We start from the raw sequence: 54,853 nt of genomic DNA on the forward strand, positions 1-54,853 counted from the left end.
CCGATGCGCGCGCCGGCATCGGGGAACCGGCGCCGGAGGCGGTGGCGCGTCCGCTCGGCGCGGCGCGCGCGCAACTGCACGGCACCTACATCGTGGCGCAGACCGGCGACGGCCTCGTCATCGTCGATCAGCACGCGGCCCACGAACGGCTCGTCTACGAGCGCCTGAAGGCGCAGCTTGCAAGCCGGGTGGTGACCCAGATGCTGCTGATCCCGGACATCGTGGACATGCCCGAGGAGGACGCCGACCGGCTCCTCGCCCGCGCCGAGGAACTCGCCGAACTCGGCCTCGTCGTGGAAGGCTTCGGACCGGGCGCCGTGGCGGTGCGCGAGGTGCCGGCGCTCCTCGGCGCGGTGGATGCCGCCGGTCTCGTCCGCGACATCGCCGACGATCTCGCCGAATGGGACCAGGCGACCCGGCTCAAGGAGCGGCTCGACCATGTGGCCGCCACCATGGCCTGCCACGGCTCCGTACGCGCCGGCCGCCGGCTCCGGCCGGAGGAGATGGATGCGCTCCTCCGCGAGATGGAGGCGACCCCCGCCGCCGGCCAGTGCAACCACGGCCGGCCCACCTTCGTGGAGCTGAAGCTCGCCGACATCGAACGCCTGTTCGGCCGCCGCTGAGGGCGGGCGTGTCAGCGCGTCGGGTGGGCCAGTCCGGCTGTCTGCGCGCCGGGTGCCGCAGGTTCCAGGCAGCCGAGATCGGCGAGTGTCGCCCGAACCGCGGCGTCGAGCGGGGTGTGCGGTTCCGCGCCGAGCGTGGCGACCAGCCGGTCGTTGACCAGCCGGGCCGGGGACGACCAGAAGTACCGCATCTCGGCAAGCTCCCGGAAAAGCGGGACGAACGGGCCGACAAGCCGCATCAGGGTCCAGGGCAGCGCCTTCACCGGCAGGTCCTGCGCGCCGAGGGCCCGGCGGATCGCCTGGATCATGGCGGTGCCGTCCGCGTCCCAGTGCCCCGCCATGTGATAGGTGGCGAACGAGGCGAGATCGTCCCGCTCGAGGAGGCGCACCATCGTTTCCGCCACGTCCGGCAGATAGGCCCACTGGTGGCCGACGCCGGGGCGGCCCGGATAGGTGATGGCGCGCGGCCGGACGCCCGGCGTCACCAGCGCCTGCGAGAACCAGTTGTTGCCGGCCCGCGGTCCGAAATAGTCGCCGGCCCGGACGACGAGGGCGGTGGCCTTGCCGTAGTTGGCGGCTGCCGCGAGCCGCCGTTCCATCTCGGCCCGGATCGCCCCCTTGCGGGTGAGCGGGCGCTGGGGGGATCGCTCGTCGATGCGGGCCAGAACGTCCGGTCCGTAGTTGTAGACCGTGCCCGGCAAGAGGATGCGGGCGCCGTTCGCCTCGGCGGCCGCGATGGTGCTGTCCAGCATGGGAAGCACCAGCTTGCCCCAGTGGCGGTAGCCCGGCGGGTTGACCGCGTGCACGATCAGGTCGGCGCCGTCCGCCGCAGTCCGCACGTCGGCGGGTCGGAGCGCATCGCCGACAACCCAGGCGATGCCGTCCCGCTGACCTGTCCGGCTCGCGTCGCGGGTCATGCCGCGCACCGTCCATCCGTCCGCAACGAGGCGCCGCGCCACCGCGCCGCCGATCCCGCCCGTCGCCCCGAGCACCAGGGCCGTCTGTGTCCGTGTCATGTCCCGTGTCTCCGCGTGTTGCGATGACCGGAAGATGGCGCCGCGCTCGAACATAAGAAATTGTGGAAAAGCGTTCGGTTGCTATACGATTTTCGATGAGCGCCGATGGCGTTTCATGGACCCGAACGGGAGGTTGCCCATGACCGTCGAACCGGGTTGGGATCTCTATCGCACGTTTCTGAGCGTTGTTGAGGAGGGCTCCCTGTCCGGGGCGGCGCGGGCGCTTGGTGTGACGCAGCCGACCGTGTCCCGACACATCGACGCCCTGGAGGCCTTTCTCGGCTACGACCTCTTCCTCCGGACGCAGCGCGGGCTGCTGCCGACCGAAGCCGCAAACGACCTCCGGCCGCATGCCGAACGGCTCGCCGCCGCGGCCGCCGCCCTGGTGCGCGCGGCCTCGGGCCACGGCACGGCCGTCCACGGCACCGTGCGGGTGAGCGCCAGCGATGTGGTCGGCGTGGAAATCCTGCCGCCGATCCTGGCGGACCTCAGGCTGCGCCATCCCGATCTCACGGTGGAACTGGTGCTGACCGATGCGGTGGAGGACCTGTTGCGCCGTGACGCGGACGTGGCGGTGCGGATGGTGGACCCGACCCAGACGGCGCTGGTCGCCCGGCGCGTCGGGGTGCTGCCGCTCGGGCTCCATGCCCATCGGCGCTATCTGGAGCGGCGCGGGCGGCCGGAGAGCCTGGCCGACCTCGCCGGTCACGACCTGATCGGCTTCGACCGGCAGACCGCCGCCGTGCGCGCCATCGCGGCGCGGCTCGGCCTGCCGGAGGCGACGTCCTTCGCGCTCAAGGTGGACAGCAATGTCGCCCAACTTGCCGCCGTCCGGGCGGGCGTCGGCATCGGCATCTGCCAAGTGGGCGTTGCCCGGCGCGACCCGGACATGGTCCGCCTGCTGGCGGAGGCCGTCTCGCTCGACCTTCCGGTGCATGTGGTGATGCACGAGGACCTTCGATCGAGCCCACGCTGCCGGGCGGTGTTCGATGCCCTGGTGAGCGGCCTCTCGGCGGCGGTGCGCGCGGCCGCCTGACCGGTTCCGAACCGGTGGATGTCGCGCGGCGCCCTCAGCCGAGGCGGGCGAACTGCACCTGGGTGTCTCCGTAGTCGCGGCGGTCCAGCGGTTCGAGGCCGGCGGGCCAGGCGATCTCGGCTTTGCCGGTCTCCTCCACGACGACGAGCGCGCCGGGGGCGAGCCAGCCGCCGGACAGGAGACTGGCGAGAGCGCGGTCGGCGAGGCCCTTGCCGTAGGGCGGGTCGAGGAAGGCGAGGGTGTAGGGCTCCGCCGGGCCGATGACGCCCATGCCGGTGGCGTCGCGCCGGAAGATGCGCGTGGTGCCCATCAGGCCGAGCGCCTCCTGGTTCTGGCGGATGAGGCCGCGCGCCTCCGCCGCCTCCTCCACGAAGAGGCAGGTCTTGGCACCGCGGCTCATGGCCTCGAAGCCGAGCGCGCCGGTGCCGGCGAAGAGATCCATCACGCGGGCCTCCTCCAGAACCCGGTCGTAGCCGTGTTCCAGGATGTTGAAGAGGCTCTCGCGCAGGCGGTCTGATGTCGGCCGGATGGCAAGCGAACCGGCCGGCGGCCCGGCGAGGGCCGTTCCCCGATACCTACCGCCGACGATCCGCATCCCGCCCTCTCGGTTTGCCGCCACCCGGTCCCGACCGGCCGCCGCCATCCGGCCGCGGTCGTCCGCCGCCCTGCGGGCGCGCCCCCCCGTCCGGCCGCCGGCTCTCGTCGCGCGGCGCCCGCGCGGGGGCGTCGCCGACGGGGCCGCGTCCCTTGGTCGGCCGCTCGGCGCGGGGCGCACCGCCGCGCCCTTCTGCCGGTCGCTCGGCGCGACCGGCTGCGGATCGCTCGGCGCGACCGGCTGCGGATCGCTCGGCTCGGCCGGTGGCTGGTCGCTCGGCTCGGCCGGTGGCTGGCCGCTCGGCGCGACCGGTAGCCGGCCGCTCGGCTCGGCCGGTGGCTGGCCGTTCAGCGCGACCGGTGGCTGGCCGCTCCGCTCTGCCGGATGCCGGCCGCTCTGCACGAGCGACGACAGCGCGTTCTCCGCGACCGGTGGCGGATCGTTCATCGCGCCCGCCGGACGGCCGCTCCGGGCGACCGGTGCGGCGCGGGCCGTCGCCGGTGTCGAGGCGGGTGTCGGGGCGCGGCTTGTCGGCGCGGGGCCGCTCCGGACGATCGGCGTCCGCCGCCCGCCCGCGCCCGCCAGTGGCCGGCCGCGCGCGCGCCTCGGTCCGGCCCGGCATGGGCGAGCCGGCGCGCTTCTCGCGGGCGAGCCGGATCTTCTCCGCGCGGCGGGATTCCGGACCGTCCACCTCGGGCTTCTCCCGGTCGCGGGTCTTGGCGGGGCGGGGCGCAGCGCCGGCGGCGCGGACCGGCCGCTTCGCCGGGCCGTCGACGTCCCGCGCCAGAGTACGGTCCGGCCGTTCGCGCGGCGCGGCGCGGGGTGTCTCGTCGAGGTCGCGTTCGCGACGGGGTCGCACCTCGCTGGAGAAGCGCATGTCACCGCGCGGCTTCGCCTTGACGTCGCCGCGGGTCGCCTGGCGCACCTCCGTCACGGCGCGCTCGCGCCGTTCGGCACCTTCCCGGGCCGAAAGCGTCAGGCGGTTGCGGCCCTGGTTGCGCTGGGCCGTCTCCTCGTTGGCGTGCTCGATGTCCGCCTCGTGCCGTCGCCGGCTGGAGCGGGCGTCGGGGCGGCGGCCGTCGGCGTTGCGGTCGCGGAGGGCGGGCGCGCGCTCGGCGCCCGGCCGGGCCGGCGCCTCCCGCTCGATCCGACGGGCCGGTGCGCGGACCCGCTCGGCGCGGGCTTCCGGCGGCTCGGCGTCGGGCCGGGGACGGCCGGCCGGCGCGCGGTCGCGGCGCATGGGCGTCGCGCCACCGGCGTCGTCCGCGTCGGCGGAGCGGCGGCTGCGGATCGGCATCTGCGGTAGCCGGTCCTCCTCGCGCACGGCGAAGTCGGCGCCGGACTGGGCCACCAGGGTCGGCCCCAGCTGCTCCTTGAGGACGCGGCGGGGAACCTCCTCGACGGCACCGTCGTCCAGGTCGCCGAGCTGGAACGGCCCGAAGGAGACCCGGATGAGGCGCGTGACGTCGAGGCCGAGATGGCCGAGGATGTTCTTCACCTCCCGGTTCTTGCCTTCGCGAAGGCCCATGGAGAGCCAGGCGTTGACGCCCTGCTTGCGCTCCAGCGTCGCCTCCACGGCCCCGTAGAGGATGCCGTCGATGGCGACGCCGTCGCGGAGCTTGTCGAGTTCGGCCTGCTCCACGGAGCCGTGCACACGCACCCGGTAGCGTCGGAGCCACCCTGTGGAGGGCAGTTCCAGCACCCGGGCGAGGCCGCCGTCGTTGGTGAGGAGGAGAAGGCCTTCCGTGTTGATGTCGAGGCGGCCGACGGTCATCACCCGCGGCAGGTCCGGCGGCAGGAGGTCGAACACGGTCGGCCGCCCTTCCGGATCGCGGGTGGTGGTGACGCAGCCGCGCGGCTTGTGGAAGAGCCAGAGGCGGGTGCGGTCGGCGGAGGGGAGCGGCAGGCCGTCGACGAGCACGACATCGTCCGGCCCGACGGTGACGGCGGGCGTCGCCAGCGTCTTGCCGTTGAGGCTGACGCGGCCGTCCTCGATCCAGGTCTCCGCCTCGCGGCGCGAACAGAGGCCGGCGCGGGCGATCACCTTGGCGATTCGCTCCGGTGCGCTCTTCGGCGCGGTGGGGGTTGAGGTCTTGGGTGTCTTCATGGCAGGCGTGAATAGCAGGGAAACCGCCGGCAAGGAACGAGGATCGTGACAGCGGGCAAGGACGACGACCAGCCGCCCGCCGCCGGAATCGCGGCCGGGGCCGTGGCGGCCTCCGCCGGGTCCTTCATGGACCGGGCGCTCGAGGAGGCGCGCGCCGCGTCGGTGCGCGGCGAGGTGCCGGTCGGCGCCGTCGTGGTCCGCGACGGGGCGGTGATCGCCGCCGCGGGCAACCGAACGCTTCAGGACCGCGACCCGACCGCCCACGCCGAGGTGCTGGCGATCCGGGCCGCCGCCGCCCGGCTCGGCTCCGAGCGGCTGATCGGCTGCGATCTCTATGTGACGCTGGAGCCTTGCCCCATGTGCGCGGGTGCCATCTCGTTCGCCCGCATCCGGCGGCTCTACTACGGGGCCGGCGACGAGAAGGGCGGCGCGGTGGACCACGGCGTTCGGCTCTACGCCAGCCCCACCTGCCACCACGCGCCGGAGGTCTACGCGGGTCTTTGCGAAACCGACGCCTCGACGCTCCTCAAGGAATTCTTCCGTCGGCGCCGATGACATCCGCCGCCGCGCGGCCCTCCAGGAGCGTCTCGACCTTGCGCTTGACCTCGTCCTTCACGGCCTGGGTGGATTTCAGGATGGCGAGCGCCTTCAGGAAGTCCATGACCTTGAAGAGGTCCACCGCCGGCTTGATCAGGATGTCCGGCGTGCGCGACTTCAGTTTTTCCGCTGTCAGGGTCTGCATCAGGATCTGGCTCGCCCCGAAGATGCTCTCCGAGGCGTTCGGGATCGGCCGGTTGGCGGGCCGGACCGGCATGCCGACCACGTCGACCGCGATCACCAGGTCCACGTCCGCGGGGAGCCGGTCGAACGGGAGCGGGTTGACCACGCCGCCGTCGATCAGCACCCGCCCGTCGATCTCCACCGGCCGGAACAGGATCGGAATGGCGATGGAGGCGGCGATCGCCTTCCTGAGCGGCCCGGAGGAGAGCGCCACCTCCTGGCAGCCGTAGAAGTCCGCCGCCATGACGGTGAACGGGATGACGAGGTCCTCGAAGGTGGCCGGCAGGTCGGCGGGCAGGAAGAGCTCCACGGTCCGTTCCGCGTCGAACTGCACGAGGCCGCCGCCGAAGAGGTCGGCGAAGGTCTTCGGGCGCAGCTGCCAGACCTTGCCCCACACGTCCCCCTGCTTGGCGAAGGTCGCCTGCACGAACTCGCGCACCGCCGCGCCGGTCATGCCGGCCGCGTAGCCGGCGCCGATGATGGCACCGATGGAGGAGCCGGTGACGGCGACCGGGCGCAGGCCCATCTCGTCCAGCGCCTCCAAGACGTGCACGTGCGCCAGCCCGCGCGCTCCGCCGCCGCCGAGAGCAAGGCCGATCCGAGGGGAGGCGGATGTCGACATGAGCAGCAGTCCGTTGCGAGAAGCCCGCGATCAGGCGCGGGTGCCGACGGCGCGCCAGCCGATGTCGCGGCGGCAGAAGCCCTCCGGCCAGCGGATCGCGTCGACGGCCGCGTAGGCGCGCGCCTGTGCCTCGGCCACGTCCGCGCCCATGGCGGTGACGGCGAGGACACGGCCGCCGTTGGCGACGAGGCGGCCGTCGACAAGGGCCGTGCCGGCATGGAAGACGGTGGCGCCGAGCGCCTCGGCCGCATCGATGCCCTCGATGGCCGAACCCTTGTCGTAGGCGCCCGGATAGCCCTTGGCGGCCATCACCACGGTGAGGGCGGTCTCGTCCGAGAAGGCGACCTGAACGTCCCGGAGCCGTCCCTCGGCCGCGGCGAGTGCCAGCTCCAGAAGGTCGCTGGTCATCCGCGGCAGCATCACCTCGGTTTCCGGATCGCCGAACCGGGTGTTGTACTCGATCAGCTTCGGCCCCTCGGCGGTGATCATCAGGCCGGCGAACAGGATGCCCGTGAAGGGCGTGCCGCGCCGGGCCATGGCGGTCACGGTCGGGCGGACGATCTCCGCCATGATGCGCTCGGCCATGGCGGCGTCGACGATCGGGGCGGGCGAATAGGCGCCCATGCCGCCGGTGTTCGGGCCGGTGTCGCCGTCGCCCACGCGCTTGTGGTCCTGGGCGGCGGTCAGCGGCTTCACGGTCTCGCCGTCGGCGATGGCAAAGAAGCTCGCCTCCTCGCCGACCAGCAATTCCTCCACCACCACCTCGGCGCCGGCGGCCCCGAAAGCGCCCTCGAAACACGCGTCGACGGCGGCAAGCGCCTCCTCCACGGTGTCGGCCACAACGACGCCCTTGCCGGCGGCGAGCCCGTCCGCCTTGACGACGATGGGCGCGCCCTTCTCCAGCACATAGGCGCGGGCGGCGGAGGCCTCGGCGAAGCGCCCGTAGGCGGCGGTCGGGATGAAGGCCTCGCGGCAGAGGTCCTTCGTATAGCCCTTGGAGCCTTCCAACTGGGCCGCCACCCGCGACGGACCGAAGGCCCGGATGCCGGCGGCCGCAAGGTCGTCGACGATGCCGGCGACGAGCGGCGCCTCCGGCCCGACGAACACCAGGTCGACGCTTTCGCGCCGGCAGAAGTCCACCACGGCGGCATGGTCGGTGACGTCCAGCGCGGCGATCTCGGCAAGCGCCGCGATGCCGGCGTTGCCGGGCGCGGCCGTCAGCCGGGTGAGGCGCGGCGCGGTCTTCAGCTTCGCCGCGATGGCGTGTTCGCGGCCGCCGGAGCCGATCAGAAGCACGTGCATCGCGGCGATCCCTTCCAACCTCGTGTTCACGAAGCGCGCCTAGCACGCCGCGGCGCAGGCGCCAAGGGCCGAGACGCTCGCGAGGGGACAGGCGGGGGTGGACCTATGCAAGGGAGGCAAGCCGGGATGGCGGCGCTGCGGGTCGCCGCTCAGGACCCGCCTTCTGCCCCAAGGCGTCACCCCGGCGAAAGCCGGGGCCCAAACGTCATCGACGGCATTCGCACCCAGCGCAAGGCGGTACGGTCGGTTGGATCCCGCGTTCGCCGGGATGACGGAGGCGGGATGGCCGCGTCGAACTGGGTCCGCCCACCCCTCTCGCCACCCGCGCCCGAACCGGCTACATCCACCCCATGAGCGAACGCCCCGACCTTGCCATTCCGGACGCCCGACGCGGGAACTGGGTGGAGACCTTCGCGCCGGCCTGGTTCCGGCCCTATGCGCAGCTGGCCCGGCTGGACCGGCCAATCGGCTGGTGGCTGCTGCTCTGGCCGTGCTGGTGGTCGCTGGCGCTCGCCACCGGGGCGGCGGGAGAGCCGGTGCCGAACCTCTGGCACGGCTTTCTCTTCTTCGTCGGCGCGGTGGTGATGCGCGGGGCGGGCTGCACCTACAACGACGTCGTCGACCGGGACATCGACGCCCGGGTGGCGCGCACCCGCGCCCGGCCGATCCCGGCGGGCCGGGTGACCGCCAAGCAGGCGACGGCCTTCATGATCCTTCTGTCGCTGATCGGCTTCCTGGTCCTCATCCAGTTCAACCTCTATTCCATCCTGCTCGGGATGGGGTCGCTGGCGGTGGTGGCCGTCTATCCCTTCATGAAGCGGCTGACCGGCTATCCGCAGATCGTGCTTGGCCTTGCCTTCTCGTGGGGCGCGCTGATGGGCTGGTCGGTGACGTTCGCGGATCTCGCGGCGCCGGCGCTTCTCATCTATGCGGCGGCCGTGGTCTGGACGGTCGGCTACGACACCATCTACGCCCACCAGGACCGGGAGGACGACGCGCTCCTCGGGCTCGGCTCCACGGCGCGCAGCTTCGGGACGGCGACGCCGGCCTGGCTGACGCTCCTCTACGGCGCGACGGTGCTCCTGGTGCTGATGGCTCTGGCGACGGCGGGGGCGGGGATCTTCGCCTATCTGGGCGCCTTCGGCTTCGGCGCCCACCTCGCCTGGCAGGTGGCGCAGTTCGACATGACCGACGGCGACCGCTGCCTGATGCTCTTCAAAAGCAACCGGGAAGCGGGGCTTCTGCTCTGCGTCGGGCTGGTGGCGGACGCGGCGGTCCGCTCGCTCTGAGCGGATGCGCGCGGCCCGGCGGCCTTACTCCGGGGCGATGATCTCGCGCAGGCCCGAAAGCACCGGCATCGGCGCCTTGGTGCCCGGCTTGCGGCGGACGAGGAAGCGCGGACGGCGGTTGGCGAACTGGTTGACGCGCCGGCGCGGCAGCGGCCGATCCATCGGGATGGCGGCGGGGCGGCCGATGGAGCGGGCGGCGCCGTCGAGGTCCACCACCAGCATGGGCAGCTTCAGGGCGGTGGCCCAGGCCTCCCAATCGTCCGCGGCGGCGTCCATGTCGCGGGTCACCAGCAGCGGCAGGCTGAGCGCCGGGTCGCGGTGCAGGAGTTCCACGCTCGCCGTCATGGCGAAGGCGCCTTCCGGCACCACCCGCACGGCGACGCCCTCGTAGGCGTCTAGCGGCAGGCTGAGGGTCAGCGGCAGGCCGGAGAGGCTGCGCTTCACCACCACACCGCGCTCATCAAGATAGACCGACGCGTCCGCGCTCGCCGGCTGGCCCCGTTCGGTCGGCACCTGGAAGCGGGCGGGCAGCGCGCGCGGATCCACCCGAAGGTCGCGTCCGATCCAAACCGGATTGAGTGCGGTCATTCTGTTCGGCCCCGTTCGTCATGAACCCTTGGGGAAGGCGCGGGCGACGCTTGCACGCCGATCCGCCTTCGCTTCCATGACGCCACCCTAGGCTGGTGCCGGCCTTACCTGGCTTAACCGACGCGGTTGATTTTTCCTTGCTCTCTGAAAGGGTTAGCGTTTCCTGAAGCGCACCGGGGCAGAACGCCGCGTTAAGGTCCGCGGAAGGGATAGCGTTTGAAAAATCCGGTCCGGTGACCCACATCGTCTGCGAAAGGCGCGTTTTCCGGGCGCGCCGGCATGCCGCAGCGCCCGCGCACCCTTGCCGGGTCCGGCCGAAGGCCGTAAACAACCAACGCCGCTCAAGGAACCCCGCCGATGACCGAACTCGTCGACCTCTCTGCGCTGCAGGCGCAGGCGCAGCGTCTTGTGGATGCCGCCCGCAAGGCCGGCGCGGACGCCGCCGACGCGGTCGCGATCCGGTCGGTCAACGAGGTGGTGTCGGTCCGCCTCGGCGCCACCGAGAAGGTGGAGCATTCCGAGAACGACAACTTCGGCCTCAGGGTCTTCGTCGGCCAGTGCAACGCCACCATCTCGGCCACCTTCGGCGCCGACGTGGACGAACTCGCCGCCCGGGCCGTCGCCATGGCGCGCACCGCCCCGCCCGATGCCTACGCGGGTCTTGCCGACCCCGACCGGCTGGTGCACGCGTTCGCGGACCTCGACCTTCTCGACACCCGCATCCCTGAGACCGCCGCCCTCGTGGAGCGCGCGGTCGCCACCGAGGACGCCGCGCGCGCGGTCGCCGGCGTCACCAATTCCGGCGGCGCCAGCGCCTACTGGAGCCGCGCGGGCGTCGCGCTCGTCACCTCGCATGGGTTCTCCGGCCGATACGAGACCTCCGGCCACGGCCACAGCGTCTCGGTGATCGCCGGCGAGGGCACCGGCATGGAGCGCGACTGGGAGGCCTCCGGCAAGATCCATCTCGACGACCTGAAGGCGCCCGACGTGGTCGGCCGCATCGCCGGCGAGCGGGCGGTGAAGCGGCTCAATCCGCGCAAGATCGATACCCAGACGGCGACCATCGTCTACGACCCGCGCGTCTCCACCGGCATCCTCGGCGCGCTCACCGGCGCCATCAACGGCGGCGCCATCGCGCGGAAGACCTCCTTCCTCAAGGACAAGCTCGGCCAGCGCGTCATGGCCGCCGGCATCCGCATCACCGACGATCCCAAGCGCCGGCGCGGCCCCGGCTCGCGGCCGTTCGACGGGGAGGGCGTCGCCGCCGAGCCCATGGACCTCGTCACCGACGGCGTGCTCAACACCTGGATCCTCGACAGCGCCTCGGCGCGCGAACTCGGCCTTGCCACCAACGGCCGCGCCGCCCGTGGCCTCGGCGCGCCGGGCGCGAGCGCCACGAACGTGCTCCTCCACCCGGGCGACATGACGCCGGAGGATCTCATCCGCAGCGTCGGGACGGGGCTCTACGTGACCGACTTCATCGGCCACGGCTCCAACCTCGTCACCGGCGACTATTCGCGCGGCGCCGCCGGCTTCTGGATCGAGAACGGCGAACTCGCCTACCCGGTGGCCGAGATCACCGTGGCGGGCAATCTCGCCGACATGTTCATGCGGATCGTTCCGGCGAACGACATCGAGTATCGCGGATCGTTCACGGCCCCGACCCTCGCCATTGAGGGGCTCACCATTGCCGGACGCTGACAGGGCCGCGCGGACGGTCGATCTCACCCTCCTGACCGAGGCGGCCGAAGCCGCCGCCGACCTGGCGCTCACCTTCTTTCGCCAGGACCCGAAGGTCTGGCACAAGGAGAACGCCTCGCCGGTGAGCGAGGCGGACTATGCGGTCGACAGCTACCTGAAGACGCGCTTGCGCGCCGCCCGGCCGGACTATGGCTGGCTCTCCGAGGAGACCGAGGACGACCCGGTCCGCCTCGACTGCCACCGGGTGTTCGTCATCGATCCGATCGACGGCACCCGCGGCTTCCTCGCCGGCTCCGACGAGTGGACCATCTCGCTCGCCGTGGTGGAGAACGGCCAGCCGTCGGCGGCGGTGCTGATCCAGCCGACGCGCGGCCGGATCTTCTCCGCCACCCGCGACGGCGGCGCCTGGCTGGACGGTCGGCCGCTGGCGCTGGAACGGCATGTGGGCCTGCACCGGGCCAAGGTGGCCGGACCGGCCGCGCTGCTCACCCGCCTGCGGCATGCTCTCGGCCCGATGCGCGACAGCGGCTACGTGGCCTCCTTGGCGCTGCGTATCGCCATGGTGGCGGACGGGCGGCTGGATCTGGCGCTCGCCAAGGCACAGGCGCACGATTGGGACATCGCCGCCGCCGACCTGGTGCTGCGCGAGGCCGGCGGCGTGCTTCTCGACGTCACCGGCGGGCCGATCGTCTACAACCGGCCGTCGCCGCGCCACGGCATCCTTGCTGCCGGCCATCCGGTGCTCGCCGAGGAGGCCGCGGGCCTGATCCGGGGCGTCGAAGGGTCCGGCGCGCAGACGGCCGGTGACGGCCGGACAGGCTGACCCGCGCCGCGCGGGAGGCGAGCGACGACCGGTCGGGCTGGCACCCGGCTGGCGGCGCTCAGGGCGGGGCTGCTACCACCCGCCGCATGGCCGAATGGGCTGTGGTGGTCCATTCGGCACGGGACTTGAAAGACTTCGGTGCCGGGCCGGTCGGGCCCAGGCCCGATCAGGACAGGAGTGGACGGGGCGATGACGGCCAAGAAGCAGCTTCTTCATCTGGTGTTCGGCGGCGAATTGACGTCGCTCGACGGCGTGGAGTTCACCGACCTCTCCAAGGTCGACGTGGTCGGCATCTTCCCCGACTATGCCAGCGCCTACACCGCCTGGAAGGAGAAGGCCCAGGCGACCGTCGACCAGGCGCAGGTCCGCTATTTCATCGTCCACCTGCACCGCCTGCTGGAACCGACCCCCGCCTGACCGGGCGAGGATCGCGCCGCCGCTCCCCCATGGCGAAACGGCGCGCGCTCCTGTAAACCCTCCGGCCATGTCGAGTGCCCCGATCCCTCAAAAACCCGATCCGGCGCCGGCCGCGGCCCCGTCCTGGTTCGAGGGGGACCAGGACCGGTCCGGCCGCGACGTGGTCCTGCGCATCGTGCGCGAGTTCGTGCTGCCACGGCGCAAGCTGGTCGCCCGCGCCATGCTGGCCATGGTTTTCGTCGCCGCCACCACGGGCGCGCTGCCCTTTCTGATGCAGACGGCGGCCGACCGAATCTTCGTCGGCAAGGAACTGGACGTCCTCTACGCGCTGCCGCCGATCGTGGTGGTCGTCATGGCGCTGCGGTCGCTGGCCGAATACTACGGCCGGATGATCGAGGCGCGCATCTCCGGCGAGATCGTCGCGGAGCTTCGCCAGCGCCTGTTCGAGCGGCTCGCCCGGGCCGACCTCGGGTTCCTGCAGAGCACCCACTCGGCGAAGTTCATCAGCGTGTTCGCCTCCGACACGCTGATCGTCAACAACGCCGCCTCGCAGACCCTGACGGCCATCGCCCGCAACCTCCTGCAGGCGCTCGCTCTCATCATCGCCATGCTGTGGCTCGACTGGGTGCTCGGCGCTTTGGTGCTCGTGTCGCTGCCGCTCGCCATCTTTTTGATGGGGCGCCAGCGCAAGAAGCTGCGGCGCTCGGTGCACCGGGCACTCGCCGGGTCCGGCGACATCGCCACCCTGGTGTCGCAGATGCTGCAGGGCATCCGGGTGGTGAAGGCCTACGACCAGGAGGACGCGGAGGCGGCGCGCGCCGGCATCTCGATCCGGCGCACGCGCGACGCCAACCTGCAGACCCAGCGCACCCGCGCCCTCACCGGACCTTTCACCGAGGGGCTGTCCGGCATCGGCTTTGCGGCCGCCATCTTCTACGGCGGCTGGCAGGGCATCGCCGGCCGGCTGACGCTCGGCGACTTCATGGGCTTCATGGCCGCCGCCATGCTGATCTATCAGCCGTTGAAGTCGCTTGCCGGCCTGCAGAACCTTCTCTCCGAAGGCATCATCGCGGCGCGCCGGGTGTTCGCCATCCTGGACGAAGCGCCGACGGTGGTGGAGAAGCCGGGCGCCGCGCCGCTCGCGCACACCGGCGGGGCGATCCGGTTCGAAGGCGTCACTTTCGCCTATGCGCCCGGCCTGCCGGTGATCGAGGACGTGACCCTCGACATCCCGGCCGGCCTCAAGGTCGCGCTGGTCGGGCCGTCCGGCGCCGGCAAATCGACGCTGCTCAACCTGGTGCTCCGCTTCTACGATCCGAGCGCCGGCCGCGTGCTGATCGACGGCCAGGACGTGGCGACGGCGACGCTCGCGAGCGTCCGGCGCGCCTCCGCGCTCCTGACCCAGGACCCGGTGCTCTTCGACGACACCGTCCGGGCGAACATCGCCTACGGCAGTCCGGACGCCAGCGACGCGGCGGTGGAGGCGGCCGCGCGAGGCGCGGACGCGCACGACTTCATCCTCGGCCTGCCGCGCGGCTACGACACGCGCGTCGGCGAGGCGGGCGGCCTCCTCTCCGGGGGCCAGAAGCAGCGCATCGCCTTTGCCCGGGCGATGCTGCGCGGCGCCCCCATCCTGCTCCTCGACGAGCCGACCAGCGCCCTTGACGCCAACTCGGAGGCGCGCGTGCAGGCGAGCCTCGACACCCTCTTCGAGGGGCGTACGGTGCTGATGATCGCCCATCGGCTTTCCACGGTGAAGAAGGCCGACCTGATCGTCGTGATGGACAAGGGCCGGGTGGTGGAGACCGGCACCCACGAGAGTCTCGTGGCTGCCGGCGGGCTCTATGCCCACCTCCATCGCACCCAGCTTGCCGGCGAAGGCGTTCCGGCCGGCCTCCATGCGGCGGCCGTGGCGGCCGCCGAGGGCGCAGCCGACGACGACGCGGCGGTGGCCACGCGGCCGGCGGAGAGCATGGCGTGAAGCTCGGCAAGACCCTTCTCCGCAAGCCCGTGGTCCAGCGGGCGCTCGGCCGGTTGGTCGCCCTCTACCTGACGGTCGTGGACCGGACAAACCGGCGCGCGGTCGAGCCGGTCGACTTCGACGCACGGGCGCTTGCGAACGCGCCCTTCATCATCGCCATGTGGCACGGCCAGCATTTCATGCTGCCCTTCGCCCGCCCGGCGGGACTCCACGCCAAGGTGATGATCGCCTCGCATGCGGATGCGGAGATCAACGCCCTGGCGGTCAGCCACCTCGGCCTCGGCCTGATCCGGGCGTCCGGCGCCACCAGCCCGCGCGACGCCACCCGCAAGCGCGGCGCCGCCGGTTTTCGCGAGGCGATCGCCACGCTCCAGACCGGAACCTGCGTGGCGCTCACGGCCGACGTGCCGAAAGGGCCGGCCAAGGTGGCGGGCCGCGGCATCGTGCTCCTCGCCAAGCATTCCGGCCGCCCCATCCTGCCGGTCGCCTATGCGACCAGCCGCAACCTCGAATTCGACAGCTGGGACAGCGCCTCCCTCAGCCTGCCGTTCGGCCGGGCCGGACTTGTGCTCGGCGACCCGGTGTCGGTGGCGGCGGACGCCGACGACGCGGCGCTCGAGGCCGCGCGGGAAAAGGTCCGCCTGGGCCTCGACCGGGTGACCGCGCGCGCCTACGCTCTCGCCGGTGTTCCATGCAAGTTCGATCATGCCTGACATCGGCACCGGCCTTATCGGCACCTACGGCTTCCTGACCACGCTCGCCCGGCCGATCGGCCGACTGGTGGTGGCGCTCCGTCGCCGGTCGGGCAAGGAGCATCCGGATCGCTGGACGGAGCGCCTGGGGCAGCCGAGCGTTCCCCGGCCTCCCGGGCCGATCGTCTGGGTGCACGCGGCCAGCGTCGGCGAGACGGTGGCGGTGCTGCCGCTCGTGGAACGGATCGCCCGGACGGGCGTCGGGGTGGTGCTGACGACGGTCACGACCACGTCGGCCCACCTCGCCGGCAAGCGCGCGCCGGGCATCCTCATCCACCAGTTCATGCCGCTCGACATGGCGCCCTTCGTGAACCGCTTCCTCGACGCCTGGCGGCCGGACCTCGCGGTGTTCGTGGAAAGCGAGATCTGGCCGATCGCGATCGCCACGCTGCACCAGCGGGGCATCCCGCTCGTGCTCTCCAACGGACGCCTGTCCGAGCGTTCCTTCCGCGGCTGGGGCCGGTTTCCGACGGCGGCGCGCGCGGTGTTCGGGCGCATCGGGCTCTGTCTCGCCCAGAGCGACGGCGACGCGGAGCGGTTTCGCCGCCTCGGCGTGCCGCGAGCGGAGAGCGTGGGCAACATCAAGTTCGATGCGCCGGTGCCGGAAGCCGCGCCCGCCGCCGGTGCCGCGCTCGCGGCGGCGGTCGGTGATCGGCCCGTGCTCCTGGCGGCGAGCACGCATGACGGCGAGGAGGCGCTCGTGCTCGAAGCGCTGCCGGCCCTTCGCGCCGCCGTTCCGGGCCTGCTGCTGATGGTGGCGCCGCGCCACCCGCAGCGGGGGGAGGCGGTCGCGGCCCTTTCCGCGCGCGGCGGATGGTCCGTGGAGCGGCGGTCGGCCGGTGCGCTGCCGACCTTGGAGACGGACGTCTACGTGGCCGACACGGTGGGCGAGCTCGGCACGCTCTACGGTCTCGCTCCGGTCGCCTTCGTCGGCGGATCGCTCGCACCGCACGGGGGGCACAACCCGATCGAGCCGGCCCGGCTGGGCGCGGCCGTGCTAAGCGGACCGCACGTGGATAATTTCTCGGAGATCTATGCCTCGATGGCCGAGGCCGGCGCCGTCAGGATCGTGGAGACCCCGCACGCGCTTGCCGCCGCTGCGACGGCGCTTCTGGTGGACGCCGATGCGCGCGGGCGGCAGGAGACCGCGGCCCGGCGCGTGGTGGCCCGCTACACCGGCGCCCTCGACCGCACGGAGGCGCTGCTGGAGCCGCTGCTCCGGCCTCTCGTCGCCCATGCGCGGTCCACCGGCACGGAGAGTGCCGCGTGAAGTCGCCCGAGTTCTGGTGGGCCGACCGGGGCTGGCGCGCCGCGCTCTATCCGCTGCTCCTCGCCCCCGCGGCGGCGGTCTATGGCGGCGCGGCGGCGCGGCGCATGGCCCGGCCGGGCGTCCGGCCGCCGCTGCCGATCGTCTGCGTCGGCAACTATGTCGCCGGGGGCGCCGGCAAGACGCCGACGGCCCTCGCGCTCGCGGCGATCGCCCAGGCCCGCGGCGTGCCCGTCGTCTTCCTCACCCGTGGCTATGGGGGGCGGCTCAAAGGGCCGGTGCGCGTGGACACGGCGGTCCACGACACGCGCGCGGTTGGCGACGAGGCGCTGCTTCTTGCCCGCAGCGCACCGACCATCGTCAGCCGCGACCGGGCCGCCGCCTTCGACCTCCTCGCCGAGAGCGGCGCCCGCCTCTGCATCATGGACGACGGCTTCCAGAACCCCTCGGTGGAGAAGGCGCTGTCGATCGTGGTGGTGGACGCGGCGGTCGGGGTCGGCAACGGCCGTGTGATCCCGGCCGGTCCCCTCCGGGCGCCGCTCCTCGAGCAGATGCGCCGGACCGGCGCGGTGCTCCTCGTCGGCGGCACGCCCGGACCGGCGACCGACCCGGTGGTCCGGGCGGCGGCGCGCGCCGGACGGCCCGTGCTCCGGGCGCGTCTGGAGCCCCAGGCCGGCGGTGCCTTTGCCGGGCGGCGCGTGCTCGCCTTCGCGGGGATCGGCCGTCCGGAGAAGTTCTTCGAGGCCCTTGCCGCCGCGGGAGCCGAGGTGGTGGAGACCGCGCCCTTTCCGGACCATCACGCCTTCCGGACCGGCGACGCCCGCCGCCTGCTCGCCCGCGCCGAGGCGGGCGATCTCCTGCCCGTCACCACCGAGAAGGACGCCGTGCGGCTCGCGCACGCGACCGAAGGGCCGCGGGCGGCGCTGGCGGCCCGCTCGCTGGTGTTCGGCATCCAGTGCGTGTTCGAGGATCCGGCGCGCATCGGGCGCATGCTGGCCGATGCGGTCGACCGATGGCGGCGGAGCGGCTGACCGGTCGTCGGGCCAAGCCGCCTCAGAGCTTGTTGTGACGGCGATAGGCTTCCAGGGCCGCGTCCGCGTCCACGTAGGCCTCCTGGCGTTCCACGCTCCAGTATTTCAGGTCCTGGATCAGGATCGGCCGGCTGCTGATGGCGCAGCGCACATAGGATCCGGGCCTGACGATCTTGAAGTCGCCGTCCAGGTAGCGGATCTGCGCTTCGCCTCCACCACCCGGGAATTCCATCCGATTCATGTCGTTCAGTCTGCTCCAGATCAGGTCGCCCGCACGGGCGACGCAGGCATTCGGGCGCACGGCCCGCTGAAGGCCGGCCCGTCGGCGTGGTGGACCAGGCCGCCGCACCATCGATCGCATCGCCAGAACATCGGTCTTTCGATGCCGCGATGCAAGGCCGGCACCATCCGCACCGTCGCCGCGGCAAACGAATCGCTGCCCCGGCCCGGCATCAGGGCCCGAACATGCGCGCCCGGATGGCGTCGAGCGGCGCCTCCGCGCAGGCCGTCATGTTCGGTGCTTCCAGGCAGGCGACCTCGGCCGAGCCGCGCCAGATCATCTCCAAGGCCACGTAGAGAATGACCAGAAGGCCGATCCAGGCGATCCAGCGGTAGCGGGCGAGCACGTTGGCGATCAGCGTCGCCGCCGCGCCCATGAGGGCGACCGAGAAGAGAAGCCCGATCACCAGCACCCACAGGTGCTCCTTGGCGGCGCCGGCGACGGCGAGCACGTTGTCGAGCGACATGGAGACGTCGGCGACGATGATCTGCGTCATCGCCTGGGTGAAGGTCTTGGCCTTCCCCTTCGCCGGATGGTCGTTCATCGGATCGTCGTCGAGCGCCCGCCGGGTCACGTCCGCGCCGGCCTTCTCCTCGTGCCCATGGGCGAGGATCTCGCGCACCATCTTCCAGCACACCCAAAGGAGCAGGATACCGCCGGCGAGCGTGAGACCCACGATGGCGAGCAGTTGCGTCGTCACCAGCGCGAACAGGATGCGCAGGATCACAGCGCCGCCGATGCCCCAGAGGATCACCTTGCGGCGGATCTTCGGATCGACCCCGGCGGCGGCCATGCCGACCACCACCGCGTTGTCGCCGGCGAGCACGACGTCGATGAAGATAACCTGCGCGAGCGCGGCGAGTTCGCCGGTCAGGAAATCGGGGATGGCCACGATGGGGAGGGTCCGACGCTGGGAAGGGCAGGGCGCTCGGGGCGAGCGTGAGGGCCGACAACCGCGAGACCTCGCCCCTGGTTCCGCCCGTCCGATCCATTGCGCAACCGGCGTCCGTGCGCAAGACCGAGACGCTACGGACCTGACCGGACGTAGCACCTGAACCCGTCGCAAAGGCGCGGGAGGCCATGGGAGCGTCGCGTCCGGCCGCCTGCGGCCTACACCGGCAGCCCGAGCGCGCGAAGCGAAGGGGCGAGGTCGTGCGGCGCCTGGAAATGGATGGCCGCCAGCCCGGCTGTCGCGGCGCCGGCCACGTTTTCGATCCGGTCGTCGACGAACACGGTTTCGTCGGCCGTAAACCCCAATCGGTCGAGCGCGCGGGTGAAGACCGCCGGATCGGGTTTGCGGGTGCCAAAGGCTGCCGAAACCAGGAAGCGCTCGGCCGCGATCGCCGAAAGCTCCGGTACCAGCGCCTCCCGCTCGGCGTGGAGGAGCGGTCCGTTGTTGGTCAGAACGCCGATGGCCACGTCGCTGCGGGCGAGCCGGTGGAACAGCGAGAGCGTCTCCTCGATCGGCGTCAGGCTAGCGGCCCTCGCTCTCACCCAGAGCTCGCGCGGCATGGGGCCGCCGAGGCGTGCCTCCCAGCCGGCCAGATAGGCCTCCACCGTCGGATAGAGGCCGGCGTCCGCATCGTCCTGGAAGCCGGACGTCCAGATCCGGGCCTCGATGTCCTTCGGGTCGAGGCCGGTCTCGTGGGCGATGACGGCGATGCGCGCCGCCCGCGCGTAGGCGTAGACCACGTCATCCATGTCGAAGAGGACGAGGCGGATCGGCATCGGATCTCCGGACGTCGGCTGCAGGAACGGTCGGTGTCGATCAGGCTTCCGTGCCACCCACCGTGACGCCGTCGATCCTGAGCGACGGCTGGCCGACCCCGACCGGCACGCCCTGGCCGTTCTTGCCGCAGGTGCCGACGCCGCGGTCGAGCTCCAGGTCGTTGCCGATCATGGAGACCCGGTGCATGGCGTCCGGCCCGTTGCCGATCAGCATGGCCCCCTTCAGCGGCTCCTCGATCCGGCCGTTGCGCACCCGGTAGGCCTCCGTGCAGTCGAACACGAATTTGCCGGAGACGATGTCGACCTGGCCGCCGGAGAAGGACTTGGCGAAGATGCCGTCCTTGACGCTCGCCAGGATCTCGTCCGGCGTGTGCTGGCCGCCGAGCATGTAGGTGTTGGTCATGCGCGGCATGGGCACGTGCGCGTAGGACTGGCGCCGGCCGTTGCCCGTGGGCGCCACGCCCATCAGGCGCGCGTTCTGGCGATCCTGCATGTAGCCGACCAGACGGCCGTCCTCGATCAGGGTGTTGTACTGGGACGGGGTGCCCTCGTCGTCGACGGTGATGGAGCCGCGCGCGTCCGGCACGGTGCCGTCGTCCACGATGGTGACGCCCTTGGCGGCGACCATCTGGCCCATGAGGCCGGAGAAGGCGGACGTCTTCTTGCGGTTGAAATCGCCTTCCAGGCCATGGCCCACGGCCTCGTGCAGGAGCACGCCGGGCCAGCCCGGGCCGAGCACCACGTCGAAGGTGCCGGCCGGCGCCGGTCGGGCCTCCAGGTTCACGAGCGCCATGCGCAGCGCCTCGTCCACCGCCGCCTGCCAGCGGTCGGGGGTGATGAAGGCGTCGTAGCTGGTGCGGGCGCCCTCGCTGAACGAGCCGCTCTCCTGCCGGTCGCCGTCGCCCACCACCACGGACACGTTCACGCGCACCAGCGGGCGGATGTCGCGCACATGGATGCCGTCGGCACGCAGGATCTCGACGATCTTGTAGGATCCCGCCACGGATGCGGTGACCTGCCGGACGCGCGGGTCCTTCGCCCGCGCATAGGCGTCGATGGCGCCGAGGAGGTCCACCTTGGCCGAGAAGACCGGCGACAGCAGCGGGTTCTCGTCGCCGTAGAGGTGCCGGTTGGTGGCCCGCGGCGGCTCGGCCGCCGTTCCCGCGTAGCCGGCCGACACCGCCTTGACGGCCGAGACGGCACGCTTCAGCGCGGCTTCGGAGATGTCGTCCGCATGGGCGTAGCCCACCGCCTCGCCGGCGACGGCCCGCAGGCCGAAGCCCTGGCTCACCTCGTAGGTGGCGGTCTTCAGCCGGCCGTTGTCGAAGGCCAGCACCTCGCTCTGGGTCCGCTCCAGATAGAGTTCCCCGTCGTCCGCGTCGGCGACGGCTTCGGTCACGGCAGCGCGGGCCCGGTCCGGATCGAGGCCGGTGAGGGCGAAGAGGTCGGTGGTGTCGGCGGTCATGGCGTTCCCAGGCGTCGGTTTCGGCTCAGGACCGAACATAGGGGCTGGAACGCCGGTTTGCACCTCTCCCGCCGCCGGCGCGCGTCGAAGCCGTCCGCGCGAACGCGTTCAGTAGAGCGTGGCCCGGTAGCGCTCGATCATCTCCGCCTGCGACTCGCCGTGCTCGAGATTGAGCTGATCCTTCAGCATCTGGCCCATGGACGGCAGGCTCGACCGGTCCACCTGGGCGGCCGGATCCCAAAGGCGCGATCGCATGAAGGCCTTCGCGCAGTGGAGATAGGCTTCCCGGACCTCGATGCGGAGCACGGTCTTCGGCGCCCGCCCGTCGGCGGCGAAGCGCTGCAGGAGCGCCGGATCCACCAGGATTTCGGCCGTGCCGTTCACCCGCAGGGTCTCGTCCACGCCGGGTATGACGAAGAGAAGCCCCACCCCCGGCCGGTCGAGGATGTTCATCAGGCTGTCGAGCCGGTTGTTGCCCGGCCAGTCCGGCATGAGCAGGGTCCGGTCGTCCGCAACAGCCACGAAGCCGGGCGCGTCGCCCCGCGGTGTCACGTCGCAGAGCCCGTCGGCGCCGGAGGTGGCGAGGAGCACGAAGGGCGACAGGGCGACGAAGCGGCGGCAATGCGGGTCGAGCGCCACCAGTTGCTTGCGCGCGGACCGTTCGCCCGGCGCGCCGTAAAGCGCCCGGAGCGCCTCGGGACTGTCGATCTTCACGGCAAGGCCTCGAAGCCGGGCTTGAAGCCGGCGAGCGAGATCGGGATGCCGATGCCCTCCTCGGGCGTCTGGAAGATGATGAAGGTCGCCGTCTTGCCCGTCTCCAACTGGGTGATGAGATCGGGCTCCAGCACCACCTCGGCGAAGCAGCCGTTGGCAAGGCAGCGCACGAAGCCGGCGCGGCCGATGTCCTTGTCGTCGATCCGAAGGCCGAGGCCCGACGGGATCAGCACGCCGAGCGGCGCCAGCACGCGCAGGATCCGGGCCTGCTTGTCGGCCGTCTTCAGCACGATCACCGACAGGCCCACGTTGTCGCGGTCCTCGGCGGTGACGTTCTGGATCAGGGCGCATTGCTCCTCGCGGGCGCCGGGCGGCTGGTCGCAGCGGATCTGCCAGTCCCCATGGCTCGACCGGACGACACCCTGGGCTTGCACCGGCCCGAGATATGTTATGGCGATTGTAGCAGCCAGTGCCGCAAGGGCCGCGATCGGAGCAGTCTTTGTCTTCTTCATTCGTCTAAGGATCCGCAGAGGCCATGGCTTCGGTCACGGTCGGCCTCGCCTTGAAGGCCATCCCGCCGCAGTGCGCTCATAAGAGGCGCGAATCGCGCATTTGTGCGGCGGGAACGACGGCAGAATACATTGTTTTCCGGCCGCGCGAGAACGGCCGCGTCGCTGCGATGCACACCGCGCGCGCACATTTGCCGCATCGCCGGGCATGAGGGGGCATTGCGGCGGGCGCCGCCATATGGTTTTTCTCAGGCTGTTTGATCCAGGTCAAAAGCCGTGGCTCGACAAGACGTTTCCGACGCCTGTATGTCGGGGGGCCGGTGAGGGACGGGCGCCTCCGACCGCTGGGCGGCATGCCGTGAGGGCGGCGTGGCCGGTCCGGCGGTTTCGCCACAGTGCGATGCGGACCGTCGGCGCCGAGGTTTGATGATGGGATCGAAGGTCGTTCGCCGCGACGGTCCGACGGGCGTATGCCCGCGCTGGGGTCGTCTCGCGCCGTGAGGGAGCCAAACGTGACGAAAACCATGAAGCGCCTGTTGGCCTGCGTCGCCGGTGTCGGCACGCTGGGCATGAGCGCCGCCCACGCCGCCCAGCCGGTGGAGTGGGGCACCTACCTGCAGCCGGCCGCCAGCCCGATTATGGCTGACATCCACAGCTTCGGCAGCTTCACCTTCTGGATCATCGTGCCGGTCACCCTCCTGGTGCTGGTGCTCTTGGTCGCCGTGATCGTGAAATTTAACGCCAAGGCCAACCCGGTCCCGTCCCGCACCTCGCACAACACCATGATCGAGGTGATCTGGACCGTCGCCCCGGTGCTGATCCTCCTGATGCTGGCCGTGCCGTCGTTTCGCCTGCTCTACGAAGAGCAGACCATCCCGCCGGCGGACGTGACCATCAAGGCGATCGGCAACAAGTGGTACTGGAGCTACGAGTACCCGGACGCCGAGGCCGTGAGCTTCGATTCGACCCTGATCGAGGACGCCGACATCACCGACCCGGTGAACCAGCCGCGCATGCTCGCCGTGGACTACCCGATCGTGGTTCCGGCCGGCAAGGTCGTGCGCGTCCAGGTGACGGCGTCGGACGTGATCCACGCCTTCGCGATGCCGTCCATGGGCGTCAAGATCGACGCCATTCCGGGCCGCCTCAACGAGACCTGGTTCCGCGCCGACACTCCGGGCGTCTACTACGGTCAGTGCTCCGAACTCTGCGGGCTCCGGCATGCCTACATGCCGATCCAGCTGAACGTGGTGACCGAGGACCAGTACGCGCAGTGGCTCGCCGCCGCGGCGGAGGACATGGACGCCGCCACCCAGCTGCTCGCGTCCTTCCGCACCGACGCCACCAAGGTCGCGGCGCGCTGATCGCGCGCCCGACCCGATCGCACTGACACGTCACAACGCTTTCAGGCGGCCGCGGCTATGGTGCCGTGCCGCCCTCGTCTGGATGGAGAAGCGCCACGATGGCCACCGCTTCCTATGGTACCCAGGGGGACCACGATCATCCCACGGGATGGGTCCGCTGGGTCTATTCGACCAACCACAAGGACATCGGCATCCTCTACCTGATCTTCGCGATCATCGCGGGTCTGGTGGGCGGCGCCCTGTCGGTCGGCATGCGCATGGAGCTCCAGGAGCCCGGCATGCAGATCTTCGGCGACCCGAACGTCTACAACATGTTCACGACGGCGCACGGCCTGATCATGATCTTCTTCATGGTCATGCCGGCGCTGATCGGCGGCTTCGCCAACTACTTCGTGCCGATCATGATCGGCGCGCCGGACATGGCGTTCCCGCGGATGAACAACATCTCGTTCTGGCTGCTGCCGCCGTCCTTCCTCCTGCTCATCATGTCGATGTTCGTGGAAGGCGCCGACGGCTCGCCGGGCGTCACCGGCGGCTGGACCATCTACCCGCCGTACTCCACCAGCGGCACCCCGGGTCCGGCGATGGACTTCGCCATCCTGGCGCTGCACGTGTCGGGCGCGTCGTCCATCCTCGGCGCGATCAACTTCATCACCACCATCTTCAACATGCGCGCCCCGGGCATGACGCTGCACAAGATGCCGCTGTTCGCCTGGTCGGTGCTGGTGACGGCCTTCCTGCTGCTGCTGTCGCTGCCGGTGCTCGCCGGCGCCATCACCATGCTGCTGACGGACCGCAACTTCGGCACGACCTTCTTCGCGCCGGAAGGCGGCGGTGACCCGATCCTCTACCAGCACCTGTTCTGGTTCTTCGGTCACCCGGAAGTGTACATCCTGATCCTGCCGGGCTTCGGCATCATCAGCCACATCGTAGCCACCTTCTCCAAGAAGCCGGTGTTCGGCTATCTCGGCATGGCCTACGCCATGGTGGCCATCGGCGCCGTCGGCTTCGTCGTGTGGGCGCACCACATGTACACGGTCGGTCTCGACGTCGACACCCAGGCCTACTTCGTCGCCGCCACCATGGTGATCGCGGTGCCGACGGGCGTGAAGATCTTCTCCTGGATCGCCACCATGTGGGGCGGCTCCATCGAGTTCCGCACGCCCATGCTCTGGGCGATCGGCTTCATCTTCCTGTTCACCGTCGGCGGCGTCACGGGCGTTCAGCTCGCCAACGCCGGCTTCGACCGGGTGCTGCACGACACCTACTACGTCGTCGCTCACTTCCACTACGTTCTGTCGCTCGGCGCCGTGTTCGCCATCTTCGCGGGCTGGTACTACTGGTTCCCGAAGATGTTCGGCTACATGTACAGCGAGAAACTCGGCAACATCCATTTCTGGCTGATGTTCGTCGGCGTGAACCTCCTGTTCTTCCCGCAGCACTTCCTCGGCCTGCAGGGCATGCCGCGGCGCTACGCGGACTATCCGGACGCCTACGCCGGCTGGAACTTCGTATCCTCGATCGGGTCCTACCTGTCGGCCCTGTCGGTGTTCCTGTTCCTCTACCTGGTGTACGAGGCCTTCCAGAAGAAGCGCGTCGCGGGTGACAACCCGTGGGGTGCCGGTGCGACGACCCTGGAGTGGACCCTGTCCTCTCCGCCGCCGTTCCACCAGTTCGAGAAGCTGCCGGTGATCAAGGGCGACGCCCACTGATCCGACGGTCCGGCCGCGCGTCGGCCGGACCGATCCCCGCGACCGGGTCCGCCCGGCCGCGGCGTTGAAAGAGGAAAGGCGCATCCCGCCAGGGAGGGGATTGCGCGTCACGAACCGGCGGGTGGCCCGAGGGCCGCCCTTGCCATGAAGACCGCGGTGCCCGGAGGACGTGGCCGGGCTTAAGGGGCGGCGCCCGCATGGCGCCGCCCGCGGGGGCGGCAGCAAGCTTAGAGGCGAGCAGATGGCTTTGGTTGACGATCGATCGATGACGATGGGACGGGCCGAATGGACCGGCGGTTCCGCATCGGTCGGCGACTACTTCGAACTGTTGAAGCCGCGGGTGATGTCGCTGGTGATCTTCACCGCGCTGACCGGCATGGTGCTCGCTCCGGGCGGCGTTCATCCGCTGCTCGGTTTCGTGGCGATCCTCGGCATCGCGGTCGGCGCGGGCGCGTCCGGCGCGCTCAACATGTGGTACGACGCCGACATCGACCGCCTCATGTCCCGGACGGCGCGCCGCCCGGTGCCGGACGGCCGGATCACCGCGTCCGAGGCGCTGCAGTTCGGCATGGTGCTGTCGGTGCTGTCCGTCATGGTCCTCGGCGTCGCGGTGAACTGGGCCGCGGCCTCCATGCTGGCCTTCACCATCTTCTTCTACGTCGTCGTCTACACCATGGGCCTGAAGCGGCGGACGCCGCAGAACATCGTGATCGGCGGCGCGGCCGGCGCCTTCCCGCCGATGATCGGCTGGACGGCGGTCACCGGCACGCTCTCCTGGGAAAGCGCCATCCTCTTTCTCATCATCTTCATGTGGACGCCCCCGCACTTCTGGGCGCTCGCCTTGGTGAAGTCCGAGGACTACGCCCGCGCCGGTGTCCCTATGATGCCGGTCGTCCAGGGTGCCGCCTCGACCCGCCGGCAGATCGTGCTCTACGCGGCGCTTCTGGCCCCCATCGGCGTGCTGCCCACGGTCCTCGGCTTCGCCGGGCTCACCTACGGTGTCGTGGCGGCGGTTCTCGGCGCGGTTTTCCTTGCGTTCTCGGTCCAGGTGGCACGGGTCACCGAGGGGCCGGAGGCGCGCAAGGCGGCGATGCGGCTCTTCTTCTTCTCCATCGGCTACCTCTTCGCGCTCTTCGCCGTGCTCCTCGTGGAGCATCTGGTGGTGGGCGCGCTTGCCGGGGTCTGACCGATGGCGGACAGGGATCTGATCGAACTGACGCCGGAACAGAAGAAGCGGCGGCGCGCGCGCTCCATCGCTATCGCGCTCTTCCTCGCCGGCCTCGTGCTGCTGTTCTACCTGGTGACCATCGTGAAGCTCGGCGGCAATGTCGCCAACCGGCCCCTCTGACGGAACACGACCATGAGCGAAGCGACGTCCGATCCGAAGACCAGCGGTCGCAACCGCAAGATGGCGGTCGCCTGCGTGGCGTTCGTCGGCGCCATGCTGGGGGCTGCCTATGCGTCTGTGCCGCTCTACGACCTGTTCTGCCGGGTCACCGGCTACGGCGGCACGACCCAGCGTGTGGAGACCGCCGACGGCATCCAGGTCCTCGACCGGGACATCACGGTGCGGTTCGACGCCAATGTGGCGCCCGGCCTGCCGTGGTCCTTCGCGCCGGACCAGAAGTCCATCACGCTGAAGATCGGCGAGATGCAGACCGTCAGCTACCGGGTGAAGAACCTCGCAGCCGAGCCCACCGTCGGCACCGCCGCCTTCAACGTCACGCCCGGGGCAACCGGTGCCTTCTTCTCCAAGATCGCCTGCTTCTGCTTCACCGAGCAGCGGCTGGAGCCTGGCGAGGAGATGGAGATGGGCGTGACCTTCTATGTGGATCCGGCGATCGTGGACGATGCGGACACCGCGTCGGTCACGACGATCACCTTGTCCTACACCTTCTTCCCCGCGAAAGCGGCGGAAAAGCCTGTGGCCGGCGTTTCGACACCGGCCGAAGCCGCGCGTCTTTGAACGAATAACGAGCAACCACACCGCTAGAGGACCGACCCGCCGACCGCCTGCGACCTTGAATGCGCCAGGACCGGCCGGGGCACCGGGAGAAGAAAATGGCTGGAACCAAACACCACGACTACCACCTCGTCGATCCCAGCCCGTGGCCGTTCATCGCCTCGGTGGGTGCCTTCCTCATGGCGGTGGGCGCCATCGCCCTGATGCGCTGGAGCGCCGGCGGGGAGCTCGTTTTCGCAGGCGCCGACATCGCGCAGCCCTGGCTGTTCCTGGTCGGCCTCGCGATCGTCCTCTACACCATGTTCGGCTGGTGGCGCGACACGGTGAAGGAGAGCCAGGCCGGCTACCACACCCGCGTGGTCAGCCTTCATCTGCGCTACGGCATGATCCTGTTCATCGCCTCCGAGGTGATGTTCTTCGTCGCCTGGTTCTGGGCCTATTTCGACGCCAGCCTCTTCCCGGGTGAAGCCCATCAGGTCCTTCGCGCCGAGCACACCGGCGGCACCTGGCCGCCGCAGGGCGTCGAGGTGTTCGATCCGTGGCACCTGCCGCTCTTCAACACTCTGATCCTGCTGCTCTCCGGCACCACGGTGACCTGGGCGCATCACGCGCTGCTGCACAACGACCGTCGCGGCCTGATCTGGGGCCTCGTGGCCACCGTCGCCCTCGGCGTTCTCTTCTCCTACGTGCAGGCGATCGAGTACAGCCACGCCGCGTTCGCCTTCTCGGGCAACATCTACGGCGCCACCTTCTTCATGGCGACAGGCTTCCACGGCTTCCACGTGATCGTCGGCACGATCTTCCTGCTCGTCTGCTTGATCCGCGCCATGAAGGGTCACTTCACGCCGCAGAAGCACTTCGGGTTCGAAGCCGCCGCCTGGTACTGGCACTTCGTCGACGTGGTCTGGCTCTTCCTGTTCGCCTCCATCTACGTGTGGGGCTCCGTGGGCGCCGTGATCCACGAGTAAGCGGTCACCACAGTTGACACCGACGGGCGGCGCGCGGGAGACCACTCCCCGCGCCGCTCGCGTTTGTGGCCCGTGCATGGCACTGTCCGGCCGCGCCGGACGAACGCCGCGACGCACCTCGGCAGGAAGAAACGGAGGCCGGCTTCATGTCCGATCGAAGGATCCACAGCCCTGCCTCGCCGGTTTCGGCGGCGGTTCGCGGCCGCTGCCCGCGGTGCGGCGAGGGCAAGCTGTTCAAGGGCTTCCTCGATACGGCACCCGGCTGCGATCGCTGCGGGCTCGACTATGCCTTCATCGATTCCGGCGACGGGCCGGCGGTTTTCGTCATCCTGATCGTCGGCTTCATCATCGTCGGCCTGGCGCTCTATGTTGAAGTCACGTGGCAGCCCGCGCTCTGGATCCACGCCATGCTTTGGCTGCCCCTCACGCTCGTCCTCTGCATCGGTGGCCTGCGGCCGCTGAAGGGCGTGATGATCGGCGTGCAGTTCAAGAACAAGGCGGCCGAAGCCCGGCACGGCGCGATGGCCGACCCAACCAAGCCCGGACCATGAAAGCCAATTCCGACGACGGCCGCCGGCCGCCCCGCCGCAGCCTCATCCCGCTCACCATCGCGGCCCTCGTGGCCCTAGCCGTCCTCCTTGGACTCGGCACGTGGCAGGTGGAGCGGCTCGGCTGGAAGGAGGACCTGATCGCCCGGGTCAACGCCCGCATCACGGCCGAGCCTGGGCCGATTCCGGGCTATGATGCCTGGGACGATCTCGATCCCGTTGCCATCGAGTATCAGCCGGTCACGTTCGAGGGCCGCTACGACCACAGCCGCGAGATACACGTCTTCATCGCGCTCACCCAGCCGAAGGGGCCGGTGGGCGGCCAGGGCTATTTCGTCCTCACCCCGGCGGAGACCCGCGAAGGCCTCTGGGTCTTCGTCAACCGCGGCTTCGTGCCGCTCGACCGCAAGGATCCGACGAGCCGCGCCGAAGGTCAGGTGGAGGGCTTCCACACCATCACCGGCCTCACGCGTCCGCCGGAGGAACCCTCCTGGGTTAGCCCCGAGGACGACGTGGAGCGCAACATCTGGTTCGTGCGCGATCCGGAGCGCATGGCCGACGCCGTCGGCCTATACCCGGACCGCGTCGCCCCCTTCACGGTCGACGTCTTCGCCGGCGAGTCCCCCGGCGGCCTGCCTCAAGGCGGCGAGACGGTCATCGCCTTCTCCAACAACCACCTCCAGTACGCGATCACGTGGTACGGGCTGGCCCTCGCGCTTGTGGTGGTGTTCGTCGCCGTGGTGCGGCGGCAGTTGGGGAATAGGCAGTAGGGAATAGGCAGTAGGCAGTAGGGAATTGGAAGTAGGCAGTAGGCAGTAGGGAATAGGCAGTAGGGATTTCGTCGCGGCGGATGACAGGGCGCACCCTTCTTCCTACTGCCTACTGCCTACTGCCTAATGCCTACTGCCTACTGCCTACTGCCTACTGCCTACTGCCTCACTCCCTCCTACGCCCGCGCCTTCTGCGCCCGCTCCATCAGCTTCCTTACGTCGTCGGCGATCATGGGGTGGCCGAAGAGGTAGCCTTGGGCGTAGTCGGCGCCGAAGCTGACCAGTTCGGCGGCTTCCGCCTCGGTCTCGGCGCCCTCGGCAACCACGTCCATGCCGAGGTCGTGGGCAAGGCCGATGATGGACTTCAGGATCACCAGCCGGTTGCGGCCGTTGCCCTTGAGGAAGCTCTGGTCGATCTTCAGGGTGTCGACCGGCAGGCGCTGCAGGTAGGCAAGGGACGAGAAGCCAGTGCCGAAATCGTCGAGCGCGAGGCCGGCGCCGAGTTCCTTCAGCCGGGCGAGGACCTGGGTTGCGAACTCCGGGTTCTCCATCACCAGGCTTTCGGTCAGCTCCAGCTTCAGACTGCCCTTCGGCAGCGAAGCCCGCGACAGCACGGCCTTCACGTCGTTGATGAGGTCGTGCCGCAGGAGCTGGCGGCTGGAAACGTTGACGCTGACGAACAGCTTCTCACCGTTGGGCAAGGTCTGGTGCCAGGTGTCGAGCTGCTTGGCGGCCCGCTCCAGCACGAAGAGCCCGAGCGGCACGATGAGTCCGCTGCGCTCGGCCGCCGGGATGAAATCGGTCGGCGGGATGCGTCCGCGCTTGGGGTGGTCCCAGCGCAGCAGCGCCTCGAAGCCCGCGATGGACCGGTCTTCGGTGCGCACGATCGGCTGGTAGAACACCTTCATCTCGTCGCGCTCGAGCGCGTGACGGAGGTCGGTCTCCAGCGTCATCGCCTCGGCGGCAGCCGTCCTCAGCGAGGGCCGGAAGGATTCGATCCTGTCGCCGCCGAGGCGCTTGGCGAACGCGACGGCGACTTCCGCATCCTTCACCAGGTCGTCCGGATCGCGTTGCTCGCGGTCATAGATGGCGATGCCGATCGAGGCCGTGAGGAAGATCTCCCGCTCCCCGAAGGCGATGGCGGCGCGGATCGCCCGGCGCACCGCGTCGGCGAAAGCGGCGATGCGCTCCGGCGACTGCTCGGAAACGAGGATGATGGCGAAGTGGTCGCCCTCCAGGCGCGCCAGACTGTCGAGCGGCTTCAGAAGCCGGCCCAGCCGACGGGCGACCGTGAGGAGGATGCTGTCGCCGACCGAAAGGCCGAGGGTCTCGTTCACCTGCCGGAAACGGTCGATGTCGATGAGGAAGACTGCTGGCCGGCTGGCCGTGTCCGCCTGCGCCCGGGTCATGGCGGAGCCGAGCCGGTCGAGGAAGAGCTCGCGGTTGGGCAGGCCCGTCAGGTTGTCGTGCACGGCGTCGTGCAGCAGGCGCTCCTGGGCGGTCTTGGCGTCGGTGATGTCGAGGAGGGTGCCGACGCAGCGGATCACCTCGCCGTCGTTGCCGAGGATCGGGCGGGCACGCAGGCGGAACCACTGGTAATGGCCGTCCTGGGCACGGAGCCGAAAGGTCTGGCCGAGCCTGCCACGCCGTTGCTCCACGACGGCGTCGAGGGTCGCCTTGAAGCGGTCCCGGTCCTGCGGGTGCAGCACCTCCAGCCAGTCGCGGGCGGGGCCTTCCAGGGCGCCGCGCTTGAAGCCGAGGCTCTCCTCGGCCTCCGCGGAGGTGTAGATGCGGTCGCGGGTGACGTCCCAGTCCCAGATGATGTCGCCGGCCCCGGTCAGGGCCAGCGCCCGGCGTTCCGCGTCGTTCATCAGCCCGTCAGCGATGGAGCCGCCGGCGAAGGCGTGCTGCATCACCGTGAAGCCGAGGAGGAGGACGAGGAGCACCAGCCCGCCGGCCAGCGCCGGCTGGACGAGGTCGTTGACGAGTTCGCCGGAGACCGTGAGGCCGGTTCCGGCCAGCCAGGCGATGAAGAGCAGCCAGGTGGGGATCAGCATGATGGCGCGATCGTAGCCGCGCACCGCCATGGCGAGGATCAGGAGGAAGCCGAGGAGGCCGAGCCCGGCCAGCACCATGCGGGCGATGCCGGCGGCGATCGATGGATCATAGACCGCCACGCCGAAGAGGCCGGTGAGCGCCAGGAGCGTCATCAGGGCCACGTGACTGTAGCGCACGTGCCAGCGGTTGAGGTTGAGATAGGCGTAGAGAAAGATCACCAGGGTGACGGCGATCATCACCTCCGAGCCGGCGCGGTACAGCTGGTCCGCCCCCGGCTCCACGTGGAAGACCTTGTTCCAGAAGCCGAAGTCGATGCAGAGATAAGCCAGCACCGTCCACGCCAGGGCCGCCGTCGCGGGGAACATCATGGATCCCTTGACGACGAAGAGGATGGTGAGGAAGAGCGCCAGCAGGCCCGCAATGCCGAGCACGATGCCGCGGTAGAGCGTGTAGGCGTTGACGCTGTCCTTGTAGGCGTTCGGCTGCCAGAGCGTGAGCTGCGGCAGCGCCTCGGTGCGAAGCTCCGCCACGAAGGTGACCACCGATCCGGGGTCGAGCGTCACCAGGTACACGTCCGCGTCCTGGCTCGGCTGCCGCTCGGGCGCGAACCCCTGGCTCGGCGTGATGGCGGCGATGCGGGAGGCGCCGAGGTCCGGCCAGAGGAGGCCCGAGCCGGCGAGGCGGAAGTGCGGGGCGACGATCAGCCGGTCCAGCTGCTGGTCGGTGTTGTTGGCCAGATGGAACACCACCCACGTCGGGTTAGCTTCCGTTCCGCGCGAGCGCACTTCGATGCGCCGCACGATCCCGTCCGAGCCGGGCGCCGTCGACACCTGGATCGACTCGGTCGATTCGCGGCGAAACTCGATGGCATTGGAAAGGTCGATGGCCGCCATGTCCGCCGGCACGGAAACGGGCTCGACCGCGAGGGCAGGGCGGATGCCGGCAGCCGACAGGACCAGACAGACCAGAAGTGCCAGGTGGCGGGCAAAGGCCAAGGATTTCCACTCCGCGAACACGACCGCCGCTGCTTCGGCGAGGGCACGATAGTTAACTTGTCGGGCCTGATCAAACACGCCCGGCCAACGAACGGTGGAGATCCGGGCCGCCGGTCCGCTCAGGCCGGTATCCAGCCGGTCGCGGGGACGCCGGCCGGTTCGTACCGCGGCGCCGGGCGCGGGTCGTCCGACAGGAGCGCGAACAGGATGTGGTCCTGCCAGCGGCCGTCGATCATCAGGAAACGGCGGGCAAAGCCTTCGCGGGAGAATCCGGCTTTTTCCAGAAGCCGTATGGACCGGGTGTTGTGCGGGATCGACGCCGCCTCCAGCCGGTGCAGCTTCAGGTCGTGGAACACGTAGGTGATGATGGTCCGGACCGCCTCGGTCATGTAGCCCTTGCCGGCGTAGCGCTCGCCCATCCAGTAGCCGAGCGAGCAGGACTGGATCACGCCCCGCCGCACGTTGGAGAGGGTGATGCCGCCGAGGAGCACATGGGGTTCGTCGACCCGGAAGAGGAAGAAAGCGTAGCCGAGATCCTCGCGCGCCGCCCGGTGGTAGAGCTTCACCCGGCGCTTGAAGGCGGACCGGGTGAGGTCGTCGGCGGCCCACACCGGTTCCCAGGGCTTCAGGAAGAGACGGCTCTCCTCGCGAAGAGCCACCCAGGCGACATGGTCGGCAAGCACGGGCGGGCGGAGCAGGACACGATCGGTGCGAAGAACCGGAGTGGCTTCGCCGACGACGTGCAGGATGCTCATGCGGCGCTCGCCGGTCTGGTGCCGAACCGGTCGGCGATGGCCGTGAGACTGGGCACCCTGGACACCGGGCCGATGGCGGCCAGCGTCGGCGATCCGGCACCGACCGTCCGGCCGATGAACTCGCCCACCTTGGCGGGGGTCACGGCGTTGATGCGCGTCACCAGCTCGTCGAGCGGGATCGGCCGGCCGTGGATCATCACCTGCCGGGCGATCTGGCCGGCGCGCGCAGCCGGGCTCTCCAGCGTCATCAACAGGCCGGCGCGCAGCTGCGCCTTGGCGCGGTCCACCTCGGCGGCGGTGATGGCGCTGACGGCCTTGGAGATTTCTTCCAGCGAGGTGTCCACCAGATCGTGGGCGTCTGCCTCGCCGGTCGCGGCCGCGATGCCGAAGACGCCGCTGTCGCGGAAACCCCAATGGAAGGAATAGACCGAATAGCAGAGGCCGCGCTTCTCGCGCACCTCCTGGAACAGCCGCGACGACATGCCGCCGCCGAGCACCGAGGCGGCGATCTGGGCGGTCGTGTAGTCGTCGTCATAGTAGGAGACGCCCGGGAAGCCGAGGACGATCTGGGCTTCCATCAGGTCCCGTTCCTCGCGCCGCTCGCCGCCCCGGTAGGCGGCTGGATGATCGCCGGTGGGTGCGGTTTTCTCGTATCCGGCGAACTTCTCGCGTGCCAGCGAGACCAGTTCCTTGTGGTCCAGCTTGCCGGCCGCGGCGATCACCGTGTTCTCGCCGGTGTAGTGGCGGCCGAGATAGTCGCGAAGGTGCGCCTCGGAAAAGCTCCCCACCGTCTCCACCGAGCCGAGGATGGGGCGACCGATCGGCTGGCCCGGAAAGGCGGCCTCCTGGAAATGGTCGAACACCAGGTCTTCGGGCGTGTCGAGCGCCGCGCCGATCTCCTGGCCGATCACGTGCTTTTCGCGGGCGAGTTCCTCGGCGTCGAAGAGCGAATCCTGGAGAATGTCGGCGAGGATGTCGAGCGCGAGCGGCACATCCCCGGCAAGCACCCGGGCGTAGTAGCTGGTGTTCTCGATGGACGTCGCGGCGTTCACCTCGCCGCCCACGTTCTCGATCTCCTCCGCGATGGCGATCGCCGTCCGCTTGGACGTGCCCTTGAAGGCCATGTGCTCCAGAAGATGCGAGATGCCGTTCTCGGAGGCCTCTTCCGACCGGGAACCGGCGGCCACCCAGACCCCGAGGGCGGTGGACGCCAGATGCGGCATGTCGTGGGTGACGACCGTGATACCGTTCGAAAGCTCCGTAACCTCGACTGCCATCCGCCTCAAACCTCCACGGTCACCGCTCTCGCCCGGTCGAGCATGAAGGCTTCCACCGCTTCCAGGCTGTTGGCGACGACGCTCTGCCGCTCAGGACGGCCCATCAGATCGCCGAGCCAGGTCGGCAGGGCGGGGTAGATATCGCTCGCCGTCACCACGGCATCCGGGAACTTGGCCGGATGGGCGGTGGCGAGCGTCACCATCGGAACGCGCGGGTCCATCACGCTCTCCGCCACGGCGATGCCGGTGGCGGTGTGCGGGTCGACGAGCATGCCGGCCTCCCGGTGGACGCGGCGGATGGTGGCGGCGGTCGAAGCCTCGTCCGCCCGGTCGGCCGCAAAGCCGGACCGGATGGCCCCGAGCGCCGCCTCCGGCACCGTGAAGGCGCCCGACTGCTGCAGCTGGTCCATCATCCGCTTCACGCCGTCGCCGTCCCGGCCCGTGGTCTCGAACAGCAGCCGCTCGAAGTTGGACGACACCTGAATGTCCATGGACGGCGAGATCGTCGGGTGCACGCCGCGTACCTCGTAGCGGCCGGTTTCGACCGTGCGAGCGAGGATGTCGTTGGAGTTGGTGGCGATCACCAGCCGTTCGATCGGCAGGCCCATGCGCCGGGCTACGTAGCCGGCGAAGATGTCGCCGAAATTGCCCGTCGGCACGGTGAAGGACACCGGCCGGTGCGGCGCGCCGAGCGCGGTCGCGGCCACGAAGTAGTAGACCACCTGGGCGACGATCCGGCCCCAGTTGATCGAGTTGACGCCGGACAGGCGGACGCGGTCGCGGAAGGCGAAGTGGTTGAACATCCCCTTCACGATCGCCTGGGCATCGTCGAACGTGCCCTCCAGCGCGATGGCGTGCACGTTGTCGTCGGCGACGGTGGTCATCTGCCGGCGCTGCACCGCCGACACCCGGCCGTGCGGGAAGAGGATGAAGATGTCCGTGTTCTGCCGCCCGCGAAAGGCCTCGATGGCCGCGCCGCCGGTGTCGCCGGAGGTGGCGCCCACGATGGTCGCCCGGTCGCCGCGCCGGCCGAGCACGTGGTCCATCAGCCGTGCGAGAAGCTGCATGGCGACGTCCTTGAAGGCGAGCGTCGGCCCGTGGAAGAGCTCCAGCACGAAATGGCCGGGCGCCAGCTGCACCAGCGGCGTCACCGCCGGATGACGGAACACGGCGGGCGCATAGCTCTCCGCCAGCATGCGCTTCAGGTCGCTGTCGGAAATGTCTCCGTCGACGAAAGGCGCGATCACCTCGAAGGCCACGTCCGCGTAGGGACGGCCGGCAAGGCCCGCGATCGTCGTGGCGGAAAGGGTCGGCCAGCGTTCGGGCACGTAGAGGCCGCCGTCACGGGCGAGACCGGCAAGGACGACGTCTGAGAAGGAGAGGGCGGGCGCGGTGCCGCGGGTGCTCACATACTTCACGAGGGGGGCGAATCCCGATGCTGCGGTTGATGGATACCCCGGCGATGTCCTCCCACGCCGGCGTCGATCTCCTCGATCCACGACCCTAGACGCCCGAACTGGGCTCTGCAAGACGAGCGAGGCGACATGGGAGTCGTCAGACCGGACGGCGGACCCGTCACATCCCACGGGCGGGCAGGTGGATGTCGCCGACAACGTGTCGGTCAGGCGTGGCCGAGTTCGCTGGAGAGGAGAGCCGGGTCGATGCCGAGGCTGGCGAGGGCCAGGGTGTAGCGGTCGTCGAGGTCCGCCTCGAAGATGATCGCCGGGTCGGCGTCGCAGGTCAGCCAGCCGTTGTTCTGGATCTCGGTCTCCAACTGGCCCGGCGCCCAGCCGGCATAGCCGAGCGCCAGCAGCGCCTGGTCGGGGCCGCGGCCCTCGGCGATCGCCTTCAGGATTTCCAGGGTGGCGGTCAGGGAGACGGACTCGTTGATCGGAAGAGTGGAGTTCTCCAGGTGATAGTCGGACGAATGGAGCACGAAGCCGCGCCCCGTCTCCACCGGGCCGCCCCGGTGCACCCGCATGCCGCCGGCGGTCGCGGGCAGCCGGATGGCGTCGCCCTCCGGGATGATCTCCAACTGCACCAAAAGGTCGCGGAAGGAGAGATGCGCCATCGGCTTGTTGATGATGAGCCCCATGGCGCCTTCGGCCGAGTGGGCGCAAAGATATACGACCGTTCGCGCGAAGGAGCTTTCTTCCACCCCCGGCATAGCGATCAGGAATTGGCCGTCCAGATAGGTTTCCTGCTGTGCCATAGGGCGTACGCCGCTCCTTTCGAGGTCGGCGGGAGGCTTCCCACCGCCGCGAACAGTGATCGAGGGGATGAATCGTCCTCAATCGTCACGACATTATGACGGCCGAAAAACGGGATTCAAGCTTATACCCCTGTGCCTCATGTTGTGGAAACCACGGCGATCTTGAAGATGCTTTCGGAAATTTTTCAGCCTCTCCGAGGCCTGGCGGCCGCCGCGACCGTCTTCGCCGTTCCGGCCTCGGCTGGCCAGCCGGTCATCGAGCCGCCGCAGACCGTGCTTTTCACGGCGGGCGGTCCGCCGGAGGGTGAGGTCTACCGGGCCGGCATCGGCATTCATCTGGCGGACGGCTGGCACACCTACTGGCGCCATCCGGGCGACGCCGGGATCGCGCCGACGCTGACGACCGAAGGCAGCCAAAACCTCAAGGCGGTGCAACTGGTCTTCCCGGCGCCGGAGCGGTGGTCGGACGGCTACAGCACCTCGATCGTCTACCATGGGGACGTGCTGTTGCCGCTGATGGTCCATGCGGCGGATCCGAGCCAGCCGGTGGTCCTCGACCTGCAGCTCACCTTCGGCTTCTGCCGCGAGATCTGCGTGCCCGGTGAGGCGACCTTCTCGGCGACGCTCAGCCCGGACGACGGGGCGCGTCCATCCGCCGCCGAACGGATCGCGGACGCCCTCGACCGGGTGCCGGTCGCCGAAACCGACGGCGCCCTGCCGGCGGTGATCGCCGTGGAGCCGGACGGGCCGGAGGCGGTGCGCATCAGGGTGAGGACCGCCCCCGGCGCTGCCGCGGAAACCGATCTCTTCGTGGAGCCGCCGGACGGCTGGTACATCGGCCAGCCGCAACCGGTCGGCGTGGAAACAGACGTGGCGGTGTTCCACCTCTCCCTCAACGGGCGACCAAAGGCCGCGACGGTCAGCGGGACGCCGATGCGCTTCACGGTGGCGACACCGGACGGCGGTATCGAGGCCGTGCGCGCCCTTCCCTGAACGGGCCGCCTACGCTATTCCACGGATGCGCCGGCCGCCGCCGCGGCTTCCGCCGCCCGGCGCGATCCGGCCCCGAACCCGAAGAGGACTGAAGAGCCATGACGATTGCTGTCGGCGACAAGCTGCCGGACGTGAAGCTGAAGGTCGTCACCCCGGACGCGGCGGTCGAGCAGACCACCGACGAGCTCTTTTCCGGCAAGAAGGTGGTGCTGTTCGCGGTGCCGGGTGCCTTCACCCCCACCTGCACCATGAACCACCTGCCGGGCTTCATCGAGAACGCCGACGCCATCAAGGCCAAGGGCGTGGACGACATCATCTGCGTGTCGGTGAACGACGCCTTCGTCATGAAGGCCTGGGCCCAGCATGCCGGCGGCATGGACAAGGTGACCTTCGCGGCCGACGGCTCGGCGGTCTTCACCAAGGCCCTCGGCCTCGACCTCGACCTGACCGGCGGCGGCCTCGGCATCCGCTCCAAGCGCTACGCCGCCATCGTGGAGGACGGCATCCTCAAGTCCCTCGACATCGAGGAGAGCCCGGGCCAGGCAACCGTCTCCGGTGCCGCCGCGGTCATCGAGAAGCTCTGACCCCGTCCCCGGCGCCGCCGGGCGGTTCCGCCTTTGGCGACCCGCTCGCCGGCGCTGGCCAGGCCCTCAGCCCCACGGCTCTCAGGCGCCTGTCACCACGGCCAGCACCCGCGGTTCGGCGGTGATCAGGCCGTCGGTCGGCTCCAGCTTGTCGCCGTCGATCTGCAGCTTCACCCCCACGCCGCCGAGGCGGGCGGAGATCACGGCCTCGTCGGTCACCGCCGGATGGCTGCCGAGGCGGCCGCGGGCAAGCGCCAGCGCGGCGCCCGCCAGGGTGCCCGGCTTGTCGTTGGAAAGCGTGATCAGCCTGAGCCCGGGCCGTGTCACATGGGTCTGGCGCGTGATGGCGAGCGGGCCGCCGTAGAAGCCGGCGGTGGTCACCACGGCCAGCCGACACACCCGCGTCACCCCGTCCGCCTCCACCACCACGTCGCGCCCCTGCGCGGCAAGGGCAAGCCGAACGGCCGCCGCCGCATAGGCGAGCTTGCCCCAGCGGCGCTTCACCGCCGGCTCCACCGCGTGCACCACGTCGCCGTCGAAGCCGGCCGACACCATCAGGATGAACGGCCGGTCGCCGATCCGCCCGAGGTGCAGCGGCTTCAGGCGCCGGGCGACGGTGGCTTCCGCCATGGCCTCCGGGCGGAAGGGCAGGGCGAGTTCGTGCGCGAGCACGTTGGCTGTGCCGAACGGCAGCACGCCGAGCGCCGGCGGCGGCGCGGCCCGGCGGAGAAGCCCCGTGACCGCCTCGTTGATCGACCCGTCGCCGCCGCCGACCACCAGGGTGTCCACTGTCGGGTCCAGCGCTTCGGCGATCTCGGTGAGGTTGCCGGCATAGCGGGTCAGCCAGACGGTGACGCGCACGCCGAGCTTGTCGAGCCGCGCGGCGTAGCGGTCGAGCGCCCGGTAGCGGAAGCCGCCGGCGATCGGGTTGGCAACCACCAGCACCCGGCGGGTGACCGGCGCGACGGCGGCCAGCGGATCGTCGAGGACGGCCGGCGAGACGAAGGACTGGTTCAAGAGAAAGCTCCCGCTCGGATCGCGACCATGCCGATCCCGACCATGCGGGACGTCACGATCCGGTGCCGCGCCGCGCGCCCTTCAGGTAGGGCGCCATGCCGGCCCGGGCGAGGGCGTCGGCCCGTTCGTTCATGTCGTGGCCCGCGTGACCCTTCACCCAGTGCCAGGTGACCTCGTGGTTGAGGCGCGCCGCCTCCAGCCGCTGCCAGAGGTCGGCGTTCTTCACGGGCTTCTTGTCGGCGGTCTTCCAGCCGTTGCGCTTCCAGCCGTGGATCCAGCCGGTGATGCCACCCTTCACATACTGGCTGTCGGTCCACAGATCGACCAGGCAGCGCTTCTTCAGCGCCTCCAGCGCCGAGCAGGCGGCGATCAGCTCCATGCGGTTGTTGGTGGTGTCCGGCTCGCCGCCGCAGAGTTCCTTTTCCCGATCGCCCCACTGCAGGATCGCTCCCCACCCGCCCGGTCCCGGATTTCCCGAGCAGGCGCCATCGGTGTAGACGGTCACGCGCGGGACGGCAGCCTCATCGGTCATCAGGCGACACCTTCGGCCTCGAGGCCATAGTCGGCGGCGGATGCGACAGCGCGATGAAAGCGCGTCTTCCGCAGGTATTCGATCGGATCCTTCTTCTTGACGAGGGCGCCGGCCGGCGTGGTCAGCCAGTCGTAGAGCCGGGTCAGGAAAAAGCGCATGGCGGCGCCGCGCGCCAGCATCGGCAAGGCGGCGACCTCGGCCTTGGTGAACGGCCGCACCTCCGCGTAGGCGGCCAGGAAGGCACGCGCCTTGGTGGCATTCAGCTCGTGGTTCGGCTCGAAACACCAGGCGTTGAGGCAGATGGCGACGTCATAGGCGAGCGAATCGGTGCACGCGAAATAGAAGTCGATGAGGCCGGAGAGCTCGTCGCGCAGGAAGAACACGTTGTCGACGAAGAGGTCGGCGTGGATCACGCCCGTCGGCAGGCCTGACGGCCAACCGGCCTCCAGCGCCCGGAGATCGCCGTCGATCTCGTCCGCGAGCCCCGGCACGACCTCGTCCGCCCGGGCGCGGCTCTGGTCGAACAGCGGGCGCCAGCTCGCCACCGACAGCGCGTTCGGCCGCACCATCTTGTAGTCGCGGCCGGCAAGGTGCAGCCGCGCGAGGGCGGTGCCGAGCTGCCGGCAGTGTGTGACGGCGGGCCGCTTCACCCAGACCCCGTCGAGGAAGGTGACGATGCACGCCTTGCGACCGGCAAGGTCGCCGAGCGCCTCGCCGTTCCGCGCCTTCACCGGCAGCGGGCAGGTGATGCCGGCGCCGGCCAGGTGCTCCATCAGGCCGATGAAGAAGGGCAGGTCGGCCGGGTTCACCCGCTTCTCGTAGAGGGTGAGGATGAAGATCCCGGTCTCGGTGCGAAGGAGGAAGTTGGAGTTCTCCACTCCCTCGGCAATGCCTTTGCAGGAAACGAGACCGCCGATGTCGTAGCGGGCAAGGAAGGCGGCGAGTTCGTCGTCGGAGACCTCGGTGTAGACCGCCATGGTGGCGTCGCTCCCGGACAAGGTGCTTGAGGACATGGCGTGCCGGGAGAGGCCCGGCAATTCGGCGATCAGGCGGCGCCGGCCCGGAGGTCGCGCGGCAGGCTGAACGCGATGGTCTCGTCGGCGGTGCGCACCGTCTCCACCGTCACCGCGTAGCGCTCGGCGAAGGCGTCGATCACCTCCTCCACCAGCACCTCCGGCGCCGAGGCGCCCGCCGTGATGCCGACGGTGCGGACCTCACCGACGGCCGCCCAGTCGATCTCGGAGGCCCGCTGGATCAGGTAGGCCCGACTGCAGCCCTCCCGCGCCGCCACCTCGCGCAGGCGCTGCGAGTTGGACGAATTGGGCGCGCCGACGACGAAGAGCGCGTCCACCTTCGGCGCCACCGCCTTCACGGACTCCTGCCGGTTGGTGGTCGCGTAGCAGATGTCTTCCTTGTGGGGCGCCGTGATGGTCGGAAACCGTGCCGACAGCGCCTCCACGATGGCCCGGGTGTCGTCCACCGAGAGCGTCGTCTGAGTGGTGTAGGCGAGAGCGGTGCCCTCCGGAACCTCCAGCCGCGCGACGTCGTCCAGCGTCTCCACCAGCGTCACGGCGCCGTCGGGCAGCTGGCCCATGGTGCCGATCACCTCCGGATGGCCAGCGTGGCCGATCAGGATCACGTGGCGGCCGCGCTTGTGGTGGATCTCCGCCTCCCGGTGCACCTTGGTGACCAGCGGGCAGGTGGCGTCGAGCTGAAAGAAGCCGCGCAGGCGCGCCGCCGCCGGCACCGCCTTGGCCACCCCATGGGCGGAGAAGATGACCGGCTGGGTGGTGTCCGGGATCTCGTCCAACTCCTCCACGAACACGGCGCCCTTCCGGCGCAGCTCCTCCACCACATACTTGTTGTGGACGATCTCGTGGCGCACGTAGACCGGCGCGCCATAGCGGGCGAGCGCCAGGTCGACGATCTGGATCGCCCGGTCCACGCCGGCGCAGAAGCCGCGCGGGGCGCAGAGCAGAATGGATAGGGGCGGTCTCGTCACGGGCGGTCTCGGCTCGGCGTTCGGAACAGGCGGGGGAACGGGCGGGCGCGCCATCGGCACCACGCCCGGAATAGAAGTGGTGACGGATGGCCTGTCAAGCGACGGTCCATCATCGATTTTTCCGGCCGCTCGCGCCAGTCGCCTTCGACGGACGCGCATGCTATGGGAGGCGCCGACGGAGGTGACGGACGCATGAAATCGATCGGCGTGCTGATGAAGTGTGCGGCGCTGGCCGCGACCGTGGCGGTGCTCTCGGGCTGCTCGACCGCGAGCGACATGAGCCCCGGTGCGCTCCTGAGCGGCGGGCGCGATCCCGTCAAGGAACAGGAAGCCGCCGAGATCTTCCGCCCGGTCGAGGTCTGCCCGCAAGTCCAGGTCCGCGACGGCACCCAGATGATGCCGGTCTACGAACGCGGCCGCCAGGGTGACCCGGCGGGCCTGCGCTTCCAGGCGACCGTCGGCAAGTTCTCCCGCGACTGCCGCACCAGCGAGATCGGCACCACCGTGCGCGTCGGCGTCGCCGGCCGCCTGCTGGCGGGCCCGTCGGGCGCCACAGGCCGGGTCGACCTGCCCGTCCGCGTCGTGCTCGTGCGCAACGGCGACGAGGTGCTCTATTCGGAGCTCCACCTCATCCCCGCCGAAATCGCCCCCGGCACCGCCGCCACCAATTGGGCCAAGGTGGTCGACAACATCGTCGTCCCCCTCGGCACCGCCCAGTCCCGCTACGTGATCTACGTCGGCTTCGACGAGTCCGGCGCGAAAGGCACCTGAGCGGAGGGGAATGAAGGCGGTTTTGCAAGCTATGCGGTGATCCCCCGCCGACGGACCTCACGCCGCCACATCCGTCATGGTCCGCGAAGGCGGACCACCCACGCTCTTGTCGTGCAAACCCCTTGCGTTGATATGCGTGGCTGGTCCGCCCGCGCGGACCATGACGAACTTGGAGGACGGGGGAGGGCGCGCATCGCGGTCTTCATCTGCACCTCATCCGCTGTTCCCTTTTCCCCATCCATTCCTCGTCGTCCCGACAAATCATCGCCTGTTCCTATTGATCCATAGGCAAACTCACAGTATCTCTTGGTGGTCTCGTGTCGCCGCGCGGGAGAGACCGGTCGGGGGTTCGCCTCGGACCGGCGCCGAAGGAGCAACCGCCCCGGAAACTCTCAGGCAAAAGGACCGCTGCGGCGTGTGACGCTCTGGAAAGCAGCCGGACCGCGGGGACCCGTGGTCGGCTCACCGACGGAGTAACCGCGCGGCCAGGGCCCTCTCCGGGCCTGCCGCACGGGAAATCTCTCAGGTCATGCGACAGAGGGGGCGTGTCGGGGGTTGTCCTCCTGACGCCAACCCGACGTGGAGCACGACCCGATGAGCACGACGGCCCCCTCCGAGCCGACCCACGCCCAAGAGCCCCTGACCACCTCGCTGTTCGACGCCCACAAGGCGCTCGGCGCCCGCATGGTGCCCTTCGCGGGCTACCTCATGCCGGTGCAGTACGAGGGCATCCTCGCCGAACACCTGCACACGCGGTCGGCGGCCGGCCTGTTCGACGTGTCCCACATGGGTCAGGTCGTTCTCGCCGGCTCCGATCATGCCACCGTCGCCGACGCCCTTGAGGCACTGGTTCCGGCCGACATTCGCGACCTGAAGCACGGCGCCCAGCGTTACACCCAGCTTCTCGACACCGACGGCGGCATCCTGGACGATCTGATGGTCCACCGGCCCGCCGACCCGGCTCTGGACGGCACCTTGATGCTGGTGGTCAACGCCGCCAACAAGGCGGCCGACATCGCCCACATGAAGGCCCGGCTGCCCGAGGTCGTCCGCCTCACGCTGCAGGACGACCGGGCGCTGCTCGCCCTCCAGGGACCGGTCGCCGCGACCGTCCTTGCCCGCGCCGGCGCGGACGTCGCCGCCTGGCCCTTCATGACCGCCGGTCCCGTCACGGTGGCGGGCATCAGCGTTCATGCCAGCCGATCCGGCTACACCGGCGAGGACGGCTTCGAACTCTCCGTCGCCAACGATCAGGCCGCCGCGCTCTGGACCGCTCTCCTGGACGATCCCGACGTGAAGCCGATCGGCCTCGGCGCCCGCGACAGCCTGCGCCTGGAAGCCGGCCTCTGCCTCCACGGCCATGACATCGACACCGGCACCACGCCGGTCGAGGCGGGGCTCGCCTGGTCGATCCAGAAGCGGCGCCGGCAGGAGGGCGGCTTCCCCGGCCACCACGTCATCGCCGAGCAGATCGCCAACGGCCCGCCGCGTCGCCGCGTCGGCATCCGGCCGGAGGGGAGGGCGCCCGCCCGCGAAGGCGTCGAGATCCTCTCGCACGACGGACTGCCCATCGGCACGGTCACGTCCGGCGGCTTCGGCCCGACGGTGAACGGGCCGATCGCCATGGGCTATGTGGCCGCCCCGCACGCGGCGCCCGGCACCCGCATCGGCCTGATGGTGCGCGGCAAGCTGATGCCGGCGGAGGTGGTCGCGCTGCCCTTCGTGCCCGCCCGCTTCTATCGCGGCACGTGAATCGCATCCCGCAATGCGGCCGCAAGGCCGCGGGTGCGAGATCATAATCAATAATGAATTCTGAATACTACAACCGGAACCTGACTCTTCAGAGAAGGATGAAGTCCCCCATGGCGCGCCTCTACACCAAGGATCACGAGTGGATCGACGTCGCGGGTTCGATCGCGACCGTCGGCATCACCGACTACGCCCAGGCCCAGCTCGGCGACGTGGTGTTCGTCGAGCTGCCGGATGCCGGGCGCGCCGTCACCAAGGGTGGCGATGCCGCCGTGGTGGAGAGCGTGAAGGCGGCGAGCGACGTCTTCTCGCCAGTCGACGGCACGGTCACCGAGGCCAACCAGGCGCTCGCCGACACCCCCGCCCTCGTCAACGAAGCGCCGGAAGGCGATGGCTGGTTCTTCAAGGTGGAGCTCTCCGGTGACGCCGACCTCGCCGACCTGATGGATGCGGCCGCCTACAAGGCCTACACCGACGCGCTCTGAGCCGTCCCGGACCCCGCACCCGAACCCGAAGGACCGTCCCCCATGCGCTACCTTCCCCTCACCGACGAGGACCGGGCCGAGATGCTCGGCGCGGTCGGCGTCGGCGCCATCGACGCGCTGTTCGCCGACGTGCCGGCCGACAAGCGCCTCGCCGGCCTGCCCGCCCTGCCGCTGCACCAGTCCGAGATCGCCGTGGAGCGGCGTCTCGCCGCCATGGCGGCCCGGAACACGACCGCCGGAGCGGTGCCCTTCTTCGTGGGCGCCGGCGCCTATCGGCACCATGTGCCGGCGACCGTGGACCACCTCATCCAGCGCTCCGAGTTCCTCACCTCCTACACGCCCTATCAGCCGGAAGTGTCGCAAGGGACACTGCAAATCCTGTTCGAGTTCCAGTCGCAGGTGAGCCGGCTTACCGCCATGGACGTCGCCAACGCCTCCATGTACGACGGCTCCACCGGTGCCGCCGAGGCGGTCGCCATGGCCCACCGCATCACCCGGCGCGACAAGGCGGTGGTGTCCGGCGGCGTCCACCCGCACTATCGCGGCGTGATGCGCACGGTCTCCGAGATGGCCGGCGACCGCATCGACACCCTCGACCCGGACCCGGCCGGCATCGAGGACATCCTCGCCCGGATCGACGGCGAGACCTCCTGCGTGGTCGTCCAATCGCCCAGCTTCTACGGCCACCTGATCGACCTCCGACCGATCGCCGAGAAGGCCCACAGCGTCGGCGCGCTCCTCATCGCGGTGTTCACCGAAGTGGTCGCCCTCGGGGCCATCGAGCCGCCGGGCGCCCAGGGCGCCGACATCGTGGTTGGCGAGGGCCAGTCGCTCGGCAACCCGCTCACCTTCGGCGGCCCCTATGTGGGCCTCTTCGCCACGCGCGAGAAGTACGTCCGTCAGATGCCTGGCCGCCTCTGCGGCGAGACGGTGGACGCGGACGGCAAGCGCGGCTTCGTGCTGACGCTCTCCACCCGCGAGCAGCACATCCGCCGCGACAAGGCGACGTCGAACATCTGCACCAACGCGGGCCTCTGCGCCCTCGCCTTCACCATCCACATGACGCTTCTCGGCGAGGCAGGGCTCATGCGCCTCGCCCGGCTCAACCACGCCAACGCGGTGAAGCTCGCCGACGCGCTCGCCGCCGTGCCGGGCGTGACGGTGCTGAACGACACCTTCTTCAACGAATTCACGGTCCGCCTGCCGCGCAACGCCGCCGCGGTGGTCGAGACGCTCGCCGCACGTGGCATCCTCGCCGGCGTGCCGGCCTCGCGCCTGGAGCCCAAGCGCTCCGACCTCGACGACCTCCTGGTCGTCGCCTCCACCGAAATCAACACCGACGACGACCGTGCCGCCCTCGTCCAGGCGCTCAAGGAGGTGCTGTGATGGCCATGAACACGCAAGGACGCCCGACCACGCCCATCGCCGGGCCCGACACCGCCGCGCCCGAGACCTTCACCGGCAACCGCGGCCTCCACATCGAGGAGGCGCTGATCTTCGAGACCGGGCGGCGCGACGTCACCGGCGTCGACGTGGACGATCCGGGCCCCTTCACGCCGCGGCTCGGCGGCCACGCCCGCACCGCGCCGATCGGCCTGCCGGGCCTCACCGAGCCGGAGGCCATGCGCCACTATGTGCGCCTCTCCCGGCAGAACTACGCCATCGACCTCGGCCTCTACCCGCTCGGCTCGTGCACCATGAAGCACAACCCGCGCCTCAACGAGAAGCTCGCGCGCCTGCCGGGCTTTGCCGACGTCCACCCGCTGCAGCCGCTCTCCACGGTGCCGGGCGCCGTCGACCTCATTGCCGAACTCGGCCGCTGGCTCCTGGAGCTCACCGGCATGGCGTCCGTCGCCATGAGCCCGAAGGCGGGCGCCCACGGCGAGTACTGCGGCATGGCGGCCATCAAGGCGGCCATCGCGGCGCGCGGCGAGACCCGCTCCATCGTGCTCGTCCCGGAATCGGCCCACGGCACCAACCCGGCCACCGCCGCCGCTCTCGGCTTCAAGGTGGTGCCGGTGCCCGCCCGGGCGGACGGCACGGTGGATCCGGAGGCCGTGAAGGCGCGGCTCTCGCCCGAGGTCGCGGCCATCATGCTCACCAACCCGAACACCTGCGGGCTTTTCGAGCGCGACGTGGTGGCGATCGCCGAGGCGGTCCACGCGGCGGGCGCCTACTTCTACGCGGACGGCGCCAACTTCAACGCCATCGTCGGCAAGGTCCGCCCGGGCGACCTCGGCGTCGACGCCATGCACATCAACCTCCACAAGACCTTCTCCACCCCGCATGGCGGCGGCGGGCCGGGGGCCGGTCCGGTGGTGCTGTCGGAGAAGCTGGCGCCGTTCGCGCCGGTGCCTTTCGTGCGCTTCAATCCGGACGGCTCCGGCGAGTTCGTGGAGACGCGCCGTCAGGCCGGCGAAACCGCCACCCCGTTCGGCCGCATCACCGCCTTCCACGGCCAGATGGGCATGTTCGTGCGGGCGCTCGCCCACATGATGAGCCACGGCGCGGACGGACTGCGGCAGGCGTCGGAGGACGCGGTGCTGTCGGCCAACTACGTGAAGGCGCGGCTCGCCGACGTGATGACCGTCGCCTTCCCGGACCGGCCGGCCATGCACGAGGTGCTGTTCGACGACCGCTTCCTGGAAGGCACCGGCGTCACCACGCTCGATTTCGCCAAGGCGATGATCGACGAGGGCTACCACCCGATGACCATGTACTTCCCGCTGGTCGTCCATGGGGCCATGCTGATCGAGCCGACCGAGTCGGAATCGAAGGCGAGCCTCGACCAGTTCGTCGGCACGCTCCGGCATCTGGCCGAGAAGGCCAAGGCCGGCGGGGTGGCCGACTTCAAGGCTGCGCCGCGCCACGCCCCGCGCCGGCGCCTTGACGAGACCCGCGCCGCCCGCCAGCCGAAGCTCGTCTGGTCCGATCCTGCCGAGGAAACGCGGGCGGAAGCGGCCGAATAGGCTGCCCGCCGGAACCGATGGCCGGCGTCGGACCGGACAAGCCTCTGGTCCAGCCCGGCCGGCGGCGATAGGCTTTCCGGGAACGCGGCGCGAACCGCCGCGCGGTCCACGGAGGCGCCATGGCCATCGGCCCGGTCGGTCCCATCGTCGGCGACGTGCCCGTCGGTTCGACCGGCCATCCGCCGTCCCAGGCGCCCTTTCCGGAGGGCGCCGGCTCCCACGGCGCCGCCCTTCCAGGTGGCGCCGCCCCGGCCCTCTCGCCCGGCGCGACCGGCCCGGCAATGCCCCCGGCGAGCCCGCTGCAGGCGGCCCTTGATGCGGTGATCGCCCGCGCGCTCGCCCGGCAGGATGGTCTCGCGCCAGTGCTTGCCGCCGCCGGCCAGCTCGGCCAGTGGCCGCCGGGCGTGGTGCCGCCCGCCGTGAAGGCGGCACTCGACGCGCTTGGCGCCCTTGTCGTCCGCGACGGCGGCCCCCAGACGACCGCGCTCGTCGCCACCCTGGCGGCATCGGGCCTCCCGGCCGGCGGCCGGCCGGGCGATCTCGGCGCCGTGCTCGCCGCCCTCGTCGCCGCCCTCGACCGCTGGGTGGGCGCGCGCCGACCGGAGAGCCAGCCGCGGCCCGTCGGCGAGCGACCGGAGCCGCCGCGCCGGTCCGCGCCGCCCGTTGCCGAGCCCGCCCTGCTGTTCGCACCGCCGCGGGATGCCCCGAAGGCGATCGCGGCGCGCCTTCTCGACGGGGCCGAGCGGGCGATCGACCGGCTCGTCCTCCACCAGGCCGCTGCCGTGCCGGACGCGGCCGCCGATCCGGCCGCGCCGCCGGACCGCCAGGAGGTGATCAGCTTTCCGGTGCCGGTGGCCGGCCCCACCGGCCTTTCCGTCGCCTCCGTGCGCATCGAGCGCGACCCACCGGATCCGGACAGCGAAGCGCCGGGCGGTCGGGCGCTCCGTGTCGACATCGCCCTCGACGTGGACCCGCTCGGCCCCCTCCACGCCCGCCTGGCATTGGTCGGCGCGGACCGGGTGGCGGTCGGGCTCTGGTGCGACCGGCCGGACGCGGTGGCGGTGCTGGAAGCCGGCCTGCCGTCGCTGCGCGCGGGCCTTGCCGCCGCCGGCCTCGATCTGGCGGACGCCTCGGTGCACGCGGGCCGTCCGCCGGAGGCGCGGCCGCCGCTGACCGCGCCCGCCCACCATCGCCTGGACGTATCCCTATGAGCAACGCCGCCCCGCCGCCCGATCCGACCGGCCGGGTCGCCGTGGCCCTTCGCTACGACGCACCGAACGCCCCCTCCGTGGTGGCGAGCGGACGCGGCCACCTCGCCGCCGCCATCCTGGCCAAGGCCGAGGAGGCCGGCGTGCCGGTGGACGAGAACCCGGCGCTTGCCGAAGCGCTCGCGGCCCTGCCGGTCGGCGACGAGATCCCGGTGGAGCTCTACCGCGCGGTCGCCGCCGTCATCGGCTTCGTGCTCCAGACCGCGAAACAGGGCGACGGCGGCACCAAGCCGTGACGGCGCAAGGCCCGGCGCCCTTGCGCGCCCGGCGCCGGAGCGCCACCTCAACCCGAAGGGCAGCCGTCCGGCCCATGCATTCCGAAAGGGTTCCTGACCATGGCACCGATCTCCCGGCGCTCCTTCCTGGCCGGCTCGCTCGCCCTGCCGGCCGGGTTCGGGCTGATGCGCCCCGCGTCGGGGCAGGCGCTCGCCCCTACCCGCGCCTGCGGCCCCGCCACGGAGCGGCAGACGGAAGGGCCCTATTTCAAGCCGGACACGCCGTTGAAGCGCTCGTTGCTGCCGGCCGGCTATGGCGGGGCGGTGTTCCAACTGTCCGGCCTCGTCCTCGACACCGGCTGCCGCCCGGTGCCGGGCGCCCTGGTGGAGCTCTGGCACGCGGACGACCGGGGTGTCTACGACAACGCCGGCTATCGCGGTCGCGGCCACCAGTTCACCGACGATCGGGGCCGTTTCGACTTCGAGACCATGCTGCCGGGCCTCTACCCGGGCCGCACGCGCCACTTTCATCTGAAGGTGCAGGCGCCCGGCGGACCGGTGCTGACCACGCAGCTCTATTTTCCGAACGAGCGCGGCAACCGGCGCGACTTCCTCTACGATCCGTCGCTGGAGATGACGCTCGCGCCCGCCGGCACCGTGACCCGCGGCCACTTCGACTTTGTGGTGGCGACCGCCTGAAAACGCGGAGGAGCGGGGTCAGGCGTCGAGGCCGTTCCAGGCGCGGAAGGCCTCCACCACTGGACCGACTTCGCGCAGGCGTCGGACGATCGTCTCGGCGCCGGCGTCCATCAGCGCCTCGCCGTGGCCGGCCCAGGTGTGCAGGCCGCCGGTGAAGCCGATCACCCGCATGCCGGCCGCGACCGCGCCGGTGACGCCGGGCACGCTGTCCTCGATCACGACGACCTGGCGCGGTTCCACCTTGAAGGTCTCGGCGGCATGCAGGAATACGTCCGGCGCCGGCTTGCCGCGCTTCGACCCGATCTCGGGCGCCGAAAAGATGTAGGGCTTGAACCGGTCGTAGAGCCCCGCCGCCTGCAGCGACAGCTTCAGCCGCCGGGTGGACGAGTTGGAGCAGATGCAGCGCGGCCAGTCGAGCGCGTCCAGGAGATCGTGGATGCCGGCGATCGCCTTCACGGCCTTCAGCCGCGCGTCGATCTCGTCGTCCGCCCGATCCTTGAAGTCCTCCGGCAGCGACCGGCCGAGCTCCTCCTCGATGATGGCGACGATCTGCGGGCCGGTGAGGCCGACGAAGCGGCTGTTCATCTCGGCGGCCGTGATGTCGTAGCCGTATTCGCGCAGGATCTCGGAATTTACCTCGGCGGCGATGATTTCCGAATCGATCAGAACGCCGTCGCAGTCGAAGATGATGAGCATGGGGTCCGTCCGGGTGATGCCGCCCTTTCGGCGTTACAGGCCGGGCGTCTGTCGTTGGCGAAAGGAGAGCCGGCGCAGGCGCGCGAACCGGCTCGAAGCCCTTCGGTCGTTACCAGATAAGCACCCGTCGGGGAAAGGCCACCCGCACCCATCCGTCCGCACGGCTGATGTGCGCGGACGGCGGCCCTGCGGCCGGGCACGACCGGATCGGCCGTTTCCGCTGAAGCGAAATCCGCGAAGGGCTCAGGTCTTGCGGTTCTCCGGCATCGGCGGCGGATCCACGTCGTCGGGCGACGGCTGAGGGGTCAGCACCTCCACGGTGACGGTACCGATCTCGCCCTTGCCGTCGATCACGAAGCCGCCCGTCGCCACCATGCCGTCGGCGCGCCATTCCACCTCCGCGTGGCCGGTGCTGCCGTCGCTGCAGGCGAACCGATAGTCCGCGATGGTGCCCTCCAGCGCCGGGTCGTAGCCGCCCGCGCAGGTCAGGCCGTCGCCGGCGACGATGAAGTAGTGCGCGCCGTTCTCGATCCGCGATTCGCCGATCATCCGGCCGACCGGCCGTTCCACCTTGATGCTGGCGATCGCACGCGCCTCGCCGGCCGACGCCTCGCCCGCGCCGACGAGCGGAACGACGATCACGCCAGCCAGTGCGCCGAGCACCGCCGGAGCCAGGATGCAGAGCTTCATATGTCCCTCCCACAGTCGGCGCGCATCATGGCCAAGGATCGCGACGAAAGCACGGCGGGACCGATCCGGTCCGGGATCACCCGGACCACGCCGTCGGACTGAACGCGGCGGTCCGAAGAGGGCGGTCGCACCGCCTCAGAACAGGGAAAGCTGCACGCCGCCGTTCGTGGGCTTCTGGAAATGCTCGGTGGTCAGCTTGACCCGGTTCTTGTTGAGGCCGAGCCGCTTGGCGGCGAGCTCGAACCGCCGGCCGATTTGCCAGGCGTAAGGACCGGTGCCGCGCATGCGCTTGCCCCATTCCGCGTCGTAGTCCTTGCCGCCCCGCATGGAGCGGAGCACGTTCATCACATGCCGGTATCGGTCCGGGAATTCGCGGAGGAGGAAGTCGCGGAAGATCTCCGACACTTCCAGCGGCAGCCGCAGCAGCACGTAGCCCGCCTCCCTGGCCCCATAGGCCGCGGCGGCGTCGAGGATGCGCTCGATCTCCGTGTCGGTCACGCACGGCACGATCGGCGCCACCATCACGCCGGTCGGGATGCCCGCCTCGTTGAGCTGGCGGATCGTCTCCAGCCGCCGGTGCGGCGAGGCGGCGCGCGGCTCCATGGCCCGGGCGATCTTCCGGTCGAGCGTGGTCACCGAGATCGCCACCTTGGCGAGCCCCTTCGCGGCCATCGGCGCCAGGATGTCGATGTCGCGGGTGACAAGCGCCGACTTGGTGACGATGCCGACCGGGTGGTTGGTCTTGGCCAGCACCTCCAGGATGGCCCGGGTGATCCGGTGCTCCTTCTCCAACGGCTGGTAGGGGTCCGTGTTGGTGCCGATGGCGATCGTCTTCGGCACGTAGGACGGCGCGCCCAGTTCCCGCTCCAGCAGTTCGGCGGCGTTCGGCTTCACGAACAGCCGCGTCTCGAAGTCGAGGCCCGGCGACAGGCCCATGTAGGCGTGGCTCGGCCGCGCGAAGCAGTAGACGCAGCCGTGCTCGCAGCCCCGATAAGGGTTGATCGACCGGTCGAACGAGATGTCCGGGCTCTCGTTCCGTGTGATGATGGTCCGCGCCCGCTCCACCTGCACGGTGGTCTTCAGCGGAGGCAGGTCCTCCAGGCCGCCCCAACCGTCGTCGTAGGCGACGACGGTCTGCGGCTCGAACCGGCCGGCGGGGTTCACGCCGGCGCCGCGTCCGCGGCGACGGTCGGCGGCCACGGCCCGCGTCGCGAGGCCGTCGGCGTGCAGCGCTTCCGCTTCGGGAAGCCGTTCGACTGAGAGGGAGGCGGTTCGGCTGTTCATGCTTTGATCTTAGCGCAGCCGCAGAACAAGACAAGAACATTCGAGCGTCGGCATGCCGTCGTCCACCCGGACCGACCTGGCAGGACCCTCGCCATCGGCCGGCCCCCGCGATGCGGCGTCATCTTTCTCGCGCGAAACGGTGAAATTGTATAAAACGGAACGCGATGCTGACCGTGATCATCCCCACGCTGAACGACGAGGAGCGGCTGGCGCTCACCCTGGCGGCCCTCATCCCGGCCGCTGCGGAAGGCATGGTGCGCGAGGTCGTCATCGTCGACGGCGGCTCCACCGACGGCACCCGCCGGGTCGCCGACGCCGCAGGCTGCGTGATCGTGGAAGCCCACGGCCCTCTCGGCGCCCGCCTGAAGCGCGGCGGCGATGTGGCCTTCCGAGGCGACTGGCTGCTGTTTCTCCGCCCTGGCTCCGTGCTGGAGCATCGTTGGGAAACGGAAGTCGGCACCTTCATGGAGCGTGCCGCCCGGTCCGGCCGTGCCGACACGGTGGCGGCGGTGTTCAGCTACGCGGTCGACGAAGTCGGCCCCGGGGCGCGTCTACGCGAAAGCATCGTGCGGCTTCTGTCGGCGATCACCCGCATCCCCCATGCCGGCCAGGGCCTGATGCTGTCGAAGACCTTCTACCGGCGGCTCGGCGGCTACCACGCCCTCCCGGCCATGGAGGATGTGGATCTCCTCCGCCGGATCGGACGCTTCCGCCTCTATCGCCTGCGCAGCACCTCCGCGCAGTACACGCCGGCCGCCGACCTGCCGGAACGGGTACCGCTGGTTCGGCGCATCCGGCGGGGCCTCAGCCTCGCACTCGCCGCACTCGCCGTGCCGCCGCGCTACCTGGTGCGCCTGCACGGCTGACGACCGTTTCCGTGGGACGTCGTCAGACCGCCTTCGTCGGCGTGCCGGCGCCGCGGCGCAGGTGCTCGTCGAGCCGCGGCATGATCTCCACGAAGTTGCACGGCATGTGGCGGTAGTCGAGTTGCGCCTTCAGGATGCCGTCCCAGGCGTCCTTGCAGGCGCCGGGCGAGCCGGGCAGTACGAACACGTAGGTGGCGTTCATCACCCCGCCGGTGGCGCGCGACTGGATCGTGGATGTGCCGATCTTGTCGTAGGAGATCCGGTGGAAGACCGCCGAGAAGCCGTCCATCACCTTCTCGAACAGCGGCTCCAGCGCCTCCGGCGTCACGTCGCGGCCGGTGAAGCCGGTGCCGCCGGTGGTGATCACCACGTCCACCTCCGGATGCGCCGTGAACCGGCGGACCACGGCGCGGATAGCCTCCACGTCGTCGGGCACGATCTCCCGCCCGGCGAGCACGTGCCCAGCCTCGGCGATCCGCTCCACCAGGGTGCGGCCGGACTTGTCGTCCTCAAGCGTGCGGGTGTCCGATACGGTGACGACGGCGATCCGCACGGGAATGAAGGGGCGGCTGTCGTCGAGGCGCGAGAGTGTCATGGGGGTTCCTTCGAAGCGGTCTAGCGTCATTTTAGGGTGTCGTCGCCCGCATGGCCAACGATGACCGAACGTCGGGAGGACCCATGAACGCCTGGACCGAAGCCGTGGATGCCTATTGCGAGCGCACGGATCCGAGCTTCTGGGCCGAACCGCTGAACGCCGTCTCCAACCTGTCCTTCCTCATCGCCGC

General features: G+C 70.3%; 56 protein-coding genes and 1 riboswitch (2 of these 57 running past the window's edge). Of the genes, 31 read left to right on the plus strand and 25 right to left on the minus strand.

Annotated features, from left to right (window positions below; genetic code table 11):
- Window positions 1–623, plus strand: partial view of a DNA mismatch repair endonuclease MutL gene (mutL, locus tag BUQ68_RS15875; RefSeq protein ID WP_075216981.1) — the 3' end only. Its footprint begins 1,273 nt before the window's first position; 623 of the gene's 1,896 nt are visible here — the last part of the coding sequence; its start codon lies off the left edge, out of view; its stop codon occupies window positions 621–623.
- Between the two features lie 11 nt (window positions 624–634).
- On the opposite strand, the gene BUQ68_RS15880 is transcribed toward mutL, so the two are convergent.
- A complete protein-coding gene (locus tag BUQ68_RS15880; RefSeq protein WP_075217076.1) occupies window positions 635–1,639 on the minus strand; it encodes an NAD-dependent epimerase/dehydratase family protein in 1,005 nt (334 codons plus the stop codon).
- Between the two features lie 139 nt (window positions 1,640–1,778).
- On the opposite strand from BUQ68_RS15880, the gene BUQ68_RS15885 reads away from it, so the two are divergent.
- Window positions 1,779–2,675: a LysR family transcriptional regulator gene (locus tag BUQ68_RS15885; RefSeq protein WP_075216982.1), complete on the plus strand. Its 897-nt coding sequence runs from the start codon at window positions 1,779–1,781 to the stop codon at window positions 2,673–2,675.
- A 34-nt stretch (window positions 2,676–2,709) separates the two neighbouring features.
- Here BUQ68_RS15885 and rsmD read toward each other — a convergent pair whose 3' ends face one another.
- A complete protein-coding gene (gene rsmD / locus BUQ68_RS15890; protein ID WP_245293281.1) occupies window positions 2,710–3,270 on the minus strand; it encodes a 16S rRNA (guanine(966)-N(2))-methyltransferase RsmD in 561 nt (186 codons plus the stop codon).
- Window positions 3,251–5,377 (minus strand): pseudouridine synthase, encoded by a 2,127-nt coding sequence (locus tag BUQ68_RS24270; RefSeq protein ID WP_075217077.1) that lies wholly within the window; start codon window positions 5,375–5,377, stop codon window positions 3,251–3,253. Before BUQ68_RS24270 ends, rsmD begins: the two co-directional genes overlap by 20 nt.
- A 126-nt stretch (window positions 5,378–5,503) precedes the next feature.
- Between BUQ68_RS24270 and BUQ68_RS15900 the strand changes: the two genes are divergently transcribed.
- Entirely contained in the window at window positions 5,504–5,932 is a 429-nt protein-coding gene (locus BUQ68_RS15900; RefSeq protein WP_075217078.1) for a nucleoside deaminase, read from the plus strand.
- Here BUQ68_RS15900 and BUQ68_RS15905 read toward each other — a convergent pair.
- Window positions 5,904–6,779: a patatin-like phospholipase family protein gene (locus tag BUQ68_RS15905; RefSeq protein WP_075216984.1), complete on the minus strand. Its 876-nt coding sequence runs from the start codon at window positions 6,777–6,779 to the stop codon at window positions 5,904–5,906. The two genes, BUQ68_RS15900 and BUQ68_RS15905, sit on opposite strands and share 29 nt — an antisense overlap.
- 30 nt (window positions 6,780–6,809) lie before the next feature.
- On the minus strand, window positions 6,810–8,081 hold the full coding sequence (gene purD / locus BUQ68_RS15910; RefSeq protein ID WP_075216985.1) for a phosphoribosylamine--glycine ligase: 1,272 nt from the start codon (window positions 8,079–8,081) through the stop codon (window positions 6,810–6,812).
- Window positions 8,082–8,431: 350 nt separating this feature from the next.
- On the opposite strand from purD, the gene ubiA reads away from it, so the two are divergent.
- Window positions 8,432–9,370 carry a 4-hydroxybenzoate octaprenyltransferase gene (ubiA, locus tag BUQ68_RS15915; protein WP_075216986.1) on the plus strand — a complete coding sequence of 313 codons (939 nt, stop codon included), beginning with the start codon at window positions 8,432–8,434 and terminating at the stop codon, window positions 9,368–9,370.
- 24 nt (window positions 9,371–9,394) lie between these two features.
- On the opposite strand, the gene BUQ68_RS15920 is transcribed toward ubiA, so the two are convergent.
- Window positions 9,395–9,958 (minus strand): DUF6101 family protein, encoded by a 564-nt coding sequence (locus BUQ68_RS15920; protein WP_075216987.1) that lies wholly within the window; start codon window positions 9,956–9,958, stop codon window positions 9,395–9,397.
- A gap of 357 nt (window positions 9,959–10,315) precedes the next feature.
- On the opposite strand from BUQ68_RS15920, the gene BUQ68_RS15925 reads away from it, so the two are divergent.
- From BUQ68_RS15925 to lpxK, 7 genes are all read left to right on the plus strand, one after another.
- Window positions 10,316–11,659 carry a TldD/PmbA family protein gene (locus tag BUQ68_RS15925; protein ID WP_075216988.1) on the plus strand — a complete coding sequence of 448 codons (1,344 nt, stop codon included), beginning with the start codon at window positions 10,316–10,318 and terminating at the stop codon, window positions 11,657–11,659.
- Window positions 11,646–12,482, plus strand: a complete 837-nt coding sequence (locus BUQ68_RS15930; RefSeq protein ID WP_075216989.1) for a 3'(2'),5'-bisphosphate nucleotidase CysQ — start codon at window positions 11,646–11,648, stop codon at window positions 12,480–12,482. Before BUQ68_RS15925 ends, BUQ68_RS15930 begins: the two co-directional genes overlap by 14 nt.
- 189 nt (window positions 12,483–12,671) lie before the next feature.
- A complete protein-coding gene (locus tag BUQ68_RS15935; protein ID WP_075216990.1) occupies window positions 12,672–12,899 on the plus strand; it encodes a DUF4170 domain-containing protein in 228 nt (75 codons plus the stop codon).
- 67 nt (window positions 12,900–12,966) lie between these two features.
- Window positions 12,967–14,880, plus strand: coding sequence for an ABC transporter ATP-binding protein (locus BUQ68_RS15940; RefSeq protein ID WP_075216991.1), 1,914 nt, complete (start codon window positions 12,967–12,969; stop codon window positions 14,878–14,880).
- Window positions 14,877–15,593 (plus strand): lysophospholipid acyltransferase family protein, encoded by a 717-nt coding sequence (locus BUQ68_RS15945; protein ID WP_075216992.1) that lies wholly within the window; start codon window positions 14,877–14,879, stop codon window positions 15,591–15,593. Before BUQ68_RS15940 ends, BUQ68_RS15945 begins: the two co-directional genes overlap by 4 nt.
- A complete protein-coding gene (locus BUQ68_RS15950) occupies window positions 15,586–16,902 on the plus strand; it encodes a 3-deoxy-D-manno-octulosonic acid transferase (protein ID WP_075216993.1) in 1,317 nt (438 codons plus the stop codon). Before BUQ68_RS15945 ends, BUQ68_RS15950 begins: the two co-directional genes overlap by 8 nt.
- Window positions 16,899–17,930 carry a tetraacyldisaccharide 4'-kinase gene (gene lpxK, locus BUQ68_RS15955; protein WP_075216994.1) on the plus strand — a complete coding sequence of 344 codons (1,032 nt, stop codon included), beginning with the start codon at window positions 16,899–16,901 and terminating at the stop codon, window positions 17,928–17,930. The genes BUQ68_RS15950 and lpxK overlap by 4 nt, the downstream gene beginning before the upstream one ends.
- Window positions 17,931–17,952: 22 nt before the next feature.
- On the opposite strand, the gene BUQ68_RS15960 is transcribed toward lpxK, so the two are convergent.
- From BUQ68_RS15960 to BUQ68_RS15985, 6 genes are all read right to left on the minus strand, one after another.
- Window positions 17,953–18,171, minus strand: coding sequence for a DUF2093 domain-containing protein (locus tag BUQ68_RS15960; protein ID WP_075216995.1), 219 nt, complete (start codon window positions 18,169–18,171; stop codon window positions 17,953–17,955).
- Window positions 18,172–18,382: 211 nt separating this feature from the next.
- Window positions 18,383–19,096: a TerC family protein gene (locus BUQ68_RS15965; RefSeq protein ID WP_083656642.1), complete on the minus strand. Its 714-nt coding sequence runs from the start codon at window positions 19,094–19,096 to the stop codon at window positions 18,383–18,385.
- 224 nt (window positions 19,097–19,320) lie between these two features.
- Complete coding sequence (locus tag BUQ68_RS15970) at window positions 19,321–19,938, minus strand: HAD-IA family hydrolase (protein WP_075216996.1); 618 nt, start codon at window positions 19,936–19,938, stop codon at window positions 19,321–19,323.
- A gap of 40 nt (window positions 19,939–19,978) precedes the next feature.
- Window positions 19,979–21,403, minus strand: a complete 1,425-nt coding sequence (gene tldD / locus BUQ68_RS15975; protein ID WP_075216997.1) for a metalloprotease TldD — start codon at window positions 21,401–21,403, stop codon at window positions 19,979–19,981.
- 108 nt (window positions 21,404–21,511) lie between these two features.
- Window positions 21,512–22,117, minus strand: coding sequence for a pyridoxamine 5'-phosphate oxidase family protein (locus BUQ68_RS15980; RefSeq protein ID WP_075216998.1), 606 nt, complete (start codon window positions 22,115–22,117; stop codon window positions 21,512–21,514).
- The gene (locus BUQ68_RS15985) at window positions 22,114–22,629 is read right to left on the minus strand and encodes an invasion associated locus B family protein (protein WP_075216999.1); all 516 of its coding nucleotides are present in this window, start codon (window positions 22,627–22,629) and stop codon (window positions 22,114–22,116) included. The genes BUQ68_RS15980 and BUQ68_RS15985 overlap by 4 nt, the downstream gene beginning before the upstream one ends.
- 521 nt (window positions 22,630–23,150) lie before the next feature.
- On the opposite strand from BUQ68_RS15985, the gene coxB reads away from it, so the two are divergent.
- From coxB to BUQ68_RS16020, 8 genes are all read left to right on the plus strand, one after another.
- The gene (coxB, locus tag BUQ68_RS15990) at window positions 23,151–23,990 is read left to right on the plus strand and encodes a cytochrome c oxidase subunit II (protein WP_075217000.1); all 840 of its coding nucleotides are present in this window, start codon (window positions 23,151–23,153) and stop codon (window positions 23,988–23,990) included.
- A 98-nt stretch (window positions 23,991–24,088) separates the two neighbouring features.
- Complete coding sequence (gene ctaD / locus BUQ68_RS15995; protein WP_075217001.1) at window positions 24,089–25,702, plus strand: cytochrome c oxidase subunit I; 1,614 nt, start codon at window positions 24,089–24,091, stop codon at window positions 25,700–25,702.
- Window positions 25,703–25,943: 241 nt separating this feature from the next.
- Complete coding sequence (locus tag BUQ68_RS16000) at window positions 25,944–26,888, plus strand: heme o synthase (protein ID WP_075217002.1); 945 nt, start codon at window positions 25,944–25,946, stop codon at window positions 26,886–26,888.
- Window positions 26,889–26,891: 3 nt separating this feature from the next.
- On the plus strand, window positions 26,892–27,050 hold the full coding sequence (locus BUQ68_RS23815) for a hypothetical protein (RefSeq protein ID WP_175577828.1): 159 nt from the start codon (window positions 26,892–26,894) through the stop codon (window positions 27,048–27,050).
- A 12-nt stretch (window positions 27,051–27,062) separates the two neighbouring features.
- A complete protein-coding gene (locus BUQ68_RS16005; RefSeq protein ID WP_075217003.1) occupies window positions 27,063–27,668 on the plus strand; it encodes a cytochrome c oxidase assembly protein in 606 nt (201 codons plus the stop codon).
- A 95-nt stretch (window positions 27,669–27,763) separates the two neighbouring features.
- A complete protein-coding gene (locus tag BUQ68_RS16010; RefSeq protein ID WP_075217080.1) occupies window positions 27,764–28,633 on the plus strand; it encodes a cytochrome c oxidase subunit 3 in 870 nt (289 codons plus the stop codon).
- 146 nt (window positions 28,634–28,779) lie between these two features.
- Window positions 28,780–29,184, plus strand: coding sequence for a DUF983 domain-containing protein (locus BUQ68_RS16015; RefSeq protein ID WP_075217004.1), 405 nt, complete (start codon window positions 28,780–28,782; stop codon window positions 29,182–29,184).
- Complete coding sequence (locus BUQ68_RS16020) at window positions 29,181–29,951, plus strand: SURF1 family protein (RefSeq protein WP_075217005.1); 771 nt, start codon at window positions 29,181–29,183, stop codon at window positions 29,949–29,951. Before BUQ68_RS16015 ends, BUQ68_RS16020 begins: the two co-directional genes overlap by 4 nt.
- A 176-nt stretch (window positions 29,952–30,127) precedes the next feature.
- Here BUQ68_RS16020 and BUQ68_RS16025 read toward each other — a convergent pair whose 3' ends face one another.
- The 5 genes from BUQ68_RS16025 to BUQ68_RS16045 all read right to left on the minus strand — a co-directional run bounded on the left by BUQ68_RS16025 (window position 30,128) and on the right by BUQ68_RS16045 (window position 37,248).
- Window positions 30,128–32,902: an EAL domain-containing protein gene (locus BUQ68_RS16025; RefSeq protein ID WP_095407353.1), complete on the minus strand. Its 2,775-nt coding sequence runs from the start codon at window positions 32,900–32,902 to the stop codon at window positions 30,128–30,130.
- A gap of 221 nt (window positions 32,903–33,123) precedes the next feature.
- The gene (locus tag BUQ68_RS16030) at window positions 33,124–33,759 is read right to left on the minus strand and encodes a GNAT family N-acetyltransferase (protein WP_075217007.1); all 636 of its coding nucleotides are present in this window, start codon (window positions 33,757–33,759) and stop codon (window positions 33,124–33,126) included.
- Complete coding sequence (locus tag BUQ68_RS16035; protein ID WP_075217008.1) at window positions 33,756–35,036, minus strand: M16 family metallopeptidase; 1,281 nt, start codon at window positions 35,034–35,036, stop codon at window positions 33,756–33,758. Before BUQ68_RS16035 ends, BUQ68_RS16030 begins: the two co-directional genes overlap by 4 nt.
- A 5-nt stretch (window positions 35,037–35,041) precedes the next feature.
- Window positions 35,042–36,454, minus strand: a complete 1,413-nt coding sequence (gene thrC / locus BUQ68_RS16040; protein WP_075217009.1) for a threonine synthase — start codon at window positions 36,452–36,454, stop codon at window positions 35,042–35,044.
- A 203-nt stretch (window positions 36,455–36,657) separates the two neighbouring features.
- A complete protein-coding gene (locus tag BUQ68_RS16045) occupies window positions 36,658–37,248 on the minus strand; it encodes a YqgE/AlgH family protein (protein ID WP_075217010.1) in 591 nt (196 codons plus the stop codon).
- Between the two features lie 168 nt (window positions 37,249–37,416).
- Between BUQ68_RS16045 and BUQ68_RS16050 the strand changes: the two genes are divergently transcribed.
- Together BUQ68_RS16050 and BUQ68_RS16055 are read left to right on the plus strand one after the other, a co-directional pair.
- Window positions 37,417–38,241, plus strand: coding sequence for a protein-disulfide reductase DsbD domain-containing protein (locus BUQ68_RS16050; RefSeq protein WP_245293286.1), 825 nt, complete (start codon window positions 37,417–37,419; stop codon window positions 38,239–38,241).
- Between the two features lie 98 nt (window positions 38,242–38,339).
- Window positions 38,340–38,825 (plus strand): peroxiredoxin, encoded by a 486-nt coding sequence (locus BUQ68_RS16055; protein ID WP_075217012.1) that lies wholly within the window; start codon window positions 38,340–38,342, stop codon window positions 38,823–38,825.
- Between the two features lie 81 nt (window positions 38,826–38,906).
- Here BUQ68_RS16055 and BUQ68_RS16060 read toward each other — a convergent pair whose 3' ends face one another.
- The 4 genes from BUQ68_RS16060 to ispH all read right to left on the minus strand — a co-directional run bounded on the left by BUQ68_RS16060 (window position 38,907) and on the right by ispH (window position 42,430).
- Window positions 38,907–39,842: a diacylglycerol/lipid kinase family protein gene (locus BUQ68_RS16060; protein WP_075217013.1), complete on the minus strand. Its 936-nt coding sequence runs from the start codon at window positions 39,840–39,842 to the stop codon at window positions 38,907–38,909.
- A gap of 52 nt (window positions 39,843–39,894) precedes the next feature.
- Window positions 39,895–40,374, minus strand: coding sequence for a ribonuclease HI (gene rnhA / locus BUQ68_RS16065; RefSeq protein WP_075217014.1), 480 nt, complete (start codon window positions 40,372–40,374; stop codon window positions 39,895–39,897).
- On the minus strand, window positions 40,374–41,351 hold the full coding sequence (locus BUQ68_RS16070; protein ID WP_075217015.1) for a homoserine kinase: 978 nt from the start codon (window positions 41,349–41,351) through the stop codon (window positions 40,374–40,376). Before BUQ68_RS16070 ends, rnhA begins: the two co-directional genes overlap by 1 nt.
- A gap of 68 nt (window positions 41,352–41,419) precedes the next feature.
- Window positions 41,420–42,430 carry a 4-hydroxy-3-methylbut-2-enyl diphosphate reductase gene (gene ispH / locus BUQ68_RS16075; protein ID WP_075217081.1) on the minus strand — a complete coding sequence of 337 codons (1,011 nt, stop codon included), beginning with the start codon at window positions 42,428–42,430 and terminating at the stop codon, window positions 41,420–41,422.
- Between the two features lie 138 nt (window positions 42,431–42,568).
- Between ispH and BUQ68_RS16080 the strand changes: the two genes are divergently transcribed.
- The 8 genes from BUQ68_RS16080 to BUQ68_RS16115 all read left to right on the plus strand — a co-directional run bounded on the left by BUQ68_RS16080 (window position 42,569) and on the right by BUQ68_RS16115 (window position 50,532).
- Window positions 42,569–43,147 carry a hypothetical protein gene (locus BUQ68_RS16080; RefSeq protein ID WP_075217016.1) on the plus strand — a complete coding sequence of 193 codons (579 nt, stop codon included), beginning with the start codon at window positions 42,569–42,571 and terminating at the stop codon, window positions 43,145–43,147.
- Between the two features lie 318 nt (window positions 43,148–43,465).
- Window positions 43,466–43,565: riboswitch (glycine riboswitch) on the plus strand.
- A gap of 176 nt (window positions 43,566–43,741) precedes the next feature.
- Complete coding sequence (gene gcvT / locus BUQ68_RS16085) at window positions 43,742–44,899, plus strand: glycine cleavage system aminomethyltransferase GcvT (RefSeq protein WP_075217017.1); 1,158 nt, start codon at window positions 43,742–43,744, stop codon at window positions 44,897–44,899.
- 110 nt (window positions 44,900–45,009) lie between these two features.
- The gene (gcvH, locus tag BUQ68_RS16090) at window positions 45,010–45,381 is read left to right on the plus strand and encodes a glycine cleavage system protein GcvH (RefSeq protein ID WP_075217018.1); all 372 of its coding nucleotides are present in this window, start codon (window positions 45,010–45,012) and stop codon (window positions 45,379–45,381) included.
- Window positions 45,382–45,423: 42 nt separating this feature from the next.
- Complete coding sequence (gene gcvPA, locus BUQ68_RS16095; protein WP_075217019.1) at window positions 45,424–46,767, plus strand: aminomethyl-transferring glycine dehydrogenase subunit GcvPA; 1,344 nt, start codon at window positions 45,424–45,426, stop codon at window positions 46,765–46,767.
- A gap of 5 nt (window positions 46,768–46,772) precedes the next feature.
- On the plus strand, window positions 46,773–48,350 hold the full coding sequence (gcvPB, locus tag BUQ68_RS16100) for an aminomethyl-transferring glycine dehydrogenase subunit GcvPB (protein ID WP_245293287.1): 1,578 nt from the start codon (window positions 46,773–46,775) through the stop codon (window positions 48,348–48,350).
- A gap of 119 nt (window positions 48,351–48,469) precedes the next feature.
- Window positions 48,470–49,561, plus strand: coding sequence for a flagellar hook-length control protein FliK (gene fliK, locus BUQ68_RS16105; RefSeq protein ID WP_075217021.1), 1,092 nt, complete (start codon window positions 48,470–48,472; stop codon window positions 49,559–49,561).
- On the plus strand, window positions 49,558–49,854 hold the full coding sequence (locus tag BUQ68_RS16110) for an EscU/YscU/HrcU family type III secretion system export apparatus switch protein (RefSeq protein ID WP_075217022.1): 297 nt from the start codon (window positions 49,558–49,560) through the stop codon (window positions 49,852–49,854). The genes fliK and BUQ68_RS16110 overlap by 4 nt, the downstream gene beginning before the upstream one ends.
- A 99-nt stretch (window positions 49,855–49,953) precedes the next feature.
- Window positions 49,954–50,532 (plus strand): dioxygenase family protein, encoded by a 579-nt coding sequence (locus BUQ68_RS16115; protein WP_075217023.1) that lies wholly within the window; start codon window positions 49,954–49,956, stop codon window positions 50,530–50,532.
- An 18-nt stretch (window positions 50,533–50,550) separates the two neighbouring features.
- Here the strand turns inward: BUQ68_RS16115 and BUQ68_RS16120 are convergent, their stop codons facing one another.
- The 3 genes from BUQ68_RS16120 to BUQ68_RS16130 form a co-directional block, all read right to left on the minus strand.
- Window positions 50,551–51,228: an HAD family hydrolase gene (locus tag BUQ68_RS16120; RefSeq protein ID WP_075217024.1), complete on the minus strand. Its 678-nt coding sequence runs from the start codon at window positions 51,226–51,228 to the stop codon at window positions 50,551–50,553.
- A gap of 243 nt (window positions 51,229–51,471) precedes the next feature.
- On the minus strand, window positions 51,472–51,918 hold the full coding sequence (locus tag BUQ68_RS16125) for a hypothetical protein (RefSeq protein ID WP_075217025.1): 447 nt from the start codon (window positions 51,916–51,918) through the stop codon (window positions 51,472–51,474).
- 135 nt (window positions 51,919–52,053) lie between these two features.
- The gene (locus BUQ68_RS16130) at window positions 52,054–53,202 is read right to left on the minus strand and encodes a PA0069 family radical SAM protein (protein WP_083656637.1); all 1,149 of its coding nucleotides are present in this window, start codon (window positions 53,200–53,202) and stop codon (window positions 52,054–52,056) included.
- A gap of 164 nt (window positions 53,203–53,366) precedes the next feature.
- Between BUQ68_RS16130 and BUQ68_RS16135 the strand changes: the two genes are divergently transcribed.
- The gene (locus BUQ68_RS16135; RefSeq protein ID WP_075217026.1) at window positions 53,367–54,068 is read left to right on the plus strand and encodes a glycosyltransferase; all 702 of its coding nucleotides are present in this window, start codon (window positions 53,367–53,369) and stop codon (window positions 54,066–54,068) included.
- A 22-nt stretch (window positions 54,069–54,090) separates the two neighbouring features.
- On the opposite strand, the gene moaB is transcribed toward BUQ68_RS16135, so the two are convergent.
- On the minus strand, window positions 54,091–54,663 hold the full coding sequence (gene moaB / locus BUQ68_RS16140; protein ID WP_075217027.1) for a molybdenum cofactor biosynthesis protein B: 573 nt from the start codon (window positions 54,661–54,663) through the stop codon (window positions 54,091–54,093).
- An 83-nt stretch (window positions 54,664–54,746) separates the two neighbouring features.
- On the opposite strand from moaB, the gene BUQ68_RS16145 reads away from it, so the two are divergent.
- Window positions 54,747–54,853, plus strand: the 5' end (the start) of a protein-coding gene (locus BUQ68_RS16145; protein ID WP_075217028.1) for a ceramidase domain-containing protein. 535 nt of this gene lie beyond the right edge of the window; the window shows 107 of its 642 coding nt (coding positions 1–107); its start codon is at window positions 54,747–54,749; the stop codon falls past the right edge of the window.

The organism is Mongoliimonas terrestris (assembly GCF_001927285.1).
Lineage (GTDB): Bacteria > Pseudomonadota > Alphaproteobacteria > Rhizobiales > Pleomorphomonadaceae > Chthonobacter > Chthonobacter terrestris.

Bases quoted from the DNA above. Each gene is read 5' to 3' on its own strand.
- moaB (WP_075217027.1), bottom strand. From the start codon at position 54,663: ATGACACTCTCGCGCCTCGACGACAGCCGCCCCTTCATTCCCGTGCGG.
- BUQ68_RS16030 (WP_075217007.1), bottom strand. From the start codon at position 33,759: ATGAGCATCCTGCACGTCGTCGGCGAAGCCACTCCGGTTCTTCGCACC.
- BUQ68_RS16070 (WP_075217015.1), bottom strand. From the start codon at position 41,351: ATGGCGGTCTACACCGAGGTCTCCGACGACGAACTCGCCGCCTTCCTT.
- BUQ68_RS16020 (WP_075217005.1), top strand. From the start codon at position 29,181: ATGAAAGCCAATTCCGACGACGGCCGCCGGCCGCCCCGCCGCAGCCTC.
- gcvH (WP_075217018.1), top strand. From the start codon at position 45,010: ATGGCGCGCCTCTACACCAAGGATCACGAGTGGATCGACGTCGCGGGT.
- BUQ68_RS15950 (WP_075216993.1), top strand. From the start codon at position 15,586: ATGCCTGACATCGGCACCGGCCTTATCGGCACCTACGGCTTCCTGACC.
- BUQ68_RS16125 (WP_075217025.1), bottom strand. From the start codon at position 51,918: ATGAAGCTCTGCATCCTGGCTCCGGCGGTGCTCGGCGCACTGGCTGGC.
- BUQ68_RS16110 (WP_075217022.1), top strand. From the start codon at position 49,558: ATGAGCAACGCCGCCCCGCCGCCCGATCCGACCGGCCGGGTCGCCGTG.
- BUQ68_RS15905 (WP_075216984.1), bottom strand. From the start codon at position 6,779: ATGTCGACATCCGCCTCCCCTCGGATCGGCCTTGCTCTCGGCGGCGGC.
- BUQ68_RS16120 (WP_075217024.1), bottom strand. From the start codon at position 51,228: ATGCTCATCATCTTCGACTGCGACGGCGTTCTGATCGATTCGGAAATC.
- BUQ68_RS16005 (WP_075217003.1), top strand. From the start codon at position 27,063: ATGAGCGAAGCGACGTCCGATCCGAAGACCAGCGGTCGCAACCGCAAG.
- rsmD (WP_245293281.1), bottom strand. From the start codon at position 3,270: ATGCGGATCGTCGGCGGTAGGTATCGGGGAACGGCCCTCGCCGGGCCG.
- BUQ68_RS16080 (WP_075217016.1), top strand. From the start codon at position 42,569: ATGAAATCGATCGGCGTGCTGATGAAGTGTGCGGCGCTGGCCGCGACC.
- purD (WP_075216985.1), bottom strand. From the start codon at position 8,081: ATGCACGTGCTTCTGATCGGCTCCGGCGGCCGCGAACACGCCATCGCG.
- BUQ68_RS16025 (WP_095407353.1), bottom strand. From the start codon at position 32,902: ATGGCGGCCATCGACCTTTCCAATGCCATCGAGTTTCGCCGCGAATCG.
- gcvPB (WP_245293287.1), top strand. From the start codon at position 46,773: ATGAACACGCAAGGACGCCCGACCACGCCCATCGCCGGGCCCGACACC.
- BUQ68_RS15885 (WP_075216982.1), top strand. From the start codon at position 1,779: ATGACCGTCGAACCGGGTTGGGATCTCTATCGCACGTTTCTGAGCGTT.
- ispH (WP_075217081.1), bottom strand. From the start codon at position 42,430: ATGGCGCGCCCGCCCGTTCCCCCGCCTGTTCCGAACGCCGAGCCGAGA.
- BUQ68_RS16045 (WP_075217010.1), bottom strand. From the start codon at position 37,248: ATGGCACAGCAGGAAACCTATCTGGACGGCCAATTCCTGATCGCTATG.
- rnhA (WP_075217014.1), bottom strand. From the start codon at position 40,374: ATGACCGATGAGGCTGCCGTCCCGCGCGTGACCGTCTACACCGATGGC.
- BUQ68_RS15925 (WP_075216988.1), top strand. From the start codon at position 10,316: ATGACCGAACTCGTCGACCTCTCTGCGCTGCAGGCGCAGGCGCAGCGT.
- fliK (WP_075217021.1), top strand. From the start codon at position 48,470: ATGGCCATCGGCCCGGTCGGTCCCATCGTCGGCGACGTGCCCGTCGGT.
- ctaD (WP_075217001.1), top strand. From the start codon at position 24,089: ATGGCCACCGCTTCCTATGGTACCCAGGGGGACCACGATCATCCCACG.
- BUQ68_RS15970 (WP_075216996.1), bottom strand. From the start codon at position 19,938: ATGCCGATCCGCCTCGTCCTCTTCGACATGGATGACGTGGTCTACGCC.
- BUQ68_RS15935 (WP_075216990.1), top strand. From the start codon at position 12,672: ATGACGGCCAAGAAGCAGCTTCTTCATCTGGTGTTCGGCGGCGAATTG.
- BUQ68_RS16000 (WP_075217002.1), top strand. From the start codon at position 25,944: ATGGCTTTGGTTGACGATCGATCGATGACGATGGGACGGGCCGAATGG.
- BUQ68_RS16055 (WP_075217012.1), top strand. From the start codon at position 38,340: ATGACGATTGCTGTCGGCGACAAGCTGCCGGACGTGAAGCTGAAGGTC.
- BUQ68_RS15900 (WP_075217078.1), top strand. From the start codon at position 5,504: ATGGACCGGGCGCTCGAGGAGGCGCGCGCCGCGTCGGTGCGCGGCGAG.
- BUQ68_RS16010 (WP_075217080.1), top strand. From the start codon at position 27,764: ATGGCTGGAACCAAACACCACGACTACCACCTCGTCGATCCCAGCCCG.
- BUQ68_RS16015 (WP_075217004.1), top strand. From the start codon at position 28,780: ATGTCCGATCGAAGGATCCACAGCCCTGCCTCGCCGGTTTCGGCGGCG.
- ubiA (WP_075216986.1), top strand. From the start codon at position 8,432: ATGAGCGAACGCCCCGACCTTGCCATTCCGGACGCCCGACGCGGGAAC.
- coxB (WP_075217000.1), top strand. From the start codon at position 23,151: ATGAAGCGCCTGTTGGCCTGCGTCGCCGGTGTCGGCACGCTGGGCATG.
- BUQ68_RS16115 (WP_075217023.1), top strand. From the start codon at position 49,954: ATGGCACCGATCTCCCGGCGCTCCTTCCTGGCCGGCTCGCTCGCCCTG.
- BUQ68_RS15880 (WP_075217076.1), bottom strand. From the start codon at position 1,639: ATGACACGGACACAGACGGCCCTGGTGCTCGGGGCGACGGGCGGGATC.
- BUQ68_RS16135 (WP_075217026.1), top strand. From the start codon at position 53,367: ATGCTGACCGTGATCATCCCCACGCTGAACGACGAGGAGCGGCTGGCG.
- BUQ68_RS16035 (WP_075217008.1), bottom strand. From the start codon at position 35,036: ATGGCAGTCGAGGTTACGGAGCTTTCGAACGGTATCACGGTCGTCACC.
- BUQ68_RS15940 (WP_075216991.1), top strand. From the start codon at position 12,967: ATGTCGAGTGCCCCGATCCCTCAAAAACCCGATCCGGCGCCGGCCGCG.
- tldD (WP_075216997.1), bottom strand. From the start codon at position 21,403: ATGACCGCCGACACCACCGACCTCTTCGCCCTCACCGGCCTCGATCCG.
- BUQ68_RS15960 (WP_075216995.1), bottom strand. From the start codon at position 18,171: ATGAATCGGATGGAATTCCCGGGTGGTGGAGGCGAAGCGCAGATCCGC.
- BUQ68_RS16050 (WP_245293286.1), top strand. From the start codon at position 37,417: ATGCTTTCGGAAATTTTTCAGCCTCTCCGAGGCCTGGCGGCCGCCGCG.
- gcvPA (WP_075217019.1), top strand. From the start codon at position 45,424: ATGCGCTACCTTCCCCTCACCGACGAGGACCGGGCCGAGATGCTCGGC.
- BUQ68_RS15920 (WP_075216987.1), bottom strand. From the start codon at position 9,958: ATGACCGCACTCAATCCGGTTTGGATCGGACGCGACCTTCGGGTGGAT.
- gcvT (WP_075217017.1), top strand. From the start codon at position 43,742: ATGAGCACGACGGCCCCCTCCGAGCCGACCCACGCCCAAGAGCCCCTG.
- BUQ68_RS23815 (WP_175577828.1), top strand. From the start codon at position 26,892: ATGGCGGACAGGGATCTGATCGAACTGACGCCGGAACAGAAGAAGCGG.
- BUQ68_RS15985 (WP_075216999.1), bottom strand. From the start codon at position 22,629: ATGAAGAAGACAAAGACTGCTCCGATCGCGGCCCTTGCGGCACTGGCT.
- BUQ68_RS16130 (WP_083656637.1), bottom strand. From the start codon at position 53,202: ATGAACAGCCGAACCGCCTCCCTCTCAGTCGAACGGCTTCCCGAAGCG.
- BUQ68_RS24270 (WP_075217077.1), bottom strand. From the start codon at position 5,377: ATGAAGACACCCAAGACCTCAACCCCCACCGCGCCGAAGAGCGCACCG.